Origin of the sequence: Citrobacter sp. Cf116, from assembly GCF_030336505.1 — a bacterium.
Taxonomy (GTDB): domain Bacteria; phylum Pseudomonadota; class Gammaproteobacteria; order Enterobacterales; family Enterobacteriaceae; genus Citrobacter; species Citrobacter freundii.
Genome location: NZ_JAOWEQ010000040.1, coordinates 864,817 through 911,130 on the forward strand (window position 1 = coordinate 864,817; position 46,314 = coordinate 911,130).

Sequence of the window (46,314 nt, forward strand, 5' to 3'; positions counted from 1 at the left end):
AGTTTTTGCGGGACACGTAAACCTTGTTAAAAGGGGATACTATCAGGGAGGAATACCAGGATATGGATTAAGAAGAAAGTTAATTGATAATAACAATAGACCAAAAATGATACTTTGTCCTGGTGAAAGAAAGAGCTTGCAAACTGACCGAGTAGTTCTTACCCCTGGTACAAAAAAAGAAATAAAGCTGGTAAAAAAGATATTTAATATGTTTATTTTTGATGGATTAAATGAATATCTTATCGCAACAAAACTAAACAGAGAGGGGTATACATATAGTGATAAAACAGAATGGAACAGGAGCAGAATACATTCAATTCTAATTAATATTCGCTACACAGGGAAATACACTTATAATCGTACTTCACAGAAATTGAACGCCCAAAGAATTCAGAATCCACAAGAAGAATGGATCGAATATGATTCATTTTTCAAGCCTATAATTTCACCAGAGAAATTTAGATTAGCTAAAGAAATTATTGACAATCGTTCAAAAAAAATGACCAATGAAGAAATACTTAATTTTTTGAAAAAAGTTCTCATTAAACATGGTAAAATTTCAGGTTTTATTATCGATGAAGATGATAATGGTCCGTCGAGTAGTGTCGTAGCAAGTCGTTTTGGTGGGCTTTTGAATGCCTATAAACTCATCAATTACACACCAGAAAGAGATTATCGATTTATAGAAATAAACTCAGCCTTAAGGATTAGACATGCCGACACTATTAAGACAATATGCAAGGAAATTACAAATAGTGAAGTAACAATATCTGAAAATAAACTCATCACGATCAATAAAAGCTTAACCTTTACCATAATACTTGCACGCTGTAGAAAAACCTCTACAGATAAATGCAGATGGATTGTGAGATTAGACAGAAGCATTAATTCTGACATCAACATAATTGTAAGGATGAATAGCCTTAATAGCGTCCCCCTTGATTACTATATCCTCCCTTCGATTGATTCATTTGAAAATGAATTAAACCTAAAAGAAAATAACAGCCTTCTCTTTGAGATGTATCGATTCGACGATATCAACATATTTTTTAAAATGCTTTCGACCAATAAAAAGGAAGTAGCTTAAATGAAAGATGATCAAATCCACATGATTAAGATATCCGACATAAAAGTAGTCATCCCACGTTCACGAAATAAACTTCGACATTCGGAAATTACTGAAAGTATCGACACAAGTGGACTGAGAAAGCCAATAACCGTACGTCGAATCGTGGACAAAAAGTATCAATTCGCTTTAATTTGTGGTCAAGGAAGGCTCGAATCATTGACAGCTTTAGGAGAAGAATTAACACCAGCAATCGTACTTGATATAGATGAAAACAAAGCCTACATAATGAGTCTGGTTGAAAATATGGCAAGAGTAGTTCCTCGTGCTGGTGAACAGTTCCAACGTATAAAGGAAATGACAGAGCAAGGATTAACCAATAAGGAAATATCTAACTCGACTGGATTATCATTACACTGGATAACAAGTCTGACAATGCTTATCAGTAAAGGTGAAAATAAATTATTATCCGCTGTAGAATCAGGAAGCATACCTATCTCGCTTGCTGTTGAGATTGCAAGAGTCGATTTTGAAGGTGGTCAGGAATTGTTAATTAAAGCATTTGATAAAGGTCTAATAAAACACAAAGATGTAGGAAAAATACGTGAGATACTTGACTCACGAGATGAAGGCTTGAAAGGATACCTAAATAATAACTTTGGGATAACAAAGAAAAAGAAAAAAATGACTACAGATGAATTAAAAAAAATCTATCAAGATAACATTTCTCAGCACAGAAAGATTAAAAACAAAGCAGAATACGTTGAGATGAATTTGTTGATAGCAAATCAAATCTTTAAAGAACTTGTCAATGATGAAGAGTTTTTACGGATATTAGATGAAGAAAGCCTAAATGAAGTAGTAAATATTATAGTTAAAAACACGACCAATTGAGGTGCAAAATGATTAAATATTGCTTTAGTGAAAAAACAATCACTTTCAAATTATCTGATCTTGTTCATACTAAAAAGCTGCCTACTAACTTCAAAAATAGTAAAAAATATTCCCAGATCAAAAGCACCATATCAGCGTTGGGACTTGTTGAACCGATATTAATTTACATCGATCAAAGTGATAAAACTGCTAAAATAATCGATGGACACCTTAGAGTCGAAGCACTAAAAGATATTGGGGAAGATAAAGCAAACTGCCTAATTTCAACTACATATGATACTTATACACCGAACAAAAAAGTTAACCGCATAACAATTATACAAATACAGAGAATGCTGAAAGAAGCTGTAAGAGTGGGAGTGCCTGAAGAAATGTTATGTACATCATTAAATATAAGTATAGATTCTCTAAGAACCAACATGTCCGTATTGAAAGGGATATGCCCTCAAGTAGTTGATTTATTTAATGATAAAGATATTCCCATAAATACTTTTAGAGTTTTAAAAAGAATGGTTCTTTTCAGACAAATAGAATGTGCTAATTTAATGATAAGGTTTGATAATTACTCAAAAATTTTTGCTGAGTCTCTATATCATAGTTCCTCCCCTGAGTTGTTAATTGACAAAACTAAAAATAATATAGATACAAAAACTGGTAATAGAAAAGCTATTGAACGACTTGAGAAAGAAATGGCTCAGGTTCATTTTGACACGCAATCAATACAAGAGAGTTATGGCTCAAATAGCTTGAAACTGACAATTCTCATTTCTCACATTAAAAAACTTCTTGAGAACCCTAAAATATTTCACTGGCTCCTTAGGAACAAAAATGAATACCTTAATGAACTGACTAAAATCTCTGACATTGATAAATTAAATTGAATCTTATTTTTTTTGGGGTTTACAAATTTTCTTTTTATAAATTGTGGGGTCTACATCTATCTTGCAGATCCTAACTTCGTATCCGAAATTAGAAATAGTTTTATTAAAATTCTTCAAATTTATCTTAGAAAACAAAGGCAAGTCATCCGGGAGGTTTTTACTTGTGGCAATCGCGAAAACTATTTTGTATTTCTGAGCCTCTGGCCTTAATGTATGGTCAGCTAATTTTATATGCGCTGGCAATTTTTCATTAAGCTTGCATCGAAATTCAGAATCGCTTATGAAAAGTTCAGAGCTTATAACTTGTATCCATACCCGATATTAAGAAAACCATCTCTAAACCTTATAGCAAAAGCTCTGCCAGAAAAAAAGTAAAGAATTCCGTTAAATATAGTAATTTTTTAGATTTAAACTTTACAAAACCTCGTTTTTTTGAAACTCAGTCAGTGAACTTATAAGGCCTATAAATTTATTTTCTTAATATTATTAAAAGTTAAAAGATCGATGTAGCAACATTCCTCTTAAGCAACATGCTTTCTTGAATTCTCTATAGTTAATTGAATCCATTCATCGATTTCGCTTTCGATAAAAGCAATAGCACGAATACCGATCTTTACAGGCTGTGGAAACCGATTTTGGCTGATAAGACGATAAATCCAAGCCTTACCAAATCCGGTTTTATTCATCACTTCTGACAGGCGGATAAGACGTGTGCATGGCTGATTCATGGTATTTCCCTCATCTATGTTGACGGAAATGAATATACGATTGAATCACCAGCAAAAAGAGCGACCTTCAGATCGCCAAGGGTATGGATATCAGTCTTTATCAGAATCCGCGATTTTCATCACGTCTGAAACTCTGATGTTTTTGAGATGACTGTTTTTGTTGATGAACAGATGGAACTGACGGATGAAAGGTATACTGGCTGCTTTTATCGCCAGTGGTCTGTCTGTGTCCCGAATTTGGTGATTGAGGCGGGTCTGTTCTTCATCATCATCGTCGGTGTAAAGGAGGCGTGAAAGTCGATCTTCTGATATGCGAACCTTGTGCAGGGTAGACCATACAAGGATGTCAATCATGGGTATGAGTCTGTAGTTGATGATTTTCTTGATGGTTCCATAGCCAAACCTGATCGAATCAGATGTATCGGCTTCAATGCCCCGTACTTTACGCCATTGAGGTAGCGCGGCTTTCAAAGATTCAGCTATTTCCTCATCAGTTCCATTCGCAAGGTCTATTTCGACCATGACAGTATCTCTGAACAGCTTAGGGAGAGCTTCGGATACAGGGCTATCGAGAAATTCACGGTTAACCGAATACTCATCACTTCCATCCCAGAAAAATAATGAATTCCGTAATCCAACGATGCTGAGCTGAGCCAGCCGTTCTGTCGTGGTCAAAAAGAAATGTGGGGGTTGGTAAAGGGTGTCCTCTCTCGTGAGGTATCCGAGATGTTGTTCTGTAATAAGAAACGGTTTTCCGCTGAAAATTCGGTCAATATAGAGGTTCACGGCTTTCGCTTCGAATTCCTCATGATAAGGCTTAAAGAACAGTGTCCTTGCAAGCAGCTCATGGTAAAGCTGTATGAGAGTCAGATCTTCAAATCCTCGATAGGTATTGATATCCAACCATTTTTTAACTTCTTTGGTGTGTTCCGTTGACCAGTTTCTCATGATTGCCATTTGGTGCCTTTGTTATTCCATTCAGAAATGGATAGTTGAACTCATCTGAGCGACCAGAAGCAATAATTATAAAAAATGCAGTCATAAAAAAGAGCTACGCTCTACCGAGACATAGCCCTTAGTTCAGCATCAGCTTCCTCTATGCACGTCGATTAAACGTCCCATGCATCACATTGCCACCATTCTCAAGGCTATCCATATAGTCAGCATACCATTGCAGCATCTCACGTCTGCCATCAAGATATTGCGCATGGTTATAGGTACCACGGATAGCATTCTTATCAAGATGCGCAAGCTGGGTTTCAATCCATGCGGTGTTGTAGCCTTGTTCATGAAGAACGGTGCTCATGGTATGACGGAATCCATGCCCCGTAACGCGGCCGGTATAGCCAATTCGCTTAAACACCTGATTGATACTGGCTTCGCTCATTGTTTTACTTGGATCATTACGACCGGGGAACATTAGATGAAAATTACCAGTCATTGCCCTGATTTTTTCAATAATTTCCAATGCCTGCACGGATAACGGAACAATATGAGGACGCCGCATTTTCATGCGTTCGGCAGAAATTTCCCATAACCCTTTATCAGTATAAATTTCAGACCATAACGCACCACGTAATTCACCCGTTCGAACACCAGTGATGATCATTAGTCGGGCGGCTAACACTACCAACTCACTACCAGAGTAGCCAGCAAGGGCTTTAAAAAAGGCTGGAAGCTCCTCAATGGTCAGGAATGGATAATGTTTAGACTCATGCCCCTGCATAGCACTGGTGAGATCTGGTGCGGGGTTATACTCGGCTCTGCCTGTAACTATGGCGTAGCGAAACACTTCACCACACCGCTGACGTACTTTCTTAGCTTTCTCAGTCGCACCTCGCTCTTCCATCTTTTTAAGCACGTTAAGCAATTCCAACGGCTTGATGTCTGCAACAGGACGTTGACCGATGAACGGGAAGACATCTTTGTTGAAGGCTTCAAGAATGTCAGAGGCATATCCCGCAGACCATTTCTTCACTTTCATGTTGTGCCATTCGAGCGCAATTTGCTGAAAGGTGTTTTTTACTTCTTCGATTTGGGCTAGTTTGCTTTCTTTCTTAAACGCACTCGGATCAACGCCATTAACCAGCAGCTTTTTAGCATCATCTCTTTTGCTTCTGGCATCAGCTAAGGTAATGGTCGGGTAAACACCAAACACCACACGTTTTTCTTTACCTGCGATACGGTATTTCATGCGCCAGCTTTTGGTGCCGTTAGGGAACACCTCCAGATACATGCCCCCACCATCTGCTAACTTATAGGGTTTATCTTTAGGCTTGGCAGTCTCGACCTGTCTGGCATTGAGCTTCATTTGGGGGCATCTCCTCTAGACCGAATACAACATGCCCCCACCGATGCCCCCAACTCACCGTAGATTTTCGTGAACGTGAGTAGACGAGCAGAAACAACAAGGGCCGTGAAACGGCGTATTATAAGGATTTAAAGGGTGTTTGAGTAGACTTAGGGAGACGTTAAAATAGGTAGGATGGTGCCGATAATAGGAGTCGAACCTACGACCTTCGCATTACGAATGCGCTGCTCTACCAACTGAGCTATATCGGCCCTGAAAAGGATATGTCCACGAATGTGAACACGGGGTAGAAGGTTAAAACTAACCGGGCGACGCGTCAATGGCCTTGTGAATCAAACGCCTATTTTTGCATCACCCGGTTTCAATTACGCACGAATCGTGTCGTCACCGAAGCCAACCCATTTGTATGTAGTCAGTGCTTCCAGCCCCATTGGGCCACGCGCGTGCAGTTTTTGCGTACTTACCGCCACTTCCGCACCCAGTCCAAACTGGCCGCCATCGGTAAAACGCGTAGAAGCATTAACGTACACAGCGGAAGAATCGACTTCATTCACAAAACGATCGGCGTTGCGTAGCGTACGCGTCAGGATCGCATCGGAATGCTGGGTACCATGCTCGCGGATGTGGGCGATGGCATCATCCAGACTGGTGACGATTTTCACGTTCAAATCCAGCGACAGAAACTCGTCGTCATACTCTTCAGCTTTCACCGCAACCACATTAGCAGGTCCTGCCTTCAATGTAGCCAGCGCCATTTCGTCTCCGTGCAGAGTGACGCCGCTTTGTGCCATCTGCTGGCTCAATGCTGGCAGAAAACGCGCGGCGATATCCTGATGCACCAGCAGAGTTTCTACGGTGTTGCAGGTGCTCGGACGCTGGGTTTTGGCGTTGACGATAATCTTCAGGGCCGGGGCGATCTCCGCGCTATCATCAACATAGATATGACATACGCCAATGCCGCCGGTGATGACCGGGATAGTCGACTGCTCACGACACAGCTTGTGCAGGCCCGCGCCACCGCGAGGGATCAGCATATCGATGTACTTATCCATCCGTAGCATCTCAGCGACCAGTGCGCGGTCCGGGTTATCAATCGACTGTACGGCAGCCGCGGGTAAACCGCAGGCTTCCAGCGCCTTTTGGATAACCGCTACGGTGGCGGCGTTCGTCCGGTAGGTCTCTTTCCCACCACGCAGGATCGCGGCATTGCCGGTTTTCAGGCACAGGGAGGCAACGTCAACGGTGACGTTTGGGCGCGCTTCATAAATTACGCCAATCACGCCCAGCGGGACGCGACGACGCTCCAGACGCAGACCGCTGTCCAGCAGCCCACCGTCAATCACCTGCCCGACCGGGTCGGCGAGATTACACACCTGGCGTACATCGTCAGCAATCGCTTTCAGACGCGCTGGCGTCAGAGCGAGGCGGTCGAGCATCGCATCGCTCAGGCCGTTGGCTCGCGCCTGCTCAACATCTTGTACGTTCGCGCTGAGGATGCTTTCGGTTTGCGCTTCCAGCTCATCAGCAATGGTTTCCAGTACGCGATTTTTTTCGCGACTGGAGAGCAGCGCCAGCTTATATGACGCGGCTTTGGCAGCAATGCCCATTTTTTCCAGCATATGCCTGTTCCTTAACGGGTGATCATGTCGTCACGATGGACAGCAACCGGGCCGTATTCGTAGCCCAGGATGGTGTCGATCTGTTGTGAGTGATGTCCGGCAATACGGCGCAGCGCATCGCTGTTATAGCGGGTGACGCCGTGGGCAATATCGCGCCCTTCGAGATTGCAGATGCGGATCACTTCACCACGAGAGAAGTTGCCTGTCACGCTTTTAATGCCTTTTGGCAGTAATGAGCTGCCGCGTTCCAGAATCGCTGCGGTAGCGCCCTCATCAACAGTAATTTCTCCGGCAGGCGGCGCGCCGAAGATCCAGCGTTTACGGTTCTCCAGTGGAGATGCCTGTGCATGAAAACGCGTCCCAACGGAAACGCCTTCCATCACGTCGCCAATGACGCCCGGTTTGCTGCCTGCGGCAATTATGGTGTCGATCCCGGCGCGGCACGCGACATCGGCGGCCTGCAGTTTAGTCCCCATACCGCCGGTTCCCAGACCCGAGACGCTGTCTCCGGCAATGGCGCGCAGCGCATCATCAATACCGTGCACGTCTTTGATCAGCTCCGCCTGCGGATTAGTGCGCGGATCGGCGGTGAACAGCCCCTGCTGATCGGTCAACAGCAGCAGCTTATCGGCTCCAGCCAGAATTGCCGCCAGCGCTGAGAGGTTGTCGTTATCACCCACTTTAATTTCAGCGGTCGCCACCGCATCGTTCTCATTAATGACCGGAACGATGTTGTTATCCAGCAGCGCACGCAGCGTATCGCGGGCATTGAGGAAGCGCTCTCTGTCTTCCATATCCGCACGCGTCAGCAGCATCTGCCCGATATGAATACCGTAAATCGAGAAAAGCTGTTCCCATAGTTGAATCAGTCGGCTCTGCCCTACCGCTGCCAACAGCTGTTTCGAGGCTATCGTTGCCGGGAGTTCAGGGTAACCAAGATGCTCACGTCCGGCGGCAATCGCGCCTGAGGTAACAATAACAATACGATGCCCTGCGGCATGGAGCTGCGCGCACTGGCGAACCAGTTCTACGATGTGGGCGCGGTTCAGGCGGCGGGATCCGCCCGTTAACACACTGGTGCCAAGTTTTACCACCAGCGTCTGGCTGTCACTCATGATTCTCTGCCATTCAAAATTGGGGAAAATGATATCAAACGAACGTTTTAGCAGGACTGGCCCCGGTTGCCAACAACCAGCGCACAAAGCATGAAATTTTATTGCGCAGGATCAGCAAGCGTAGCGGCAGATTTTGACGCATTTATTACAGAAACAAAAAAACATCCTTTTTTAAAAATATTCTTACTTTGTCATAAAACGTTCATTGCCAGACGTTAAAAACCCTCCTGTCTTTTAACGGGGGATCACACCCAGTGAATATTAGCGCGTACTTTTAATCAGGAATGAAAATGAAAAAGAGCACTCTGGCATTAGTGGTGATGGGAATTGTTGCGTCGGCATCCGTACAGGCAGCGGAAGTGTATAACAAGAACGGTAATAAGCTGGACTTATACGGCAAAGTAAAAGCCATGCATTACATGACGGATTATGACAGCAAAGATGGTGACCAAAGCTATATCCGTTTAGGTTTTAAAGGCGAAACGCAAATTAACGATCAACTGACCGGTTATGGTCGTTGGGAGGCTGAATTCGCCGGCAATAAAGCTGAAAGCGATTCTAACCAACAAAAAACACGTCTGGCCTTCGCTGGTGTGAAATTAAAAGATTTTGGCTCATTTGATTATGGTCGTAACCTGGGTGCGCTGTATGACGTGGAAGCATGGACCGATATGTTCCCGGAATTCGGCGGCGACTCCTCCGCACAGACCGATAACTTTATGACCAAACGTGCCAGCGGCCTGGCAACTTACCGTAACACCGACTTCTTCGGCGTCGTGGATGGCCTGGATCTGACCCTGCAATATCAGGGTAAAAACCAGGACCGCGATGTGAAAAAACAGAACGGCGACGGTTTTGGTACTTCCGTTACCTATGACTTTGGCGGCAGCGATTTTGCGGTGAGCGGCGCTTATACCAACTCCGATCGTACTAACCAGCAGAATCTGCAAACTCGCGGTACAGGCGATAAAGCAGAAGCCTGGGCAACTGGCTTAAAATATGATGCTAACGATATTTATATTGCAACGTTCTATTCTGAAACGCGCAATATGACGCCAATTTCCGGTGGCTTTGCTAATAAAACACAGAACTTCGAAGCGGTCGTTCAGTACCAGTTTGACTTTGGTCTGCGTCCGTCACTGGGTTATGTGCTGTCTAAAGGGAAAGATATTGAAGGCGTCGGCAATGAAGATCTGGTGAATTATATTGATCTCGGCGCAACGTACTATTTCAACAAAAATATGTCCGCGTTTGTCGATTATAAAATCAACCAGCTCGATAGCGATAATAAGCTGGGCATCAACGATGATAATATCGTTGCCGTCGGTATGGTCTACCAGTTTTGATATAGCATAAAAAAGCCGGATGGGGTTGCGCCGCCATCCGGCTTTTCACTGTTCATTATGCCGTTAACTTAACCGGTTCATCCTTAAAGTCGTCAGCAGGTTCCAGCGCCAGATTCAGCGTCGTTAACAAGCCAAGTAATTTTTCATGGAATTCACGTAAGGTGTATTCCAGTCGCTCTACCACTTCAGTCTCTTTCACCGGCACCGCAGTCCAGTTACCGTCTTTATCAAACAAACCAAACTGATAACTATACGTGAAGCGTTTTTCCTGCGCCTCCAGTTCCATCCACCAGCCCCAGAACTCGCGTTTCTCAGGGGCGGGTTTCACGTTGACGCAAACAGCCAGACAATCGAAAAAAAATCGATTATCTTCGCACTGCCCTTCCCGGATGTACGGGCCAAGCGCGGTGAATTTCTTGATCAATCTACTTTTCGGATGCCCACTCGGTAACGTCATTACGATCTCCTTAGGTGAAGCACCTGTTTTACCAAATCGATAAAATTTAGCAAACTTTTAACACAATCTCTGATTGATCCAACTGGTTATTTCCTGCAACCCTTTGTCAAAATTGCGATACACCGGATTGAAGGGGATCTCCAGTAGCTTACCGTCTGAGGATGAAGATGTGATTAAACGTGACTCTTCTTCCGGGCTAAACGGGTCGTTCTTCCAGAACCCCGAAAGCATTGGCGTCGGGCAGCGTCGCCCCAGCAGGCCCTGCACTTTTAATGAATAGCGATTAAGCTCAACGCGCAGCGCTTCATCGGAGGCGTCATGCATCCCCAGGCGGCTAGCCAGTACATCAAGATACATTTCCGGGACGCTCGCCTGACGTTGCGGGTCACTGAGCAGCGCATGAACCACTGGTCCCAGACAGGCCACCGCCTTCAGGCGTGATGATTCCAGATATGCCAGACGTACCGCTACGTTAGCGCCAAAGCGGAAACCAAAGGCCGCCACGCGAGTGTGATCCACCCAGGGAACATTAGGCAGCGCTTTTAATACGTGCTGATGCAGCAGGCTGGAATCCTGAGTCAGTTTCCATTTTGATGAGAACCCAACCGACGGCATATCCAGCGTCAGCATGGCAATGCCATGTGGAGCAAAGTAGCGCTCATACAGACTGTAATAATCCGTTTGCATGGAATCGAGGCCACCGCACATCAGCACCGTCGGGAACGGACCGTCGCCTTTTGGCATATGCAGGAATCCAGTGATTGGCGCGCCGCCGGTAACGGCAAATTCCATCTCGCGCAATGTCCCCGGCAGTCGCTGCGCGGCCTCTTCATAGGCGCGATTGGCCAAAGCCTGTGCCTGTTCTGCCAGCTCATCGCCTTTCAGGTGTGGGTAAGCGGCAATGTTGTACAACGTAGACGCATGCAGCCAGTGGCGTCCGCTCACCTGCGGATCCTCTTCCATAGACGCTTTCTGTTGCCAGACCATCGCCTGCTTCGCCCACTCATAGATCCAGTTCCCACCGCGATAGCCGATAACCGTATCGTAGAGTTCTTTATCCGTACGCTCGGCTTCGCTCATCACGATACGTGCCTGCACCTCAAGGATTTCACGCGGGTCGACGCCACGCCAGATCCACATCAGACGATTCACCATGCGATACCAGTGGGGAATGGTTTTACCATCCAGGGCAGATTGTACGGACGGCTGCGCGCCGTGATTAAAACGACGAACCAGCGTTGACGTTTCAGGGTGTTTGAAGCGGGGTTTAAACAGGACTTCGCTGAGGTTAGCCTGTGACATGATTGCAGCCTCCATGAGTACTCACTAAGGCATAGTGTAACCTGACACTGCACAAAAAGAACAACGCCCGGCAGTTGCCAGGCGTTGAAAACTTTTTAGATTAGCGACCAGAGATCGGCGGGACGAACACCACGCCCATATCCCACGGCTGTTCAATCCAGGTATCCTGAGGGATATCAACAACATAATCATTCACCAGCGGGCGACCTGCCGGCTTAGCGAAGATAGTAACGAAATGCGCTTTAGGATACATTTCGCGGATCGCAACGGCGGTACCACCGGTGTCAACCAGGTCATCGATTACGATGAAACCTTCACCGTCGCCTTCGGCACGTTTCAGCACTTTCAGTTCGCGCTGGTTGTCGTGATCGTAGCTGGAGATGCATACGGTATCGACATGACGAATACCCAATTCACGCGCCAGCAATGCGCCCGGTACCAGACCACCACGGCTAACGGCAATAATGCCTTTCCATTGTTCAGAAGGCATCAGGCGGCTTGCCAGTTTACGTGCATGGATCTGCAACATGTCCCAGGTGACGACGTATTTTTCGCTCATGTGAAGTGTCCCAGCCTGTTTATCTACGGCTTAAAAAGTGTTCGAGGGGGAAATAGGTTGCGCGAGATTATAGAGATCTGACGCACTAAAAACCAGTGTTTCGCGGAATCCGCGCCTCTTTTTGCATGCTTTATGCTAGCTGTCAGCGGAGAAAGTGGTATTCTCAATCGCATCGCGCAAGCCTGACTTGTGATGTTTTTAATTCTGCTAACCCCGTGGCCTGCAAGCAAGTTTTGTAGGACATCGCCAAGGAGACTCAACGTGTCTGAACTGTCTCAATTATCCCCGCAACCGCTATGGGATATTTTTGCCAAAATCTGTTCTATTCCTCATCCGTCCTATCATGAAGAGCAGCTCGCTGAACACATTCTGAGCTGGGCCCAGGAAAAAGGTTTCCACGTCGAGCGCGATCAAGTCGGTAATATCCTGATTCGCAAACCCGCTACCGCAGGCATGGAAAACCGTAAACCGGTCGTTCTGCAGGCGCACCTGGATATGGTCCCGCAGAAAAACAACGACACCGTGCACGACTTCACCAAAGATCCTATCCAACCTTATATTGATGGCGAATGGGTAAAAGCCCGTGGCACCACGCTGGGTGCGGATAACGGTATCGGTATGGCGTCTGCGCTGGCCGTTCTGGCTGATGACAGCGTGGTACATGGTCCTCTGGAAGTGCTGCTGACCATGACCGAAGAAGCAGGTATGGATGGCGCGTTTGGTCTGCAGGCTAACTGGTTGCAGGCAGATATCCTGATCAACACCGACTCAGAAGAAGAAGGTGAGATCTACATGGGTTGCGCAGGCGGTATCGACTTTACCTCTAACCTGCCGCTGTCCCGTGAAGCAATCCCTGCTGGCTTCCAGAGCTTTAAGCTGACGTTAAAAGGCCTGAAAGGCGGCCACTCCGGCGGCGAAATCCACGTTGGTCTCGGTAACGCGAACAAGCTGCTGGTACGCTTCCTGGCGGGCCACGCTGAAGAGCTGGATCTGCGTCTGGTTGATTTCAACGGCGGTACGCTGCGTAACGCAATTCCGCGTGAAGCCTTTGCCACCCTGGCCGTGGCTGCAGATAAAGTTGATGCGTTAAAAGCGCTGGTCAACACCTATCAGGAAATCCTGAAAAACGAACTGGAAGCCAAAGAGAAGAACCTGGCTCTGCTGCTGGATGCCGTTACTCAAGACAAAGCCGCGCTGACCGCTGAGTCTCGCGACAGCTTTGTGCGTCTGCTGAACGCCACCCCGAACGGTGTTATCCGCAACTCCGACGTCGCCAAAGGCGTGGTAGAAACTTCCCTGAACGTCGGCGTTGTAACCATGACTGACGACAACGTTGAAATTCACTGCCTCATCCGTTCTCTGATCGACAGCGGTAAAGACTACGTGGTGAGCATGCTGGATTCACTGGGTAAACTGGCTGGCGCGAAAACCCAGGCAAAAGGCGGATACCCAGGCTGGCAGCCGGATGCCAACTCTCCGGTTATGCACCTGGTTCGTGAAACCTATCAGCGTCTGTTCAACAAAACGCCTAACATCCAAATCATCCACGCCGGTCTGGAATGTGGTCTGTTCAAGAAACCGTATCCAGATATGGACATGGTTTCCATCGGGCCAACCATCACCGGCCCGCACTCCCCGGATGAACAGGTTCATATCGAAAGCGTCGGCCATTACTGGACGCTGCTGACTGAACTGCTGAAGTCTATTCCGGCGAAGTAAGTCTGCGCTAAACGCCGAATGGCGCTGTGCTTATCCGGCCTACATGCTGATTTGTAGGCCGGATATAGTTTTTACGCAGCCATCCGGCAATACATCAACATCACAGCCCCAACAGTAGTTGCCTTTCCAGCTGTGGATCCAACAGCGTGACGTGTAATCCCACCAGTCTTACGCCCCGCCCTCCCCGACGTTCATTCCAGGTTTTGCGCGCCGTCGCAATTAAGTCATCTTTACTTAAGCGCGGCCAGACGTGCTCCTGCGTGGTTTGCTGAAAATCATTAAACTTGAGTTTTACTCCCTGCCGGGCGATCAACAGATCCGGTTTTACCTTGGCCAGACGTCGTTCCAGTTCGGGATATAGCCGCTCAATAATCTCCTCACATTCAGCCCACTCATGAATATCTTCTGCCAAAGTACGCTCGACGCCGACTGATTTGCGCAGTCTGTCATTGTTGACGTCGCGCTCATCAATGCCCTGGCTACGTTCCCACAACACGCGACCAAACTTACCAAAACGTTTGAGCAACATGGCCAGGTCGTATTTCTGAACATCCTCGCAGGTTCGCAACCCCATCGCTTCCAGCTTAGCGGCAGAGACTTTGCCAACGCCGGGAATTTTGCCTAACGGTAATGTTCTGAGAAATTCAGGAACATCGGCAGGGGTAATCACATATTGCCCATTGGGTTTGTTGAGATCGGAGGCTATTTTTGCCAGAAATTTGACCGGCGCAATTCCGGCAGAGGCGGTTAACTGTAGCTCGGTAAAAATTGTCTGGCGGATCTCCTGAGCAATCAGCGTAGCTGAGCCATGGCAGTGAGTGCTGTCAGTCACATCCAGATAGGCTTCATCCAGCGAAAGCGGTTCTATCAGCGAGGTATAACGGGAGAAAATAGCCTGAATCTGGCGGGAGGCTTCTTTATAAGCCTCGTATCGGCCTGGCAATAACGTGAGATGCGGGCACAGCTTTAACGCCATTCCGGTTGGCATTGCGCTGCGTACGCCGAATTTACGCGCCGGATAATTGGCCGTGCTGATAACCCCCCGGCGTTCACGACTGCCGCCGATAGCAATGGGAATATCACGCAAGGCGGGGTTGTCGCGCATTTCCACCGCCGCGAAAAAGCAGTCCATATCGACATGTATGATTTTGCGCATGACTCACCTCTCATAACACTGTTTAAGTATACAGTATTTTTACGATATGAGAAGCCTGTACCTTTGCTACGTCAATGCGGGTCCATTCATCACAAAGCGCGCATCACACAGATAACGCACAATGTCTTTTGGCGCATGGTCGGCGGGATTTCCTGCCGTACTGACAAACAACTTATTCACTTTGCGCACATTTGCCCGCAAAATTTTTTCAATCGTCATCAGACGAAAAGCATCATCTTCGACACAGAACAACTCGTAATCACCCAGGCGCTCTCCACAGATTTCACAGTGGTTCATCCAATAACGTAGCCCGGTCGTTTTACTTTTATCCAGGTAGTAATTGCTGGCTTTGATGTTCTTTTTTATCTCTTCCGGCAGCGTGTTGATATGGAACAAAAATGTATTGCGCCGCACGGACACCCATCTTTTATCATCCTGATTTTGTTTGATAAACCGGGTAAACATCACACCATGAATATGCGTGGGCTGATGGCAATTCCAGCATTGCATTTTCGACGTAATAACCAGGTAATAAGGAGCCACAATATTAAAATTGTCCGTCGCGTAAACATGCTCGCGCAGCGTCTCATTTAACTCATGAGGTTCGGTGTACCAGATACCTGAAACCGGGTCGAAATGCGCCCCCTGACAAGCCACATCGGTGACGTTATCAGTATGAATATCCAATGGAATAATATGGGTTACATCTATCACATGACCTTCCTGAGGGATAATTTTCCCCCACGTTGCGTGGGGGGCAGAGAACAGAATTAATGCGTGACGGGAGCAGAGGGCTGACGTAAAGAAGTCACCTGCTTTTGTTTGTCCAGCTTATCAACCAGTGGCTGAACCACTTTCTCGCCGTGCTGACCAAAATATTGATACAGCGTATCGGAAGCACTTTGCGTTAACACCATGATCTCAATACGGCGGTTGCCTGCGCTTTCCGGGTTTTTCGCATCCAGCAGCATTTGGTCCGCCATGGCGCTAACCTGCATGACTTTATCCTGCGGCATGCCGGCATCTTCCAGCACGCGTCGTGCTGACAAAGCACGGTCGCCGGAGAGGTTCCAGTTGTTGTAAATGTTGCTCTTATAGCTCATCGCATCCGTATGTCCGGTAATGATGAGCTTGTTGTCCAGCGAGTCAAACACGGGGGTCAGCTCAACCAGCAGCGATTTAAAGAACGGCATAATTTTGGCGCTGCCGCGTTCAAACATATTCCGGTTCTGGTCATCTTTAATCAGTACGCGCAACCCCTGAGGAACAATCTCCATCTCGAGGTTGGTTTCCATATGTGCGTTGCGGGCAATGACGTTAATATCGGTCGCCAGCTCGCCCAATTCACGCGCTGATTTTTGCTTCAGCAACACCGCTTTTTCATTTACATCCAGCGCTTTTTTGGCGTTATCTTCTGTGATCTTCGCCGTCTCTTGCGGGGTAACCGTTTTATCCAGCTTGTTGCGCGTGACGTTTTTCTTCTGCGCACCCGGCGCTATCGGCTGCTTATCAACCTGATCGGCGGCGTCTGTATCGGGATCTTTATATACGATTTAAGCGCCGAAGCCGCCTTCCAGCAATACGTACTGATGACCATCGGTGACGGCCTGGTCGCCCAGATCCCTTCTCTGCTGTTGTCGACAGCAGCAGCGATCATCGTCACCCGCGTAAGCGACAGCGGCGATATTGCCACGGACGTACGTAGCCAACTGCTGGCCAGCCCCTCCGTGCTGTATACCGCCACCAGCATTATGTTTGTGCTGGCAGTGGTGCCGGGGATGCCGCATTTCCCCTTCCTGATTTTCAGCGCCCTGCTGGGATTCACCGCCTGGCGCATGAGCAAGCGACCGAAGGTGGCTGAGACCGAAGAGAAAAATCTCGAAACGCTGACCAAAACCATCGCTGAAACCACCGAGCAACAGGTCAGTTGGGAAACTATCCCCTTAATAGAACCTATCAGCCTGAGCCTGGGATATAAGCTGGTGTCGTTGGTCGATAAATCCAAAGGGAATCCGCTCACTCAACGCATTCGCGGTGTGCGACAGGTGATCTCAGACACGAACGGCGTACTGCTGCCGGAAATTCGCATCCGCGAAAACTTCCGCCTTAAACCGACCCAGTACGCCATTTTTATCAATGGGATCAAGGCCGATGAAGCCGATATTCCCGCAGATAAGCTGATGGCGCTGCCCTCCAGTGAAACCTATGGCGAGATCGACGGTGTTTTAGGCCACGATCCGGCCTATGGTATGCCGGTCACCTGGATTGTTCCGGCGCAAAAAGCTAAAGCGTTAAATATGGGGTACCAGGTTATTGATAGTGCCAGCGTCATTGCGACGCATGTGAATAAGATCATTCGTAACTATATTCCAGAGCTGTTTAATTACGATGACATTACGCAGTTGCATAACCGCCTTTCTTCTATGGCGCCACGTCTGGCGGAAGATTTGAGCGCAGCGCTGAATTACAGCCAGCTCTTGAAAGTGTACCGGGCGCTGCTTATCGAAGGTGTGTCATTGCGCGATATCGTCACCATAGCCACCGTACTTGTCGCCAGTAGCACCGTGACCAAAGATCATATTTTGTTAACGGCGGATGTGCGTCTGGCGCTCCGTCGCAGCATTACCCACCCGTTTGTGCGCAAAGATGAGCTGGCCGTATATACGCTGAACAGTGAACTGGAGAATCTGCTGGCGAATGTGGTGAATCAGGCTCAGCAAAGTGGAAAAGTGGTGCTGGATAGCGTGCCGGTCGATCCCAATATGCTGAATCAGTTTCAGACCAATATGCCGCAGATAAAAGAACAGATGAAAGCGGCGGGGAAAGAGCCTGTGCTGCTGGTCGCGCCGCAGTTACGTCCTTTGCTCGCGCGCTATGCGCGCCTGTTTGCCCCGGGCCTACAGGTGTTGTCTTATAACGAAGTTCCGGATGAACTGGAATTAAAGATCATGGGGGCGTTAAGTTAACGCCTGCCGAGGCGGTGTCATTACACCGCCTTTTTGATTACAGAATCGTATTTTCCGTAAGAATACGACGAGCGCCTAGATAATGATCCTGCCAGAAGTCATCGGATAAATTGCTCACCCGAATTGTTTCTCCTGTCCGCGGTGATTCAATAAATTGTCCCTGCCCCAAATAGACGCCCATATGATCGGCAATATCCCGGCTGTGAATATGAAAGAACACTAAATCACCACGGCGAAGATCGCGGTTAGCGACAATCGTTGCCCGTCGATAGTGATACATTTCATTCGCTGTCCGGGGCAATTTTGCCGCCAGGATTTTGTTGTAGGCATAAAAAATCAGCCCGCTACAGTCAAACCCTTCATCCGGATCGGTACCGCCCCACAAATAGGGTTTACCTAGCTGTTGCTCAAGTCGGTGGATGGCCACTTCAGTGATATTGTGTAGATGATTGCTACTGAGAAAATGGTCATTCTCAGCCAGTTCCTGCCAGCGATGGTCGCTGGCTTTCAGTGGGCCAGGGAACCACTCCGGATGCTGTTTAATCAGTGCCCGGTTCTGCTGGCGCAGCGCGCTTTTACTTTCTGCGTTGCCTTCCACCACGTAGCTTGCCTGCTTTTTTACCTGTGCGTGATACTGCTTCAGCAGCCGGGCACGATTACGTATGCGCATTTGCGCCGCATAGCTTACATGGGCGTCAGATAAGAAAGGCTGAACTTTGGCGACAGACGGTGAGGACAACACAACACACAAAGACAGCAGACCCGGCAAAAAGCGTCGGGGTGCAGAGACAAAAAACATGAAAACAAAAATACCTAATCAAACACGTTCCGAGCAGTCTACCGCTATTACCAGGTATTCCATTTTAATATTTGATTATTAAAGTATTAATTTTTTAAATTCAATACATTAGGAATTTTTCACTAATAGGGCTCAATGACGGTCGCTCACCCGCAAAATACGCCAGTGTCTGACAGACTTTAAGCACAATTATCCGTATAAAGAAAATCTAAAGTGTAAACGCAGCACGAGAGACTTGCGAAAAACTCTCTGGGTGATAATGTGAGCGCTCCAGATCCAGATTTATCCGATTTGGGGACTCTTTTGCCGTCCTGGCGTGTGTGATCGTTTTATCAAGGAATAAGCAGTATGCGTAAAATCGCATTTTTTCTTGCGATGCTTTTATTGCCGTGCGTTTCGTTTGCCGGTTTGCTGAGCAGCAGCAGCCCGACTACGCCTGTCAGCAAAGAATATAAGCAGCAATTAATGGGCTCCCCCGTTTATATCCAGATCTTCAAAGAAGAGCGAACGTTGGATCTGTACGTCAAGATGGGCGAACAGTATCAATTGCTCGACAGTTATAAGATCTGTAATTATTCCGGTGGCTTAGGGCCGAAACAGCGTCAGGGTGATTTCAAAAGTCCGGAAGGGTTTTACAGCGTTCAGCGTGGACAGCTGAAACCGGATAGCCGCTTCTATAAAGCGATTAACATTGGTTTCCCTAATGCCTACGATCGCGCCCACGGTTATGAAGGTAAATACCTGATGATCCACGGCGCCTGTGTTTCCGTCGGCTGCTACGCAATGACCGACAACGGCATTGATGAGATTTTCCAGTTTGTCACCGGCGCGCTGGTGTTCGGGCAGTCCAGCGTACAGGTTAGCATTTACCCGTTCCGCATGACCGATGCCAACATGCAGCGCCATAAGTTCTCGTATTACAAAGAGTTCTGGTCGCAGCTAAAACCGGGATACGATTACTTCGAACAAACGCGTAAGCCACCGACCGTTTCCGTCGTCGATGGCCGTTACGTTATCAGCAAGCCGTTGAGTCACGAAGTGGTTCAGCCGCAACTGGCATCAAACTACGCGCTCCCCGAGACAAAATAATGCCCACTCGCCTGGCATAATCTTTTGCCAGGTTTCATTGCCGGTTAACGGTTGAGTGGCAATCACGGTGACCACATCATTGGGTGTGGTCTCTGAGCTAAAATCAATCTCCACATCCTGATCCAGCAATGTCGCCACGCCAAACGGCGCACGCCGCGTGATCCAAAACAAATTGGTCGAGCAGAAGGCCATCACATAACGTCCGTCAGACAACAGCATGTTGAAGACGCCCTTCTCCCGCAGTTCTCCTGCCAGCATCGCGATATATTTAAACACCGCCGTCATATTGCCAGGCGTGCGCGGATAACGCTCCGTCAGCTTGTGGAGCAGCCAGCAGAAGGCTTTTTCGCTGTCGGTTTCACCGACCGGGCGGAAATTACCGGTCTCCAGTGATTTATAACCGCTGAGTTGCCCGTTATGGGCATACGTCCAGTTACGTCCCCATAGTTCACGGGTAAATGGATGGGTATTTTCCAGCGCTACTTCTCCACGATTCGCCTGACGAATATGGGCAATCACGGAACAGGATTTGATGGGATAGTCTTGTACCAGTTTGGCGATAGGCGAATTAAAGCTGGGTTGCGGATCTTTAAACGTACGGCAGCCCTTACCTTCATAAAACGTAATACCCCAGCCGTCTTTGTGCGGCCCGGTACCTCCGCCGCGCTGGACCAGCCCGGTGAAGCTAAAGCAGATATCGGTTGGCACATTGGCGCTCATCCCGAGCAGTTCGCACATACATCACCTACCTTAAAACCGTGAACTGCCTGATGGCGCTGCGCTTATCAGGCCTACGTGGCGCTCATGTAGGCCGGATACGGCTTCAGCCACCATCCGGCAATCGTCTTCTTATGGTTTAACCATCTCTTTTTCGATCAACTGGATCAGGATATGAATCACTTTGATATGAATTTCCTGAATACGATCAGCGTAGCCAAAGTGCGGCACGCGAATTTCGATATCCGCGCTGCCCGCCATTTTGCCGCCATCTTTACCGGTCAGGGTGATAACTTTCATCCCTTTCTCACGCGCTGCGGCAATCGCTTTAATTACGTTACCGGAATTACCCGAAGTCGAGATGCCTAACAGGACATCTCCCTCACGACCCACGGCTTCTACGTAGCGAGAGAACACATAATCGTAACCGAAATCGTTGCTGACGCAGGAGATATGGCTGACGTCAGAGATAGCGATAGCAGGGTAACCAGGACGGTTTTCACGATAGCGTCCGGTCAGCTCTTCGGCAAAGTGCATCGCGTCGCAATGGGAACCGCCGTTACCGCAAGAAAGTACCTTACCGCCGGCTTTAAAGCTGTCTGCCAACAGGACCGCCGCGCGCTGAATGGCGTGAATATTGGCGTCATCTTTAAGAAAATTAGCCAGCGTTTCCGCCGCTTCGCTCAGTTCGTTACGAATAAGATCCTGGTACATGAGGATATCCTTCAGCATGAATGTAAATGACAAGGTGCAGTGTACCGGATAGCGCTACCAGCGAGAAGTACAAGCCACAGGAATGGTTACGGCTTTTGATTTTTTATGCCGGTTAAAACAGCAACAATGTGAGCTTTGTTGTAATTATTTTGTAAACACATTGCTAAAAGGATTTACATCCACTACAACCATATCATCACAAGTGGTCAGACCTCCTACAAGCAAGGGAGCTTTTCGTTATGATGATTTTGAGTATTATCGCTACGGTTGTTCTGCTCAGCGTTCTGTTTTATCACCGCGTGAGCTTATTCCTCAGCAGCTTAATTTTGCTCGCCTGGACGGCCGCGCTTGGCGTGGCTGGCCTGTGGTCAGTCTGGCTGCTGGTTCCTCTGGCCATTATTCTCGTACCGTTTAACTTTACGCCGATGCGCAAATCTATGATCTCTGCACCGGTGTTCCGCGGTTTCCGTAAAGTCATGCCGCCGATGTCGCGTACTGAGAAAGAAGCGATTGATGCCGGTACGACCTGGTGGGAAGGTGATCTGTTCCAGGGCAAACCTGACTGGAAAAAACTGCATAACTATCCTCAGCCGCATCTGACTGCTGAAGAGCAAGCGTTTATTGATGGTCCGGTGGAAGAAGCGTGCCGCATGGCGAACGACTTTCAGATCACTCACGAACTCGCGGATCTGCCTCCGGAACTGTGGGCATATCTGAAAGAACACCGCTTCTTCGCGATGATCATTAAGAAAGAGTACGGCGGGCTGGAATTCTCAGCATATGCTCAGGCTCGCGTTCTACAGAAACTCTCCGGCGTTTCCGGGATCCTGGCGATCACCGTTGGCGTGCCTAACTCATTAGGCCCAGGCGAACTGCTGCAACATTACGGCACCGAAGAGCAGAAAAATCATTATCTGCCACGTCTGGCTCGCGGTCAGGAGATCCCATGCTTTGCTCTGACCAGCCCGGAAGCCGGCTCCGACGCAGGCGCGATCCCTGATACCGGCGTAGTTTGTATGGGCGACTGGCAGGGCCAGCAGGTGCTGGGTATGCGCCTGACCTGGAACAAACGCTATATCACGCTGGCGCCTATCGCTACCGTGCTGGGTCTGGCATTTAAACTCTCCGACCCGGAAAAACTGCTGGGTGGCGAAGAAGATCTTGGCATTACCTGTGCGCTGATCCCAACCTCAACGCCAGGTGTACAAATTGGGCGTCGTCACTTCCCGCTGAACGTGCCGTTCCAGAACGGTCCAACACTGGGCAAAGATGTGTTTGTACCAATTGATTACATCATCGGTGGTCCGAAAATGGCCGGTCAGGGCTGGCGCATGCTGGTGGAATGCCTGTCTGTGGGACGTGGTATTACCCTGCCATCTAACTCGACGGGCGGCGTGAAATCGGTCGCGATGGCCACCGGCGCGTATGCGCACATTCGTCGCCAGTTCAAAATCTCTATCGGCAAGATGGAAGGTATTGAAGAGCCGTTGGCACGTATTGCCGGTAACGCCTACGTGATGGACGCTGCAGCATCACTGATTACCTACGGCATTATGCTGGGTGAAAAACCGGCGGTGTTGTCGGCCATCGTGAAATATCACTGCACCCACCGCGGACAGCAGTCAATCATTGATGCGATGGATATCACTGGCGGTAAAGGCATTATGCTTGGCGAAAGCAACTTCCTCGCCCGTGCTTATCAAGGTGCGCCAATCGCTATTACCGTTGAAGGTGCCAACATTCTGACCCGTAGCATGATGATCTTCGGTCAGGGTGCGATTCGCTGCCATCCGTATGTTCTGGAAGAGATGGCTGCGGCACAGAGTAACGATGTGAATGCGTTCGACAAGCTGCTGTTCAAACACATCGGTCACGTCGGCAGTAACAAAGTGCGTAGCTTCTGGCTTGGCCTGACGCGTGGTTTAACCAGCAGCACGCCAACTGGCGATGCGACCAAACGTTACTACCAGCACCTGAACCGTCTGAGCGCCAACCTGGCCCTGCTTTCAGATGTGTCGATGGCTGTACTGGGCGGTAGTCTGAAGCGTCGTGAACGTATCTCCGCACGTCTGGGCGATGTGTTAAGTCAGCTGTATCTGGCCTCCGCGGTGCTGAAGCGTTATGACGACGAAGGCCGTCATGAAGCGGACCTGCCGTTGGTTCACTGGGGCGTTCAGGATGCGTTGTACAAAGCGGAACAGGCGATGGACGATCTGCTGAAGAACTTCCCGAACCGTCTGGTCGCGGGCTTGCTGAATGTGGTTATCTTCCCTACCGGTCGCCACTACCATGCACCGTCTGACAAATTGGATCATAAAGTCGCGAAGATTTTGCAGGTTCCGAGCGCTACTCGTTCTCGTATTGGTCGCGGTCAATATCTGACGCCAAGCGAGCATAACCCAGTTGGTTTGCTGGAAGAGGCGCTGCTGGACGTGATTGCAGCCGACCCAATCCACCAGCGGATCTGTAAAGAGTTGGGTAAAAACCTGCCATTTACCCGTCTCGACGAACTGGCGCACAATGCGCTGGCGAAAGGGCTGATTGATAAAGATGAAGCCGCGATTCTGGTGAAAGCCGAAGCGAGCCGCCTGCGCAGTATCAACGTGGATGACTTTGAACCCGAGGAGCTGGCGACTCAGCCGGTAAAGCTGCCAGAGAAAGTGCGTAAAGTCGAAGCCGCATAACGACACTCGCACGACGTTTAGCCCCGCTTAATGCGGGGCTTTTTATTGCCACATTTTCATTAATGCTCATGCTACAGTGTCAAAATGTTGTTCAACGAGGAGCCTCGATCGTGCCTGGTTTGAAAATTACTCTGCTGCAACAACCATTGATCTGGATGGATGGCCCGGCCAACCTGCGCCATTTTGACCGACAACTGGAAACCGTCGCCGGACGTGATGTCATTGTATTGCCTGAGATGTTTACCAGCGGATTTGCCATGGAAGCGGCAAATAAATCGTTGCCGCAAGAAGAAGTTGTAAGCTGGATGCGTAGCAAAGCGCAGCAGACAAATGCCCTGATAGCAGGTAGCGCGGCGATACAGTCTGAACGGGGGCCGGTGAATCGTTTTTTGCTGGTTGAACCCGAAGGTAATGTGCATTTCTACGACAAGCGCCATCTGTTCCGCATGGCGGATGAGCACCAGCATTACCAGGCGGGTGACGCGCGCGTTATTGTTGAATGGCGCGGCTGGCGCATTCTACCGTTGGTCTGTTATGACCTGCGTTTTCCGGTATGGTCGCGCAATCGCAACGATTACGACCTTGCGTTGTATGTTGCCAATTGGCCTGCGCCGCGTTCTCTGCACTGGCAGGTTCTGCTTGCCGCACGGGCGATTGAGAATCAGGCTTATGTAGCAGGATGTAACCGCGTGGGCACTGACGGTAACGGGCATCATTATCGCGGTGACAGCCGGGTGATTAATCCGCAGGGTGAGATTATTGCCACCGCCGAGCCGCATCAGGCCACACGCATTGACGCAGAACTGTCTCTCTCAGCGCTGCGTGAATATCGCGAGAAATTTCCCGCCTGGCAGGATGCCGACCCGTTCACGCTATAACTATCGCCTTCACTCCCGCTGCATAACGTTTTTCCGTGGCGGGATTGTTTCACTCCGTAACCAACCGCAAAACAAATTCGCGTGGCGACATGCGGTGGGCATCGTATCCTGCAAAAGATAATCACTCGTAACCAGCGAGTGACTGACAATGTTAATAATTCCCTTATCAGGATCTCGACATGAAGAACTTCTTACGCATGACTTTGCTGGCAGTTACCGTGGCTGGCGCTTCTTTTAGCACGCTTGCAGCAACCACATCTAATGTTCCGGCTCCAGCCCAGGATCCGATAGTACAACATCTTAAGTTGAGCACTGACCAGATTGCGCAGATTAAAAAACTGCACCAGCAGCTTGAAACCAACGTAAGCCAGATTTCGGTGAAGGATGTTAAAGACGGCGCGTTGATTGACGTCATCAAGTCCGGGAAGTGGGATGAAGCAGCCGTCAAAAAACAGCTTTCGGCATTCAGCAACATCGAACAGCAGGCGCGTTATTATCGCGTGAAATACTATTTTGACCTGAACAAAGTGCTGACTCCAGAACAGCGCCAGCAGGTGCAAAAAGACATCGCACAGACGCTAAGCGAATAATTGCCAGAGCCTGAATCAGCAATGATTCAGGCTTTTCGGTAAAATCGCCTGTTCAAACAAAAAACCCTGTACAGCATCTGCGCCGCTCATACGGCAAATGGCATAATCCTGTGGCGTTTCTACCCCCTCAATGACAACCCGTTCACCCAGCCCACGAAACTGATTGACCAGAACCCTCAACTGCCACTCCGATGTTCTGAACTGATGAAACATTCCACTTTCAATTTTGATGGCATCGAAACGGATGCCCGACAGCCGCCAGACAAAAAATAGCTCAGGTGAAACATCATCCAGCCACACGCGAAACCCGTGACGCACCAGCGTTTTTACGGCGATGCATACGGCCTGCTGCTCTGCCTTCTCCAGCCGCATCATGGAGCCCGGATCCTGAATCTCAATAACAATCCGCCCCTGATGCACCTGCTTTGTGAGACGCGTGACCCATGACAGACAGGTCAGCATCCTGACGGATAAATTCAACGAATAGCTTCCAGAAAGAGCCAGCACCCGTTGCATTTGCCATAGAAAAAGCTGCTGTTTTGCCGCAATTGAAAGGTGCTTGAAAAACAAATCCAGTGGAAGCGGAGTGCGTACCTGACTTAACACTTCACAGACATCCAGCGATACGTCATCAAAAAAATGAATGCGCTGCAAACGGATCCCAGTGATCTGCAGCAGTTCGGCGTTGCGGGGAAGTTCTGGTACATAACGGGCCTGTTCGCTGAATCTGTTCATATCATTCCAGTATTTTATTAAAAGGACGTCGTGCATCCTGCAGCCACGGAATACGGCGATCGTTCGGGTATATCAGGCAAAAGCGCGTCGCCAGACGATGCGCCTCGACAAGGTCGCGCTGTTGCAACGCCAGCAAGATTTGCGTGAAGGAGACATTAGGGTCTGGGTGAACGCGCACATAGTCAGGCGCCCAGCGGCGAACCGCCTCCAGCCAACGAGCGTCCCGAGTACGCTGATACCGTTGCAGATACCCCATCTGGACATCAAACCGATAGCGACTGGTAAGAAGCCAGCCTCCTACAGGGAGCGATTCGGCAAGATGCCACTGCGATGACTGCCTCTCCGCCAGCGTCAGTTGCTGTTGCGTATGCAGCGTGAGAAGCAGCAATGGCGCGACTGTCAGTAGCGAGATAACCCCTGGCGCGCGAATCAGCCACGTCGAGGTAAGCGCCAGGCGTATTCCAGCTCGGTCGCTGTCTGCACATCGAAGCAACAGGATCAGCAGTAGCCAATGCGGCGTTGACTGCCTGACGGGGTATTCCGTCAGCATATGAATCACCACCGGCAGCGCCGCCACCAGACAGGCGCGACGCCAACGATTTCCATGCCTCCAGAGCCAGAAACCACTCGCAATAAAACACAGCGCTCCCACCAGCCCAACCAGACCGCCCTCCACCAGCCATAACACCAGTTCATTGTGCGGATGCGAGATGCTGCTCAACCCCAACGGTCCCGCACGTTCGAGAAACACGGCGGCAAAACTGCCCACACCCCACCCCGTCCACGGGCGTTCGGCAAATAATGCCAACGACGTTTTGAGTACCGTCCAGCGCACCTGGGAAGTGGTGAAATGATCGACCGTTGCTACGGACAAAAAATGGCGAGCGAGCGACCCCGTCGCCATGCCTGACGCCAACGGTAACAGGAGTAGTAACAACGTACGCCGTTGCGCCGGAAAAACCGCCAGCAGCAGCACTTCACCGACTACCAGAGACAGGTAACCGGTTTGCGACTGGGATTCATGCAGCACAAATCCCATCATCACCAGGCCAACCCCGATGACAATTCGATACCCGTCGCGCAGCCGTAAAAAGAGCGTGGCTGACAGCAACACGCCACAGGCCGTAAAGCTGGCCAGCAGGTTGACCTGCTGAAAAATGCCGTAAGGCCGTGTACCACGTCGCCAGGCAAACTCCCAGTAATCAACACCCGGCAAATGCCAGTACTGATAGACAAACACCAGACATTCAATCACGCACGCCCCCCATAGCAGGGCCAGCATTGCCGTCAGGGTGTTTGCCGTGAGAGGAATTTGCAATGTGACCAGATAGACGCTCACACCTCCCAGTAACGCCCCCGCCACCAGTAGTGCCTCGGCCTGCCTGACGTCAGGTGTTAGCAGGCAAAGCAACATCAGGATGAACGCCCCGATCGTAAAACCCGCAGCTGGCACAGTGATGCGCCAGCGTTGACGAGGCGCCAGCATCAATGCGCTTGCAGCCAGTACAACAGCGTAGATCCAGCTCGTAATATTAAGCGGCAACGACAGACCGCTGCCGCCGTTGTTCGGCCAGTAGAAATGCATGGCCCCACACCAGAAAAACAGACTAATACCGAGCAATAATTTCTGCGCAGGCAGCGGCGCAATGCGATTCAGTACGTTCATCATGCTACTGGTAGTTCAACGTCCAGGTCCCGCTGGCGCTGAACGGACCGTATTCGAGAGACTGATTTTTTATCGCCGATGGCTCCGCTGCGACCCACGCCAAAAAATTCAGCGTCATCGAACCTTCTGTTATCTCTTTGACTGATGTGCTCTCATCAAGGCGGATTGCCGTGCCGTCCTCTTCGCTCATCCCAATCCCGATCCCTGACGCGCCGCCTTGTTCACTGCTATCCAGCGCCAGATGATCGGCCAGCTCCGCATCCTCACGACCGCTGAAGGTAACCGAGATCCCACGGAAAACCTCAGGATTGCAGTCGCGTAACTGGATGCTGAATTTTTCCGGCTTACTGCGCCCCGAGAGATAGAGATCCTGCGTCGCGATTTGCTTGAAATCGACCTCGATTTTGTCGCCACCCGGTGCAAGGCTGCAGGCCAGCGCTCTGATGGTGCCGTGAAAATACATATCGCCGCCGACCAGTTTGGTGTCGGCCTGTGCCATGCTGCCAAGCAGCAACATAACGGTCGCGAATAACGCCGAGAATCTCATGACATCCCCCTACTGAAACTGCGCGACAACGGTGGCAGAGGCTTCAAATTCACCTTCCTTCACACTTCCCACGCCCGGCTTTGCCACCGGCGCGGCGGTGAGATTCCAGTCGCCCTGATTCTGGTAAAACCCCTTCACGTTGTAAAATTGATTGGGCACAACGGTGCCACCACTCTCGTCTTTAAGCATAATGCCGAGATCGTCGCGTTTTTGTCCGCCGCTTAACGTGCCGAGGAGATTACCGTTAAATCCCGCCGTGCCTGACGCCGTGGTCGTTTGCACGCCAAGATTGATATTCAGCGCGCCCTGATCGAAGCTGCCGCCCTCACACACCACATGTATAGGGATTGGCTTACTATAGTTAGTGCCGTTGAGCCGGGCAGCGGATCCTGGCAAATCGCCAAACTCAATGCTGATTTTGTCTCCCCGGTTGAAGGTGCATTTGTCCGGTACGGTAATCAGCCCGGATTTAATCACCACGCGGGAAATTGGCGTTGTCGGCGTAGGACCAGCATCCCCTAAGCGCCCAGCAACCTCCACCAGCGACTGGGAGGTAATATTGATGCCATTAATAATGGGTTTTGTGACAATAAACGTCACTTTCCCTTTTGAACCACTTTCTATGTTGGTAGCCCGCTCGTAACCTTTGCGCTTTTTGCAGCTATGATCGTTATAACGATTTGAAAAATTGGTAAAAGGTGCCTGAACGTAGTTGTTATAACGCCCGGCGACCCACACCTGTACTTCCACATCCAGATACTCGTTTAGGCGAAAACGGTTCGCGCCCTGATTGGAAGGCGGCATCGTGGTCGTGGTGGTGTAGTAAATCGGTTGTCGGGAGATGTCAGCCTGTTCGCAGTGAAAATCCACTACATACCAACTGCCAAGATTCCAGGGAAACGGCTCCGTTCTGCCGCCCACGTGGTTTTTGCTGACATCCAGCGAGTTCAGTTCAATATCGTACTGATGCGGCGCCCCACCTTCCGGCTCACCTTCTCCCTGTGTAAATGCCTGCCCGGTCAGAGGACAGCCTGCTAGCACCCCCCACAGCAGCATTTTGCGCAATACGCTCATAGATACTCCAGCTTAAGTCTGACCAGACCGTTAAATTCTCCGGCGGTCACCTCTCGCCCAAAAGATTCCAGCGCGGCAAGAAAATGAATGGCGTTATCGCCCGGTTTGAGGATCCACATGCGTTGCGGTTGATTCAGGTGGATCAACTGCTTACGTTCAGTCAGTAGCCGGATGCCCGCGCCGCGAACATCGCCACGAATGCGCCCCAAATCGCTGTTTTCCGGTGCGCCTTCAGCCATCATCGTCATCGAAACACCACGCTCCACCGTGCTGTAAGCAAGCTCAGGCATCTCACTGGTCTGCCCGGGAAAATCCCTTAAGGTATGACCGGAGCCCTTTAAACAGCCGTTCAGATACAGCGTAACCAATACCGGATCGCTGCGATCGCCGCCCTGGCGAAATCGGCTGGCGGAAATATCACCAAGATCGATAGTCTGATCGCGGGAGGCCATATCCAGCACGCACGGCGAAACGAATACCCGACCATGAAAGCGGACATTGCCATACTCACCGGACACGTTGCTCATATCCTGGCGACCGCTTGTGGCCTGAACCGAGCAGGCCATGCCCGCCATCAGCAGAGCGCAAAGCATCTTTTTCATTTACGAATCCTGTTACCGGGGCTGTTGCTCCATTGGCAATGCTTTACACACATTGCCTGTGCAGCTGAATTTCAATTCGGGATGACCGCCAAAATCGTTCACATACATCATGCTGAACTGGCTAACGCTGCCGTCGGTCACACTGAAATCGCGAGAGGACTTTGGTGAAACCATAACCCCAGGGAAGTCAGTCAGCCTGTCGCCGCCCTGAGCTTCAGGTTTGCGGCTTAAGCCGATCAAGGTGACGAAGTACGGCGTTGGGTTATCCACACTCCAGCGCAGGCCCTGCTTATGAAAGACCAGTTGGTTTTGCCACACGGCGCCCGGTGTTTCCGGCACGATGGCGGTCGGACGGTAGAACAGTTTGATACGCGACTGCATCGCCAGCTGCAGAACGTTCGGCTTATCCGGCTTGGGCGGAATTTCGCGCACGTTCAGGTAGAACAGACTTTCTCGATCCTGTGGCAGAGCGTTAATACCGCTGGTTTTCGTCACACGTGCAATGCCCTTTTGCCCGCCGTTAATCCGTTGTAGCGGCGGTAAAACCATCAGCGGCGAAGTAATTTTTGTTCCATTGGCGTCTTCCACCCACGACTGAGCCAGAAACGGAATGCTCGGACTGGTGTTGGTTAAGTTCGCGCTGACAGAGCGCGCATCACCGGTGATGATCAGGCGCGTACGGTCAAGTGCGATACCCGCCCATGAGGCGTTGATCTCTGCAATCAAAAGCAGACCGCAGGCCACGGGTTTCAGCCAACGCTGCACGGAGTAAAAAGCTTTATTTTTCATGACAAAATTCATTCAGGTTATTGAAATTATTCACAAGGCAACAGCACGTTACCCTCCGGGTTGATTTGTTGCGGCACCTGTAAGTGACACTGAGCACGACCGCCCCAGGCAACAGAAAGACGCTCAGCTGGATTCACACCCGCAATCCAGGCCATGCCGTTTTCCATCACCATGGCGACGCTGACACCGTTGGCGTTAAACACTTCGGCTCCAAACGGCGGTACAGAGCCATCCTTCAGGCGCAGCAGCGCCATCATTTTTTGCCCCTGCGCCACGGCGAAGCGCTGATAACCAATCGCGCCTTCCGTCAGGGTGTTGGTGACGATGGCTTTGGTCGCGGAAATATCCTCGTCCATTGCGTCTACATCGATACGGGTATCAAAGCTGTGATAGCTGACGACGTCCGGAACGACGGCAATACCGAAGCGGTTTGAGTGCGCCTGTTCACCGTTCAGCGGTACATTCGCCACACCGTCGGTATCAACCATCACCCTGGCGGTATTCATTGACGCCTGGCTGTTATGCAGCGCCGCGCCGTGACGCGTTGCGGTAAAGCCGCCGCGCATCGTGCCGCCAACGGAGAAATAACGTGATTGCTGCCAGCTGACGTTAGACTCAAGCTCAGCCATCATGCTGCGATGCTTGTAGTAACCATCAAACGCGGTGTGCCCTTCACCGGAAACCCCTGCGCGCAGTCGCCATGGATTGTTACGGTCGCGGTTATCGGAATATGAAACCATCTGACTGGTCTGGTTGCCGCTGTTTTGCACTTCATAATCCATGGAGCGGCCATCGCTCCATGGCACCGAAATGGACAGCGAAAGGCTGTCGTCCCGTTTGCCCTGATACTCAGAACGGTAAGCAGAAAGGTTGGCGCTGATCCCCTGAATGCCTGCGAACGAAAAGCTGTGTCCCATCGACAACCCGTAACGATCCTGAGAGCCACGATCCCAGTAATTCTGGTGGGTATAGGTCAGGTACAGCGTGGTCGCTAATTGCGGGTCGTCAGCAAAAAAGGTCTTGTTACCGGTGATGGTGTACATCTCTTTTTCGTTGCCGGCGCTGTTGTTATTTTCATACTGCTCGTCAAGGAACTGCGAGAAGGTGCGGAAATTACGCTGTGAAAAGCGGTAACCAGCAAAGGTGATGGCGCTGTTGTACTCATCAAAGGTTTTGGCATAGCTGAGCTTAAAGGACATTCCTTTTTGTTCAGCCTGATGCTTCACCCGACTCACGGATTGCGTCGCGTCAGCCGACAGCGCACCCAGCCAGCTCAAATCCCGCCCAATCCCCATCGACCAGGCGTTATAACGATCGCCAGTGAGCAACGCGCCGCCATACAGCGACCACGCATTGCTGACCCCCCAGGAAAAATCACCGCTATAAAACGCAGGCCCCTGGACGTCGTGGTTATAACGCGATGGCTTACCGACCGCGGCATTGTAGCGAACATAGCCCGGGCGCGTCAGGTAAGGAATATCGGCCGTATTGACCTGAAAGGTTTGTACACTGCCATCCTGCTCTTCGACGCGAACATCCAGCGTGCCGCGTACCGAGCCGTGCAGATCCTGAATATTAAATGGCCCCGCAGGAACGGTGGTTTGATAGATAACACGCCCCTGCTGACTGACAGTGACCTTCGCATTGCTGCGCGCGATGCCATGTACTTCGGGCGCGTAGCCCTGCAAATTCGGCGGCAGCATGCGTTCGTCGCTGGCGAGGTTCGCCCCGGTGAAACGTACCGAATCAAAAACCTGAGAATTCAGGTAGATTTCGCCGAGCGTCAGTTTTGCCGCCTGCATCGGTAACGGGCGATAGGCATAGATCTGATCCCAATCGATTCGCCCTCGGTTCTCATCCGAAGCGTAATTGGCTTGATACTGGCCACGAAAACGCCACGCGCCGAGGTTAAAGCCAGTCTGTCCATAGCCAGACAGAGAGCGATAACGATCGCCGCCCTGCTCGTAATGTGTGGCCTGACCTGAAACGCTGTAGTCAAAAATCAGCCCTGCGACACCGTTATCCCAACGCTCCGGCGGCGTCCAGTCTGGATCGGTATATTTCATCCATGCCTGAGGCACGGTAATGTCCAGTACGCCGGCGCTATTATTCAGCACCACTCCCGGCAGGCGGGAAATGTCATAGCAGGCCGCGCTGATCGGGTGAATATAGGTCAGCGCCTTTTCTTTGAGCGCCAGTAATTCAAGTTGTTGTGGCGTCAGACAGGCCATGGATTTATGCGGGTTGGCAGGGTCGACGATATAACGAATCGACTGCTGAGGGATCTCCTGGCTGTTAATACGAACATCCAGCAGATATTCTCCGGGAGTCACAAAGTTGCCTTCGGAAAAACGCTGCAAATCGACATTGTGCCTGTCACTGGCATCCAGTACGTCGGTATTAAATTCAATGGCCTCATCCGCTTCAACACATGAAGAGGCACAGACCAGAGCAATAAAAAGCGCCAGACGTTTTTTATCTGTTTTCAGCGTGATCATTTTCGTTCGCAAACCTTCAGATACCCGAATTGCAGTGCAGCTCAGAGATAATTCACAACAAAATGCGTGACCGCAGTAAATTCGCCGGATGTCATTCTTCCGTCGCGGGAGATCAAATAAGCCGTAAAATTGAGCGTGTTTTTCCCTGGGTTAAGCGCATAGTCCGGTGATGGCTCACCCAGATGAATTTGCTGTCCTTTGCCGTCATATATTTCTATCGCTAAATTTTCAGTTTCCGATTGCACGCTCAGATAATCAGGATTGTCACTATCGGGTGCGCCGGAAAAGGTAATATTAGCGCGTTGAAAAAGACTCCCCGGATGTTGAGAATCCCCAAGGGAACATCCCAGCAAATGAATGCTGAAATCATGCGCAGATACTTTTTCAGGTTTACCGGAAATATCTCTGGCTGAGAGGTCATCAAATTCAACCAGTAGCGACCGGTCGCGCGGATCGACATAACAGGCAGCTTCAATAATATTTCCCCGCATGCGCATTTTGCCGGGCGTACTGACAAGACGATGAGTGTCAGCCAAAACCCATGCAGGCGATATAAAGATAAAAAGCAGTAAAATACGCCATCCAGGCATCACCGCATTTCCTTTCAGTTATTCGCAGGAAGGGTTAGGCAGGCGCATAATTGCGCCTGCTGCAGATCGTTACTGGTAGTCGATCTGGAAATTAACGGTAGATTCGAAATCACCCGGAGTTACCGCTGCAGATGCGTTGTTTGCCTGCAGGTAAGCGACGAAATCAATGTCGGTTTCGCCATCGGTAATGTTGACCTGAGAGGCCGCTTTGCCCCATTCCACGTCCTGGTTGCCGCTGTCAACCATACCGATGCCCGCACCCTTTGCAGTACCCGAGGTGAACGCGGCCAGCGCGTTGTTATCTGAATCAATTGTTGCCGGGGTATAGGTCACAGTAGCCGTTTTCGCGACGGTCGTATCACAGCCCTGCAGCACGATTTTGGCATGCTTAACGCCAGCACGTTGGTTGTCTTTTAACTGAGAAGTTGGGATTTCACCAAAATTTACCTGCACCGGGCTGGATTCTGGGGCCAGACCGCATGCGGAATTAACCAGAGAACCAGTGAAGTGAATTTTACCGTTAGTCGGTTCAACATTTTTTGCAGCATAAGCAGAAGATGCAGTAAAAGTCATTCCCGCCATCAGCGCACAGGCCACAGCCACGTTTTTCATTTTCATATTACTACTTAACCTTATATCTGTTTTTTGGTTATTCCGACGATCTATTTCCGCAGACAATTAATGCAAGGGAAATCCTGATCTGTAGGTGGCGGTAGCGCATATCCTTGCAAACAATCCATCTCAAGCCACCCCGTATTTTGAACTTCATTGGTATTCCATCAGAAATACCGTCCACAGGTGTTTACGCTGTTTCGGGGCTTATATTAAGTCGACGAAAAAATGACACAATGCAAAAATCCGGTATTAATCAAACTCAGGGAATCGTGTTGTAACACTGTCTATCGAGCGATCGTTTACCTAAAAAATAGCCAAAAAACACACCACATCCAGTGTTAATTGCTATTATTTACAGTTTTTATAGAGTTTTTATCTATCAAATATTTTTTTATTTAGCCAGAAGAACAGGCAAAATGTATTTATGAAAGTTTTGTAAAAATGAAATTAGATATCAAAAGCGAGTAATGACAATAAGATAGTGAAAGAGAGGAAGGACATAGGAGGATTCTATTAGATATATTAAAAGATTGTTATATAAATATTAATAAAGAGTTCTATAGTACAATCATTTTTTATAAATGAATTATGTTATGCTATTGCTTCCCCCACTCGAATGCGAGATATCCTGCTTTAAAGGAGACATCAGTGATTTCTCATATACCAATAAACAAAATCAAATCCGTAATTATTGGTGATGGCTTAGTTTTCAGACCACATAAAAATACCCTAAAAGACCTGGCGTCTGGTGAAATGGCCACATTGAATAATGTGGCAACACAATTACTGCTCTATCTGTTGCAAAATGGTAAAGAGATATCCTCGCGCGATGAAATTCTGCAGAATGTTTTCCAGCATAATGGCGCCAGAGCGACGGATGCTAATCTCAATCAGCACATTTCATTTCTGCGCAAAGCAATAACGTCTACGGGCCATCCTGCAGAACTGATCGTCACCATTCCGCGAATAGGATTTCGGATGGGCGACGCCAGTATCAATATTCAGCAACTGGAGGAAGCACAAGCACCCACCAGAATAGCCAATGTTGCATTGATGCCCAGGAAAAAGAAACGAAACCTGTGGCCTGTCATGATAACAACGTTAATTACCGGCATCGCCGTGCTGGCGACAGCGTGGTTAACATGGATACCCAATAAAATCGCTATGACGGACGCAGCGATCCTGCGGACTATCGACTACGAGCAATGCCGAGTGCATATATTAGGAAACGCCCTCACCGACACCATTACCGAAAAAAAAGCGCTGGATATTTTCAAGTCCGTGGGTATTAACCCTAACTGTTCGTATCCAAAAGATCTGTATCTCAATACCTGGGCGAGCAACCATAATCTGGTTGAGTGGTCGTTTGCCGCTGAATGTGGGCTAAACCTCGGCTATTACCATTGCATCAGCCAGTATCGCCATCATGAGGAATGATATGAAGCAGGAAAGCGATCACTCTCCTTTACTATGGTCAGTCGTGATTGCCATTTTTGGGCTGGCGACTATCGCTTTTTTTATTATCGCCGGGAATGCGAAAAAACAAGAAATCAGTTTTTCCTGTTCCTCGGAATTCACGTCGATACTCGACATCCAAAACACCAAAAAGGAACTCCACGGAATAATGCTGATCACCAGCTACAACTCTGGACACCTCTCATTGTCAGTACAAGGGAAACTCAAAAGTGATGATGGCGAGTTTGCTGTTAACCGAAAACTGTTCTTTCGCTATGCCCGACCACTCGGCCATACCGCCGGCGTTTTTATGCTCACCCCCGACGGACGCGAAAAATCCCCGGATGATGAAGCAACGGATGCTATAGATTATCTTTTCTTTGACGCTTACGAACGTGCCGACAAGCTGTATATGCTAAAGCACCTGAATGAGGAAACGGTTCTTATTGGCGATAACTTTTCACCCCGCTTCGCCTGCGTGATGAATCACTTCGCGAGTTAATCGCCTTCTGGATATGCGTCGGGTTAAGGATGACCTGATGTGTTGCCCACCCGAAAGCACGGGCGCGGTCGATAGAACGTGAGAATGAGATTATTATTTTTGGTGGGTTAAAACGACGAAAGCCTGAATCATTTCTGATTCAGGCTTTCTGAATAGTGGCGGAATGGACGGGACTCGAACCCGCGACCCCCTGCGTGACAGGCAGGTATTCTAACCAACTGAACTACCACTCCGCGTTGTGTTCCGCTTGGGAACGAAGCGAATATTACGGATTGCTTCGCACCTCGTCAACGCTTTTTCTCACGTTTTTTAATCGTTTGCTGCAAAAATCACCCGAACGGCCATTTTCATACGGTAAATGTACAAACTATGCCCGCCAGAGGCAACTTCCGCCTTTCTTCTGCACCAGGTCAAGGCGTGACTCATGGGCCGCTAACTCTTCATCAGTGGCGAAAACAACACGTAGTTTGCTGGACTGGCGCACAATACGCTGGATCCCCGTGTCATTCCTCTGCTGGCTGTCGCCTTCCATTGAGAACGCCATCGTGGTCTGCCCGCCGGTCATCATCAGATAAACGTCGGCCAGAATCTGGGCATCAAGCAATGCGCCGTGCAGGGTTCGTTTACTGTTGTCTATCTCATAGCGCGAGCACAACGCATCAAGGCTGTTTCGCTTGCCAGGAAACATTTTCCTCGCCAGCGCCAGGCTATCGGTTATTTTGCAGAATTCGTTCGTCTTCGGAATATCCCGCTTGAGCTTCGCGAACTCGTAATCCATAAAACCGATATCGAACGATGCGTTATGGATGACCAGCTCCGCGCCGCGAATGTAGTCGAGAAATTCGTCGGCTACATCAGCAAACGTGGGTTTATCAAGCAGGAATTCGTCTGCGATTCCGTGTACGCCGAACGCTTCCGGGTCCACCAGCCGATCCGGCTTCAGATAAACATGGAAGTTATTGCCGGTCAGGCGGCGGTTCACCACTTCAACCGCACCGATCTCAATGATCTTGTGGCCTTCATAGTGGGCGCCAATCTGGTTCATACCGGTGGTTTCGGTATCGAGGACGATCTGTCGTGTAATTCCAGTGCTCATAACGGTCATTTATGTCAGACTTATCGTTTGATTTCGATTTGCTAAAACAGGAAGTCTACCAGAGATGCTTAAACAGGTAGAAATTTTCACCGATGGTTCTTGCCTGGGAAATCCAGGACCGGGTGGTTATGGGGCGATTTTACGCTATCGCGGGCGCGAAAAAACCTTTAGCGAAGGCTACAACCTTACAACTAATAATCGCATGGAGCTGATGGCAGCAATCGTTGCGCTGGAAGCCCTGAAAGAACAGTGTGAAGTGATACTCAGCACGGACAGCCAGTATGTGCGCCAGGGCATTACGCAGTGGATCCACAACTGGAAGAAGCGTGGCTGGAAAACAGCAGATAAAAAACCAGTGAAGAACGTCGATCTGTGGAAGCGTCTCGATGCCGCTTTGGGCCCTCATCAAATCAAATGGGAATGGGTTAAAGGCCATGCGGGCCATCCGGAAAACGAACGCTGCGATGAGCTTGCGCGCGCCGCGGCCATGAGCCCAACTCAGGATGATATTGGGTATCAGACTGAGGCTTAAGCGTCCGGTTTACGGTATTGCCGGGTCGCGCCAACGGCATGACGGATAGGCGTTTTGCTTTTATTTTGTTTCATCGGATTGAGTGTAAGTGGAATGGTTCGCTTGCGCGCAACCACCAGCTGTAAACAGCCCAGCGCGGGGATATGGGTGCTTAACATTTTCCCGCCCTTCTTATTCCAGGGCAGAACATGAAAACGACTATAGTGCAGCACTTCAAAATTCAGTAATGATAGCCAGTCCAATTGACGCATGAGGGTAAACATCCGACTGTTATAGGGCGATGTCTTACGCAATACGGGCACCAGTTTACGCAAACCCATCAGGCTTACCGGGTTAAAGCCGCTCAAAATCAACCAACCGTCATCAATCAACACGCGATCGGCTTCACGCAGTAGGCGATGCGGATCGGAACACCACGGTAACGTATGGGCCAATAAACAGACATCCACGGACTTATCGGCAAAGGGAAGATGCAAAGGATCGGCCGTCACCTGCATGGGAGAACCCTGCAAAGAAACATTTACCTGATGAGAAACCGCGCACGCTTCGGAATCGATTTCTGCGCTTAAATTACCAACCTTAAGCAGATGAAAACCGTACATTTTTGCGAACCACGGGTTAAGCTGATACTCCAGCGCCTCACGATAGTGTTCGCCCCAGGGCAGATCATCCCAGCTAACGGGCGCTACGACAGTTTGAGGGATCCTTGCCGGTTTCATCACAACCTTCCGTTACGCATTGAGAGGTAATATATGAATCTTAACAGTATTCCTGCATTTCAGGACAATTACATCTGGGTCTTGTCAAATAATGACCAGCATTGTCTGATTGTGGACCCGGGTGAAGCGGCTCCTGTTCTGAAAGCCATTGCAGAGCATAACTGGGTGCCTGAAGCCATTCTGCTAACCCATCATCATCAGGATCACGTGGGCGGAGTGAAAGAACTTCTGCAGCATTTCCCACAAATAGTGGTATACGGACCGGCTGAAACGCAAGATAAGGGAACGACACACATAGTCGAAGATGGTGATATTGCACTCGTTTTGGGGCATGAATTTAGGGTAATTGCTACTCCGGGTCACACTTTAGGACATATCTGTTACTTTAGCTATCCTTACTTATTTTGTGGTGACACACTCTTTTCTGGCGGTTGCGGTCGACTTTTCGAAGGCACAGCGACCCAAATGTATCAATCACTTAAAAAAATAAACGCCCTTCCTGACGATACATTAATTTGTTGCGCACATGAGTACACATTAGCAAACATGAAGTTTGCCTTAAGCATTCTCCCGCACGATTCGTTCATAAATGAATATTATCGTAAAGTTAATGAGTTACGCGTAAAAAAACAAATGACACTACCCGTAATTCTGAAAAATGAGCGGCGAAATAATCTTTTTTTAAGAACAGAAGATATTGATTTAATTAATGAAATTAACAAAGAAACAATATTGCAACAACCTGAGGAGCGTTTTGCCTGGTTAAGGTCAAAGAAAGATACGTTCTGACAATTCCGGGTTGCCTTTTGAAAACTTCGCCGTTATGATCGGTCGTCTTTTAAGCAACTATTGACACACACATGAAGGCAAAAGCGATATTACTCGCCTCTGTCCTGCTTGTTGGGTGCCAGAATACTGGTAACGTCCAACAACACGCACAGAGCCTTTCTGCAGCTGGTCAAGGGGAAGCAGGAAAGTTTACAAGTCAGGCGCGATGGATGGACGACGGAACATCTATCGCTGCTGATCAAAATTTGTGGGCTTTCATTGGTGACGAGCTAAAGATGGGAATTCCGGAAAACAGCCGGATTCGCGAACAGAAACAGAAGTATTTACGCAATAAGAGCTATCTCCACGATGTAACTTTACGGGCAGAGCCGTATATGTACTGGATAGCCGGGCAGGTTAAGAAACGTAACATGCCTATGGAACTGGTACTACTACCCATAGTGGAGAGCGCTTTTGATCCTCACGCAACGTCTGGCGCCAATGCCGCAGGTATTTGGCAGATCATTCCGAGCACGGGGCGCAATTATGGTTTAAAACAGACCCGCAGTTATGATGCACGTCGCGACGTTGTGGCTTCCACCACCGCCGCGCTGGACATGATGCAGCGTCTGAACAAGATGTTTGATGGCGACTGGCTGCTGACCGTTGCTGCTTATAATAGCGGTGAAGGTCGTGTCATGAAGGCAATCAAAACGAACAAAGCTCGTGGTAAACCCACTGACTTCTGGTCGTTGCCATTGCCTCAGGAAACGAAGCTATACGTGCCCAAAATGCTGGCATTGAGCGATATACTCAAAAACAGCAAACGCTATGGCGTACGTCTGCCAACAACAGACGAAAGCCGCGCGTTGGCACGTGTTCGCCTGAGTAGCCCGGTTGAGATGGCTCAGGTTGCCGATATGGCGGGTATTTCCGTTAGCAAGCTGAAGACCTTCAATGCAGGCGTGAAAGGTTCCACGTTGGGTGCCAGCGGCCCGCAATATGTGATGGTGCCAAAGAAGCATGCAGAGAAGCTGCGTGAGTCTCTGGCTTCAGGCGAAATTGCAGCCGTGCAGTCAACGCTGGTCGCGGATAACACGCCGCTGAACAGCCGTAGCTACAAAGTTCGCTCTGGCGATACGCTTTCTGGCGTTGCTTCACGTCTTGGCGTGAGCATCAATGACCTTAAGCAGTGGAATAATCTGCGCGGGTCATCGCTGAAAGTAGGCCAGAATCTGACGGTGGGCGCTGGCAGCAGCGCACAGCGACTGGCGAACAACAGCGATAGCATCACCTATCGTGTGCGTAAAGGCGACTCGCTCTCGAGTATTGCCAAACGCCACGGGGTTAACATCAAGGATGTGATGCGCTGGAACAGCGATACGAATAATCTACAGCCAGGCGATCAGCTAACGTTGTTTGTGAAAAACAACGACATGCCGGACTCCTGATAGCATTGTAGAAATGAAGGCACTGGTTTCCCCCCAGTGCCTTTTTCATTTATCCCGCTTTATGTGCCTCAACCATTATCGTGTCGCTGGTAAACGAGCCATCTCCCTGTAACGCAAAGTAGTCTTTCACTTGTGCAGAAGCACTTTGTTGGTAGGCACGAATCGCGTCGCTCAACGCTGCAGGCGTACGCATCCGCGCCACCCACGAACTGAACTCCAGCGCCAGACTATCGGTTAACAAGGTATCGGCAATCAGATTGGCGTCATTGATTAACGACAACCACTCTCCGCTGGAATAGTTGCGTACGTGTGAGGTATCGCGTAATGCCTCCACGGTTTGCAACCAGATATCACGTACTGGGTGGCCAGGCGACATCACATCCATCACAATCAGTACACCACCGGGCTTCAGAACGCGGTTCACTTCCCGCAGCGCGCGCCCGACATCATGCCAGTGATGCGCGGAATAGCGGCTAATCACCACATCAAATACGTTATCTTCAAATGGCAGGCTCTCAGCATACCCCTGCCGTGTGGCGATATTTTCCAGGCCTCGGTCTTTTGCCGCCTCAGCAACCACTTCAAGCATCTGCGACGATAAATCATAAGCCACGACCTGCTTTACGTGTTGCGCGGCCACAAAGCTGGCGTGCCCTGCTCCGCATCCCATATCCAATACGCGAGCCTGCGGAAATGCCGACAACCTTTCCCCCAGACGTTGCAAGTCACGGCCAGAGGCGTGCACCGTACTGGTTAAATAGGCATTAGCCTGAGAGCCAAACTGTTTTTCGACGTTGTCATGGTGAGAGCGTGTTGTCATTGTGTTGTCCTTCGGTTGTTATGAAATATGAAGGGCAACCATCACAGGCCTGCCCTATGGCAGACCTGACACACCGTTATTGTTCAGGTTTGCCGGGACTGAATTCAACGAGTAGCGGGTTGTGATCGGATGCACGGGTGACCAGCACAGAGGCTTCACTCACGTTCAGACCGCGATAGAACACAAAATCAAGAGGGCGACCAAACGCACGGCGGCGCTGATCGTCAGTAAAGCGAACCTGGCGCAGCGACATTTCACGCGCAAAGCGGTACAGCGCATTCATCCGTCGACGGCTCCAGGCATTAAAATCGCCGGCCATGATCACCGGACCGCTGTGATGAGCAATCTGATCTCCAATGGGAAGTAACTGCTTACTATAGACATCAACGCCAAGGCTAAAGTTAACCGCGTGGATATTCACCACCATTAACAGCCGAGTGTCAGGCAACGGGTACACCGTCACCAGCGCCGATTTCGCCAGCCGTAAAATAGGCTCACGCTCGCGCAATGGACAGCAGTAAACAGGATGAGCAGCAGAGAGCGTCATGACGCCAGAGGGATGCTGAGGCAGCACAAAGGCCGGAACCTGATCGGCAGCAAGATAGTTAGCGGTCGCAAACTGCACCAGTTCTGGCGTGGTTTGTGCTTCCTGCAATAACACCAGATGCGCATCTTTGCCAAAATTCTTCAGCACCGACTGCCATTCTGCGCGCTGCTGTTTAAAAATATTCCATACCAGCACACGAATGCGATCTTCACTGCTTAACGGAACGCCTGCGGGTAATGCCTGGCCAATATGCGCAAACGACCCCGGCGGTAAAATCCGCTCGGCGGGTTGTCCGGCAACATAACGCATGGCATAGGTGTTTTTTCGCACTTTAGACTTTCAAACCTCTGTAACGTCAACCAGTCCGCAGCCGGACTGGTTCTTCTGTTATAGGGATTTTAGCACTCACTTTCAACGAACAATTGCAGTTTGTTTTGTAAGTGGGCGCTTACATCAATGATTTACCCCAAAGCAACGCGCGCGGGCTTATCAAGACGACCGCTGAGTCCCATCAGAAGGAAAGCAACCAGGACAATAAGTGCACCAATCCACGGCGTCTGCGCCAGACCATAATGCTCGACCGTTTGTCCACCAATCACTGAACCCAGTGCAATGCCAATATTAAACGCCGCAATGTTCAACCCTGACGCCACATCTACAGCATTAGGCGTAAATTGTTCCGCTTTCTGTACCACGTAGACCTGCAACCCCGGTACGTTACCAAAGGCAAAGATCCCCATTACCAGGATGGTAGCCAGCGCGGCATACTGCGTAGAAGCCGTCAGTTGGAAAACCATCAACAGAACAAACAACGCGGCGAAAATGAATTTCAGCGCAGGAACAGCACCATGCTTATCCGCCAGCTTACCACCCCAGATATTACCGATAGCCACTGAAACACCGTAACCCAGTAAGATCCAGCTTACTGCTGCCGGAGAGAATCCCGCCAGATCCTGCATCATCGGTGCCAGGAAGGTGAATGCCGTGAATACACCGCCGTAGCCCAGTGCCGTAACGGCATAAATCAGCAACAGACGGGGATGAGTCAGCACCTTCACCTGGTCGCGAATGCTGGCGGCTGCACGACCGGGAATGTTGGCGGGGATCAACAACTGGCTACTGATCAGTGCAATCACGCCTAACATTGATACCGCAAGGAAAGTCTCGCGCCAGCCAAAGTGTTGACCAATAAACGTTCCCAGCGGCACGCCGGTTACCAGCGCCACCGTTAAGCCACCAAACATAATGGCGATGGCGGAGGCCGCTTTCTCTTTCGGCACCAGACTTGTCGCGATGGTAGAACCAATCGAGAAGAATACACCGTGTGCCAGCCCAGTCAGCAGACGAGCGACAATGAGTGTCATATACCCGGGAGCCTGCCATGCCAGCAAATTCCCCGCCGTAAACAGAACCATCAGCGCAACCAGTAACTGCTTACGTGGCAGGCGTCCGGTCAAAGCGGTCAGTACCGGTGCGCCAATCGCCACACCCAGCGCATAGATGGAAACCAGCATCCCGGCGGAAGGTAACGAGATCGCCAGTTGTTGAGCGATAGTCGGCACCAGACCAACAATCACAAACTCAGTAGTGCCTATAGCGAAGGCACTAATTGTTAGTGCAAATAAAGCGAGAGGCATAAATAACTCCGTAACATCAGTAATCAGATGACACGCAGTATGCCTGGATGTTTTAATGACAAAAATATTCAAAATCTCAATATAATTTTGCGTCAGGTGCAAAAATGAAAGCAACCTCTGAAGAACTTGCGATTTTTGTAGCGGTAGTGGAAAGCGGCAGCTTTAGCCGGGCGGCAGAACAGCTTGGACAAGCCAATTCCGCGGTCAGTCGGGCAGTAAAAAAGCTGGAGATGAAACTGGGCGTCAGTTTGCTTAATCGAACGACCCGACAGCTAAGTCTCACTGAGGAAGGAGAGCGCTATTTCAGGCGGGTGCAGCAGATACTGCAAGAGATGGGTGCAGCAGAAACGGAAATCATGGAGTCGCGTAATACTCCGCGCGGCCTGCTGCGCATCGACGCAGCAACACCGGTGATGTTGCATTTCCTGATGCCGCTAATCAAACCGTTCCGGGAGCGGTATCCCGAGATGACGTTGTCTCTCGTCTCCTCGGAAACATTCATCAATCTTATTGAACGAAAAGTGGATGTTGCTATACGAGCGGGCACACTGACTGACTCGAGTCTACGTGCGCGTCCGTTATTTACCAGCTATCGCAAGATTATTGCCTCACCGGAGTACATTGCCCGTTTTGGTAGACCAGAGACCGTCGAGGAGTTAAAACAGCATCTGTGTCTGGGGTTTTCCGAACCGGTTTCGCTCAATACCTGGCCGATTGCCTGTAGCGACGGACAGCTGCATGAGGTCGAGTGTGGCATTTCTTCCAACAGTGGGGAAACGCTAAAACAGCTTTGCCTGAACGGCAACGGCATCGCCTGTCTTTCAGATTATATGATAGATAAAGAGATCGCGCGGGGAGAGCTAGTGGAACTGCTGGCCGATAAACGTCTGCCGGTAAAAATGCCTTTCAGCGCCGTTTACTACAGCGATCGTGCGGTCAGTACACGTATTCGTGCATTTATAGACTTTTTAAGTGAATATATAAGAACAGCTCCCGAAGGAGCTGTAAAAGAGGGGTAAGGGATACACAGGATCGGGCAATTAATCCCAGGCAGGAGCCAGACCTTCCGGGCTGACCAGACGATCGTTGCAGTCCAGTGCCGCGATCATTTTTTTATCTTCGGCATCCAGATGCAGTTCCAGCGCCAGCAGGTTGCTTGCCAGGTTTTCACGTTTGGTAGAAGAAGGAATTACGGAGTAACCTTCCCCCATTGCCCATGCCAGAATAACCTGCGCCGGGGTCGCGTTATGTTTAGCGGCAATGTGCGCAATCACTTCATCTTTCAGCGCGTTACCGTAAGCCAGCGTCATGTAAGAGGTGATGTGGATACCGTGTGCTTTCGCCCAGTCAACCACCTTACGGCTCTGAAGATACGGAGAAAGCTCAATCTGGTTGGTCGCAATATTGTCTGCGCCTACTGCGGCAATGGCTTTTTCCATCAGCGCAATAGTGAAGTTTGAGATACCAATTTCACGAGTCAGTCCCTGCTGTTTTGCTTCGAGCAGCGCCAGCATGAATTCCTCAACAGATACAGCATCTCCTGGAGATGGCCAGTGGATCAGCGCCAAATCAACATAATCTGTACGCAGTTTCTTCAGGCTTTCTTTCAGACTTGGGAGCAGTTTTTCTTTGCTGAGATTTTCAATCCAGATCTTGGTGGTGATGTACAGTTCGTTACGCGGTACGCCGCTTTCGGCAATCGCCTGACCAACAGCCGCTTCATTATCATAGATTTGCGCAGTGTCGACAGCACGGTAGCCCAGCTCAAGCGCCGTTTTAACAGAAGCGATAACCACGTCGTCTTTCAGGCGGAAAGTACCCAAACCGAATGCAGGGATAGCCATAGAATTCCTCTTTTTAATCACTATGTTCGTTAACTAAGAGGATTATGACTTCCAGCTCTTTATAGAAAAAGAGTGATAAATGCAGAGGATTTTTGCGGATGTAGCAATAATTAAATTGCAGGCAAAGAAAAAGCCCTGAGCTAATGCTCAGGGCTCTTAATAAGTGGCGGAACGGACGGGACTCGAACCCGCGACCCCCTGCGTGACAGGCAGGTATTCTAACCAACTGAACTACCG

The 46,314-nt window shown here is 49.7% G+C and carries 44 protein-coding genes, 2 tRNA genes and 2 pseudogenes (1 of these 48 only partly in view); 16 read left to right on the forward strand and 32 right to left on the reverse strand.

Annotated features, from left to right (window positions below; translation table 11 throughout):
- The 3 genes in view from OGV74_RS20745 to OGV74_RS20755 are tightly spaced (at most 8 nt apart) and all read left to right on the forward strand, a layout consistent with a single transcriptional unit that may run on beyond the window.
- A protein-coding gene (locus OGV74_RS20745) for a recombinase family protein (protein ID WP_286521471.1) crosses the window boundary here: on the forward strand, positions 1-1,087 show its 3' portion. The gene continues 449 nt to the left of window position 1, outside the view; the window shows 1,087 of its 1,536 coding nt (coding positions 450-1,536); its start codon lies off the left edge, out of view; its stop codon occupies positions 1,085-1,087.
- Positions 1,088-1,960, forward strand: coding sequence for a ParB N-terminal domain-containing protein (locus OGV74_RS20750; RefSeq protein WP_032673146.1), 873 nt, complete (start codon positions 1,088-1,090; stop codon positions 1,958-1,960).
- Positions 1,961-1,968: 8 nt separating this feature from the next.
- Entirely contained in the window at positions 1,969-2,841 is an 873-nt protein-coding gene (locus OGV74_RS20755; protein WP_286521473.1) for a plasmid partitioning protein RepB C-terminal domain-containing protein, read from the forward strand.
- Between the two features lie 3 nt (positions 2,842-2,844).
- Here OGV74_RS20755 and OGV74_RS20760 read toward each other — a convergent pair.
- From OGV74_RS20760 to proB, 7 genes and pseudogenes are all read right to left on the reverse strand, one after another.
- Positions 2,845-3,141, reverse strand: a pseudogene (locus OGV74_RS20760) (TIGR04141 family sporadically distributed protein); the annotation flags it as partial.
- Between the two features lie 221 nt (positions 3,142-3,362).
- A complete protein-coding gene (locus OGV74_RS20765) occupies positions 3,363-3,569 on the reverse strand; it encodes a helix-turn-helix transcriptional regulator (protein WP_001075424.1) in 207 nt (68 codons plus the stop codon).
- A gap of 90 nt (positions 3,570-3,659) precedes the next feature.
- Entirely contained in the window at positions 3,660-4,517 is an 858-nt protein-coding gene (locus OGV74_RS20770) for a DUF6387 family protein (protein ID WP_001412615.1), read from the reverse strand.
- A gap of 148 nt (positions 4,518-4,665) precedes the next feature.
- Positions 4,666-5,880, reverse strand: a complete 1,215-nt coding sequence (locus OGV74_RS20775; RefSeq protein ID WP_001412614.1) for a tyrosine-type recombinase/integrase — start codon at positions 5,878-5,880, stop codon at positions 4,666-4,668.
- A gap of 175 nt (positions 5,881-6,055) precedes the next feature.
- Positions 6,056-6,131 (reverse strand) — tRNA-Thr (locus OGV74_RS20780).
- Positions 6,132-6,245: 114 nt separating this feature from the next.
- A complete protein-coding gene (gene proA / locus OGV74_RS20785) occupies positions 6,246-7,499 on the reverse strand; it encodes a glutamate-5-semialdehyde dehydrogenase (protein ID WP_071696411.1) in 1,254 nt (417 codons plus the stop codon).
- Positions 7,500-7,510: 11 nt separating this feature from the next.
- Positions 7,511-8,614: a glutamate 5-kinase gene (proB, locus tag OGV74_RS20790; RefSeq protein ID WP_003031373.1), complete on the reverse strand. Its 1,104-nt coding sequence runs from the start codon at positions 8,612-8,614 to the stop codon at positions 7,511-7,513.
- 290 nt (positions 8,615-8,904) lie between these two features.
- Here proB and phoE point away from each other — a divergent pair, with 290 nt between their 5' ends.
- A complete protein-coding gene (gene phoE, locus OGV74_RS20795) occupies positions 8,905-9,960 on the forward strand; it encodes a phosphoporin PhoE (RefSeq protein ID WP_003031375.1) in 1,056 nt (351 codons plus the stop codon).
- 55 nt (positions 9,961-10,015) lie between these two features.
- On the opposite strand, the gene crl is transcribed toward phoE, so the two are convergent.
- From crl to gpt, 3 genes are all read right to left on the reverse strand, one after another.
- Positions 10,016-10,417, reverse strand: coding sequence for a sigma factor-binding protein Crl (gene crl, locus OGV74_RS20800; protein ID WP_003031376.1), 402 nt, complete (start codon positions 10,415-10,417; stop codon positions 10,016-10,018).
- A 57-nt stretch (positions 10,418-10,474) separates the two neighbouring features.
- A complete protein-coding gene (gene frsA, locus OGV74_RS20805; protein WP_086503731.1) occupies positions 10,475-11,719 on the reverse strand; it encodes an esterase FrsA in 1,245 nt (414 codons plus the stop codon).
- Between the two features lie 100 nt (positions 11,720-11,819).
- Positions 11,820-12,278 carry a xanthine phosphoribosyltransferase gene (gpt, locus tag OGV74_RS20810; protein ID WP_003031380.1) on the reverse strand — a complete coding sequence of 153 codons (459 nt, stop codon included), beginning with the start codon at positions 12,276-12,278 and terminating at the stop codon, positions 11,820-11,822.
- A gap of 261 nt (positions 12,279-12,539) precedes the next feature.
- On the opposite strand from gpt, the gene pepD reads away from it, so the two are divergent.
- Positions 12,540-13,997 carry a cytosol nonspecific dipeptidase gene (pepD, locus tag OGV74_RS20815; RefSeq protein WP_003031381.1) on the forward strand — a complete coding sequence of 486 codons (1,458 nt, stop codon included), beginning with the start codon at positions 12,540-12,542 and terminating at the stop codon, positions 13,995-13,997.
- Between the two features lie 100 nt (positions 13,998-14,097).
- Here pepD and dinB read toward each other — a convergent pair whose 3' ends face one another.
- The 3 genes from dinB to OGV74_RS20830 all read right to left on the reverse strand — a co-directional run bounded on the left by dinB (position 14,098) and on the right by OGV74_RS20830 (position 16,706).
- Complete coding sequence (gene dinB / locus OGV74_RS20820) at positions 14,098-15,153, reverse strand: DNA polymerase IV (protein ID WP_003031382.1); 1,056 nt, start codon at positions 15,151-15,153, stop codon at positions 14,098-14,100.
- 66 nt (positions 15,154-15,219) lie between these two features.
- Positions 15,220-15,867, reverse strand: a complete 648-nt coding sequence (locus OGV74_RS20825; RefSeq protein WP_003031383.1) for a hypothetical protein — start codon at positions 15,865-15,867, stop codon at positions 15,220-15,222.
- Between the two features lie 56 nt (positions 15,868-15,923).
- Positions 15,924-16,706: an OmpA family protein gene (locus tag OGV74_RS20830; protein ID WP_286521494.1), complete on the reverse strand. Its 783-nt coding sequence runs from the start codon at positions 16,704-16,706 to the stop codon at positions 15,924-15,926.
- On the opposite strand from OGV74_RS20830, the pseudogene OGV74_RS20835 reads away from it, so the two are divergent.
- A pseudogene (locus OGV74_RS20835) lies at positions 16,656-18,119 on the forward strand (FHIPEP family type III secretion protein); the annotation flags it as partial. The gene OGV74_RS20830 and the pseudogene OGV74_RS20835 sit on opposite strands and share 51 nt — an antisense overlap.
- Positions 18,120-18,156: 37 nt before the next feature.
- On the opposite strand, the gene OGV74_RS20840 reads toward OGV74_RS20835, so the two are convergent.
- Positions 18,157-18,918 carry a C40 family peptidase gene (locus tag OGV74_RS20840; protein WP_086503709.1) on the reverse strand — a complete coding sequence of 254 codons (762 nt, stop codon included), beginning with the start codon at positions 18,916-18,918 and terminating at the stop codon, positions 18,157-18,159.
- A gap of 348 nt (positions 18,919-19,266) precedes the next feature.
- On the opposite strand from OGV74_RS20840, the gene dpaA reads away from it, so the two are divergent.
- A complete protein-coding gene (gene dpaA / locus OGV74_RS20845; protein WP_003843847.1) occupies positions 19,267-20,007 on the forward strand; it encodes a peptidoglycan meso-diaminopimelic acid protein amidase in 741 nt (246 codons plus the stop codon).
- Here the strand turns inward: dpaA and OGV74_RS20850 are convergent.
- Both OGV74_RS20850 and lpcA read right to left on the reverse strand, forming a co-directional pair.
- Entirely contained in the window at positions 19,978-20,745 is a 768-nt protein-coding gene (locus OGV74_RS20850; RefSeq protein ID WP_003031388.1) for a class II glutamine amidotransferase, read from the reverse strand. The genes dpaA and OGV74_RS20850 overlap by 30 nt on opposite strands.
- A gap of 111 nt (positions 20,746-20,856) precedes the next feature.
- Positions 20,857-21,438: a D-sedoheptulose 7-phosphate isomerase gene (gene lpcA / locus OGV74_RS20855; protein WP_003031390.1), complete on the reverse strand. Its 582-nt coding sequence runs from the start codon at positions 21,436-21,438 to the stop codon at positions 20,857-20,859.
- 239 nt (positions 21,439-21,677) lie between these two features.
- Between lpcA and fadE the strand changes: the two genes are divergently transcribed.
- The 3 genes from fadE to OGV74_RS20870 all read left to right on the forward strand — a co-directional run bounded on the left by fadE (position 21,678) and on the right by OGV74_RS20870 (position 25,590).
- Positions 21,678-24,122, forward strand: coding sequence for an acyl-CoA dehydrogenase FadE (fadE, locus tag OGV74_RS20860; RefSeq protein WP_003031392.1), 2,445 nt, complete (start codon positions 21,678-21,680; stop codon positions 24,120-24,122).
- A gap of 110 nt (positions 24,123-24,232) precedes the next feature.
- A complete protein-coding gene (locus OGV74_RS20865; protein ID WP_003031394.1) occupies positions 24,233-25,000 on the forward strand; it encodes an amidohydrolase in 768 nt (255 codons plus the stop codon).
- Between the two features lie 179 nt (positions 25,001-25,179).
- Positions 25,180-25,590 (forward strand): Spy/CpxP family protein refolding chaperone, encoded by a 411-nt coding sequence (locus OGV74_RS20870; RefSeq protein ID WP_049016135.1) that lies wholly within the window; start codon positions 25,180-25,182, stop codon positions 25,588-25,590.
- Between the two features lie 15 nt (positions 25,591-25,605).
- Here OGV74_RS20870 and OGV74_RS20875 read toward each other — a convergent pair whose 3' ends face one another.
- From OGV74_RS20875 to OGV74_RS20915, 9 genes are all read right to left on the reverse strand, one after another.
- Positions 25,606-26,325, reverse strand: coding sequence for an EAL domain-containing protein (locus OGV74_RS20875; RefSeq protein ID WP_003838873.1), 720 nt, complete (start codon positions 26,323-26,325; stop codon positions 25,606-25,608).
- A 1-nt stretch (position 26,326) separates the two neighbouring features.
- On the reverse strand, positions 26,327-27,994 hold the full coding sequence (locus tag OGV74_RS20880) for an O-antigen ligase family protein (RefSeq protein ID WP_086503708.1): 1,668 nt from the start codon (positions 27,992-27,994) through the stop codon (positions 26,327-26,329).
- Between the two features lies 1 nt (position 27,995).
- Positions 27,996-28,538, reverse strand: a complete 543-nt coding sequence (locus tag OGV74_RS20885) for a fimbrial protein (RefSeq protein WP_032948583.1) — start codon at positions 28,536-28,538, stop codon at positions 27,996-27,998.
- Positions 28,539-28,547: 9 nt separating this feature from the next.
- On the reverse strand, positions 28,548-29,612 hold the full coding sequence (locus OGV74_RS20890; protein WP_086503707.1) for a fimbrial protein: 1,065 nt from the start codon (positions 29,610-29,612) through the stop codon (positions 28,548-28,550).
- Positions 29,609-30,214, reverse strand: a complete 606-nt coding sequence (locus OGV74_RS20895) for a fimbrial protein (RefSeq protein ID WP_032948581.1) — start codon at positions 30,212-30,214, stop codon at positions 29,609-29,611. The genes OGV74_RS20890 and OGV74_RS20895 overlap by 4 nt, the downstream gene beginning before the upstream one ends.
- A 12-nt stretch (positions 30,215-30,226) precedes the next feature.
- Positions 30,227-31,015, reverse strand: coding sequence for a fimbrial biogenesis chaperone (locus OGV74_RS20900; RefSeq protein WP_032948580.1), 789 nt, complete (start codon positions 31,013-31,015; stop codon positions 30,227-30,229).
- Between the two features lie 14 nt (positions 31,016-31,029).
- Positions 31,030-33,501: a fimbria/pilus outer membrane usher protein gene (locus OGV74_RS20905; RefSeq protein ID WP_086503705.1), complete on the reverse strand. Its 2,472-nt coding sequence runs from the start codon at positions 33,499-33,501 to the stop codon at positions 31,030-31,032.
- 41 nt (positions 33,502-33,542) lie between these two features.
- On the reverse strand, positions 33,543-34,091 hold the full coding sequence (locus OGV74_RS20910) for a fimbrial protein (protein ID WP_003838886.1): 549 nt from the start codon (positions 34,089-34,091) through the stop codon (positions 33,543-33,545).
- A 69-nt stretch (positions 34,092-34,160) separates the two neighbouring features.
- Positions 34,161-34,709: a fimbrial protein gene (locus OGV74_RS20915; protein ID WP_044714304.1), complete on the reverse strand. Its 549-nt coding sequence runs from the start codon at positions 34,707-34,709 to the stop codon at positions 34,161-34,163.
- A gap of 750 nt (positions 34,710-35,459) precedes the next feature.
- Between OGV74_RS20915 and OGV74_RS20920 the strand changes: the two genes are divergently transcribed.
- Both OGV74_RS20920 and OGV74_RS20925 read left to right on the forward strand, forming a co-directional pair.
- The gene (locus OGV74_RS20920; protein WP_226807758.1) at positions 35,460-36,143 is read left to right on the forward strand and encodes a winged helix-turn-helix domain-containing protein; all 684 of its coding nucleotides are present in this window, start codon (positions 35,460-35,462) and stop codon (positions 36,141-36,143) included.
- Position 36,144: 1 nt separating this feature from the next.
- The gene (locus tag OGV74_RS20925) at positions 36,145-36,663 is read left to right on the forward strand and encodes a FidL-like protein (protein ID WP_003838893.1); all 519 of its coding nucleotides are present in this window, start codon (positions 36,145-36,147) and stop codon (positions 36,661-36,663) included.
- Positions 36,664-36,819: 156 nt separating this feature from the next.
- Here OGV74_RS20925 and OGV74_RS20930 read toward each other — a convergent pair.
- Both OGV74_RS20930 and dnaQ read right to left on the reverse strand, forming a co-directional pair.
- A tRNA-Asp gene (locus tag OGV74_RS20930) sits at positions 36,820-36,896 on the reverse strand.
- 134 nt (positions 36,897-37,030) lie between these two features.
- Positions 37,031-37,759 (reverse strand): DNA polymerase III subunit epsilon, encoded by a 729-nt coding sequence (gene dnaQ, locus OGV74_RS20935; RefSeq protein WP_003031410.1) that lies wholly within the window; start codon positions 37,757-37,759, stop codon positions 37,031-37,033.
- 64 nt (positions 37,760-37,823) lie between these two features.
- Here dnaQ and rnhA point away from each other — a divergent pair, with 64 nt between their 5' ends.
- Complete coding sequence (gene rnhA / locus OGV74_RS20940) at positions 37,824-38,291, forward strand: ribonuclease HI (protein WP_003031412.1); 468 nt, start codon at positions 37,824-37,826, stop codon at positions 38,289-38,291.
- Here rnhA and OGV74_RS20945 read toward each other — a convergent pair.
- The gene (locus OGV74_RS20945; protein ID WP_003031413.1) at positions 38,288-39,010 is read right to left on the reverse strand and encodes a class I SAM-dependent methyltransferase; all 723 of its coding nucleotides are present in this window, start codon (positions 39,008-39,010) and stop codon (positions 38,288-38,290) included. The genes rnhA and OGV74_RS20945 overlap by 4 nt on opposite strands.
- Before the next feature lie 33 nt (positions 39,011-39,043).
- Between OGV74_RS20945 and gloB the strand changes: the two genes are divergently transcribed.
- Together gloB and mltD are read left to right on the forward strand one after the other, a co-directional pair.
- Positions 39,044-39,799 carry a hydroxyacylglutathione hydrolase gene (gloB, locus tag OGV74_RS20950; RefSeq protein WP_192465756.1) on the forward strand — a complete coding sequence of 252 codons (756 nt, stop codon included), beginning with the start codon at positions 39,044-39,046 and terminating at the stop codon, positions 39,797-39,799.
- A gap of 71 nt (positions 39,800-39,870) precedes the next feature.
- On the forward strand, positions 39,871-41,229 hold the full coding sequence (gene mltD, locus OGV74_RS20955; RefSeq protein WP_086503703.1) for a murein transglycosylase D: 1,359 nt from the start codon (positions 39,871-39,873) through the stop codon (positions 41,227-41,229).
- Positions 41,230-41,278: 49 nt separating this feature from the next.
- Here the strand turns inward: mltD and OGV74_RS20960 are convergent, their stop codons facing one another.
- The 3 genes from OGV74_RS20960 to OGV74_RS20970 form a co-directional block, all read right to left on the reverse strand.
- Positions 41,279-42,049: a class I SAM-dependent methyltransferase gene (locus OGV74_RS20960; protein WP_086503702.1), complete on the reverse strand. Its 771-nt coding sequence runs from the start codon at positions 42,047-42,049 to the stop codon at positions 41,279-41,281.
- 76 nt (positions 42,050-42,125) lie between these two features.
- On the reverse strand, positions 42,126-42,926 hold the full coding sequence (locus OGV74_RS20965) for an endonuclease/exonuclease/phosphatase family protein (RefSeq protein ID WP_003031427.1): 801 nt from the start codon (positions 42,924-42,926) through the stop codon (positions 42,126-42,128).
- A gap of 131 nt (positions 42,927-43,057) precedes the next feature.
- Positions 43,058-44,233 carry an MFS transporter gene (locus tag OGV74_RS20970; RefSeq protein ID WP_003838907.1) on the reverse strand — a complete coding sequence of 392 codons (1,176 nt, stop codon included), beginning with the start codon at positions 44,231-44,233 and terminating at the stop codon, positions 43,058-43,060.
- Between the two features lie 104 nt (positions 44,234-44,337).
- On the opposite strand from OGV74_RS20970, the gene yafC reads away from it, so the two are divergent.
- Positions 44,338-45,252: a DNA-binding transcriptional regulator YafC gene (yafC, locus tag OGV74_RS20975; RefSeq protein WP_061548398.1), complete on the forward strand. Its 915-nt coding sequence runs from the start codon at positions 44,338-44,340 to the stop codon at positions 45,250-45,252.
- A 21-nt stretch (positions 45,253-45,273) separates the two neighbouring features.
- On the opposite strand, the gene dkgB is transcribed toward yafC, so the two are convergent.
- Positions 45,274-46,077 (reverse strand): 2,5-didehydrogluconate reductase DkgB, encoded by an 804-nt coding sequence (gene dkgB / locus OGV74_RS20980; protein ID WP_032937070.1) that lies wholly within the window; start codon positions 46,075-46,077, stop codon positions 45,274-45,276.
- Between the last annotated feature and the right edge of the window lie 237 nt (positions 46,078-46,314).

What these genes read in the sequence shown, in the direction of transcription:
- dnaQ (WP_003031410.1), bottom strand. Translation starts at nt 37,759, where the DNA reads ATGAGCACTGGAATTACACGACAGATCGTCCTCGATACCGAAACCACC.
- OGV74_RS20945 (WP_003031413.1), bottom strand. Translation starts at nt 39,010, where the DNA reads ATGAAACCGGCAAGGATCCCTCAAACTGTCGTAGCGCCCGTTAGCTGG.
- gloB (WP_192465756.1), top strand. Translation starts at nt 39,044, where the DNA reads ATGAATCTTAACAGTATTCCTGCATTTCAGGACAATTACATCTGGGTC.
- dkgB (WP_032937070.1), bottom strand. Translation starts at nt 46,077, where the DNA reads ATGGCTATCCCTGCATTCGGTTTGGGTACTTTCCGCCTGAAAGACGAC.
- OGV74_RS20870 (WP_049016135.1), top strand. Translation starts at nt 25,180, where the DNA reads ATGAAGAACTTCTTACGCATGACTTTGCTGGCAGTTACCGTGGCTGGC.
- OGV74_RS20775 (WP_001412614.1), bottom strand. Translation starts at nt 5,880, where the DNA reads ATGAAGCTCAATGCCAGACAGGTCGAGACTGCCAAGCCTAAAGATAAA.
- phoE (WP_003031375.1), top strand. Translation starts at nt 8,905, where the DNA reads ATGAAAAAGAGCACTCTGGCATTAGTGGTGATGGGAATTGTTGCGTCG.
- OGV74_RS20840 (WP_086503709.1), bottom strand. Translation starts at nt 18,918, where the DNA reads ATGTTTTTTGTCTCTGCACCCCGACGCTTTTTGCCGGGTCTGCTGTCT.
- fadE (WP_003031392.1), top strand. Translation starts at nt 21,678, where the DNA reads ATGATGATTTTGAGTATTATCGCTACGGTTGTTCTGCTCAGCGTTCTG.
- OGV74_RS20925 (WP_003838893.1), top strand. Translation starts at nt 36,145, where the DNA reads ATGAAGCAGGAAAGCGATCACTCTCCTTTACTATGGTCAGTCGTGATT.
- OGV74_RS20895 (WP_032948581.1), bottom strand. Translation starts at nt 30,214, where the DNA reads ATGAAAAAGATGCTTTGCGCTCTGCTGATGGCGGGCATGGCCTGCTCG.
- OGV74_RS20875 (WP_003838873.1), bottom strand. Translation starts at nt 26,325, where the DNA reads ATGAACAGATTCAGCGAACAGGCCCGTTATGTACCAGAACTTCCCCGC.
- crl (WP_003031376.1), bottom strand. Translation starts at nt 10,417, where the DNA reads ATGACGTTACCGAGTGGGCATCCGAAAAGTAGATTGATCAAGAAATTC.
- proB (WP_003031373.1), bottom strand. Translation starts at nt 8,614, where the DNA reads ATGAGTGACAGCCAGACGCTGGTGGTAAAACTTGGCACCAGTGTGTTA.
- yafC (WP_061548398.1), top strand. Translation starts at nt 44,338, where the DNA reads ATGAAAGCAACCTCTGAAGAACTTGCGATTTTTGTAGCGGTAGTGGAA.
- mltD (WP_086503703.1), top strand. Translation starts at nt 39,871, where the DNA reads ATGAAGGCAAAAGCGATATTACTCGCCTCTGTCCTGCTTGTTGGGTGC.
- OGV74_RS20960 (WP_086503702.1), bottom strand. Translation starts at nt 42,049, where the DNA reads ATGACAACACGCTCTCACCATGACAACGTCGAAAAACAGTTTGGCTCT.
- proA (WP_071696411.1), bottom strand. Translation starts at nt 7,499, where the DNA reads ATGCTGGAAAAAATGGGCATTGCTGCCAAAGCCGCGTCATATAAGCTG.
- OGV74_RS20850 (WP_003031388.1), bottom strand. Translation starts at nt 20,745, where the DNA reads ATGTGCGAACTGCTCGGGATGAGCGCCAATGTGCCAACCGATATCTGC.
- OGV74_RS20765 (WP_001075424.1), bottom strand. Translation starts at nt 3,569, where the DNA reads ATGAATCAGCCATGCACACGTCTTATCCGCCTGTCAGAAGTGATGAAT.
- lpcA (WP_003031390.1), bottom strand. Translation starts at nt 21,438, where the DNA reads ATGTACCAGGATCTTATTCGTAACGAACTGAGCGAAGCGGCGGAAACG.
- OGV74_RS20920 (WP_226807758.1), top strand. Translation starts at nt 35,460, where the DNA reads ATGGCCACATTGAATAATGTGGCAACACAATTACTGCTCTATCTGTTG.
- dpaA (WP_003843847.1), top strand. Translation starts at nt 19,267, where the DNA reads ATGCGTAAAATCGCATTTTTTCTTGCGATGCTTTTATTGCCGTGCGTT.
- OGV74_RS20885 (WP_032948583.1), bottom strand. Translation starts at nt 28,538, where the DNA reads ATGAGATTCTCGGCGTTATTCGCGACCGTTATGTTGCTGCTTGGCAGC.
- OGV74_RS20970 (WP_003838907.1), bottom strand. Translation starts at nt 44,233, where the DNA reads ATGCCTCTCGCTTTATTTGCACTAACAATTAGTGCCTTCGCTATAGGC.
- OGV74_RS20880 (WP_086503708.1), bottom strand. Translation starts at nt 27,994, where the DNA reads ATGATGAACGTACTGAATCGCATTGCGCCGCTGCCTGCGCAGAAATTA.
- OGV74_RS20905 (WP_086503705.1), bottom strand. Translation starts at nt 33,501, where the DNA reads ATGATCACGCTGAAAACAGATAAAAAACGTCTGGCGCTTTTTATTGCT.
- dinB (WP_003031382.1), bottom strand. Translation starts at nt 15,153, where the DNA reads ATGCGCAAAATCATACATGTCGATATGGACTGCTTTTTCGCGGCGGTG.
- rnhA (WP_003031412.1), top strand. Translation starts at nt 37,824, where the DNA reads ATGCTTAAACAGGTAGAAATTTTCACCGATGGTTCTTGCCTGGGAAAT.
- OGV74_RS20890 (WP_086503707.1), bottom strand. Translation starts at nt 29,612, where the DNA reads ATGAGCGTATTGCGCAAAATGCTGCTGTGGGGGGTGCTAGCAGGCTGT.
- OGV74_RS20750 (WP_032673146.1), top strand. Translation starts at nt 1,088, where the DNA reads ATGAAAGATGATCAAATCCACATGATTAAGATATCCGACATAAAAGTA.
- OGV74_RS20900 (WP_032948580.1), bottom strand. Translation starts at nt 31,015, where the DNA reads ATGAATTTTGTCATGAAAAATAAAGCTTTTTACTCCGTGCAGCGTTGG.
- frsA (WP_086503731.1), bottom strand. Translation starts at nt 11,719, where the DNA reads ATGTCACAGGCTAACCTCAGCGAAGTCCTGTTTAAACCCCGCTTCAAA.
- OGV74_RS20770 (WP_001412615.1), bottom strand. Translation starts at nt 4,517, where the DNA reads ATGAGAAACTGGTCAACGGAACACACCAAAGAAGTTAAAAAATGGTTG.
- OGV74_RS20755 (WP_286521473.1), top strand. Translation starts at nt 1,969, where the DNA reads ATGATTAAATATTGCTTTAGTGAAAAAACAATCACTTTCAAATTATCT.
- gpt (WP_003031380.1), bottom strand. Translation starts at nt 12,278, where the DNA reads ATGAGCGAAAAATACGTCGTCACCTGGGACATGTTGCAGATCCATGCA.
- OGV74_RS20910 (WP_003838886.1), bottom strand. Translation starts at nt 34,091, where the DNA reads ATGCCTGGATGGCGTATTTTACTGCTTTTTATCTTTATATCGCCTGCA.
- OGV74_RS20915 (WP_044714304.1), bottom strand. Translation starts at nt 34,709, where the DNA reads ATGAAAATGAAAAACGTGGCTGTGGCCTGTGCGCTGATGGCGGGAATG.